Genomic DNA, 56,345 nt, shown 5'->3' on the forward strand with positions numbered 1-56,345 from the left:
GATGTGGGGTGCGGTCTGCAGGACGATCTGACCCGCGTACGACGGGTCGGTGATCGTCTCCTGGTAACCGGTCATCGCCGTCGCGAAGACGACTTCGCCGAGGGTCGTACCGCGGGCGCCGTAGGCGTGGCCCGGGTGTCGGGAGCCGTCCTCGAGGACGAGGACGGCGGGTTCGGGAGCTTGGAATCTCTGAATGCTCATGCGTCGCTTCCGGGAGTCTGCTGGGGAGAGGTGGGAGAAGAGGTGGCGGGGAGGACCCGGCTGATCGCGTCGGTGAGTGACCGCGCCGAGAGGTCCTGCGGGCGGAGGTAGCTGTCGACGACCGTGCCCTCCGGGGTGGTCCACGCGAGACGGACGAGGCCGTCGCGCTCGACCACCCGGTCGATCGCGACCGTCGCCTGACCCACCGAGACGAGAGCGGCGGCCGCGAGGAAGATCCGCGGCTGACCGGTCAGGTCGAGGGCCACGCCGGTGTCGGTGACGGTGACGTCGACCCGGGACCGGAAGGCGAGCCCGCGGATCGCGAGCCGTTCGAGCGCGTCGTCGTGACGCGTGGTCGCGACGTACAGGCCCTCCGAGCGGAGGCTCGTGACGGCGCCCTCGGGAACGTCGGCGACCGGGGCGGTCAGGCCCGCATCCCGCCTGGATCGTCGTCGCCACGCGAGGAGACCGATCACGATCAGCAGGACCGCGACCGCCGCCATGACGAGGACAGCGGCCTCGCGGGTCACGAGAGGACCTCGACGACGGCGCCCTCGGCGACCGTCTGCCGGCCGCGGAAGAACGTCGCCCGGACCTCGCCCGGCAGGTCCCGCCCGAGGTAGGGCGAGTTCACACTGCCTCCCCTGAGGTCGGCCGTGCTGAACGCGCGGACCGGTGCCGGGTCGTAGAGGGTGAGGGATGCCGGGGCGCCGACCGCGATCGGGGTACCGGCATCCGCGAGTCGGCCGATGCGGGCAGGAGCAGTCGACATGACGCGGACGACGTCGGACCACTCGAGCAGGCCCGTCTCGACCATCGCGGCGTGCACGACGCGGAGGGCGGACTCGAGTCCGACCATCCCGTTCGCGGCGGCCTGCCATTCGCAGCTCTTCGCTTCGGCCGGGTGCGGGGCGTGATCGGTCGCGACGATGTCGATCGTGCCGTCGGCGAGTCCTTCACGGACCGCACGTACGTCCTCGTCGCGGCGCAGGGGCGGGTTGACCTTGAAGAGCGGGTCGTACCCTCGGACGAGGTCCTCCGTCAGCAGGAGGTGATGCGGCGTGACCTCGGCGGTGACGTTGATTCCGCGCTTCTTCGCCCACCGGATGAGATCGACGGACCCCGCGGTGGAGAGGTGGCAGACGTGCAGCCGGGAGCCGACGTGCTCGGCGAGGAGCACGTCGCGCGCGATGATCGACTCCTCTGCGACGGCGGGCCAGCCGGTGAGACCGAGCTCGGCCGAGACGGTGCCCTCGTTCATCTGAGCGCCCTCGGTCAGCCGCGGGTCCTGCGCGTGCTGCGCGACGACGCCGTCGAAGGACTTCACGTACTCAAGTGCGCGGCGCATGATGAGCGGGTCGAAGACGCAGAAGCCGTCGTCGCTGAAGACGCGGACGCGGGCGCGCGACGAGGCCATCGCGCCGAGCTCGGCGAGCCGCTCGCCCTTCTGCCCGACGGTGACGGCGCCGATCGGCTGGACGTGGGCGTAGCCCGCGGCCTCGCCCAGGGCGAGCTCCTGCTCGACGACGCCCGCGGTGTCGGCTACCGGCGACGTGTTCGGCATCGCGAACACCGTCGTGTAGCCGCCGGCGGCGGCGGCGCGCGAGCCCGACAGGATCGTCTCGGACGCCTCGTAACCGGGTTCGCGGAGGTGGGTGTGCAGATCGACCAGGCCGGGCAGCGCGATCAGGCCGTCGGCATCCACCGTCCGTGCGCCGTTCTCGCTGAGGCCCGTGCCGAGCTCGGCGATGACACCGTCTCGGATCAGGATGTCCGCGGCGATGCCGCCGTCGATCCGCGCCCCGCGGATGAGGATGCTCTCGCTCATCGGGCCTCCTCCTGTGGGTGGGTGGTGGGTCGCTCCCCCGCCAGGAGCAGGTAGAGCGCCGCCATGCGGACCGAGACACCGTTCGCGACCTGCTCGAGCACGGTCGATCGTGGTGAATCGGCGGCGTCGGCGGAGATCTCCAGACCCCGGTTCATGGGTCCGGGGTGCATGACAATGCTAGCGGTCGGAAGAGATCCCATCCGCGCGGCATCCAAGCCCCAGCGGCGTGAATACTCCCGTTCAGTGGGGAAATAGGCCGCATTCATCCGCTCCAGCTGGATGCGGAGCATCATGACGGCGTCCGGCGCGGAGGCGATGGCCTGGTCGAGGTCGTAGGAGATCGTCACCGGCCAGGCCGAGACGTCCTGCGGGACGAGCGTCGGAGGTGCCACCAGGGTGACCCGGGCCCCGAGCGTCGTCAGCAGCCAGACGTTCGACCGCGCGACGCGCGAGTGCAGGATGTCGCCGACGATCGCGACGTGGAGCCCCGCGAGGTCGCGGCCCCGACTGTCGTCGCCGAAGACGCGCTTGCGGATGGTGAACGCGTCCAGCAGAGCCTGCGTGGGGTGCTCGTGCGTGCCGTCGCCCGCGTTGAGGACACCCGCCGAGATCCACCCGCTCGTGGCGAGGGTGTGCGGGGCACCCGAGGCGCCGTGGCGGATGACGACCGCATCGGCGCCCATGGCCTGCAGAGTCTGCGCCGTGTCCTGGAGGGACTCCCCCTTCGACACCGAAGAGCCCTTCGCGGAGAAGTTGATGACGTCGGCGGAGAGCCGCTTGGCGGCTGCCTCGAACGAGATGCGGGTGCGCGTCGAGTCCTCGAAGAAGAGGTTGACGACGGTCTTGCCGCGCAGGGTCGGCAGCTTCTTGACCTCGCGCGACTGCGTGTCGCGCATGTCCTCGGCGACGTCGAGGATGCGGAGCGCGTCCTCGCGGGCGAGCGTCCGGGTGTCGAGGAGGTGTCTCATGACGCGATCGTCACCTCCTCGGCGCCGTCGACGTCGGCGAGGCGCACGTTGACGCGCTCCTCCCGCGAGCTCGGCAGGTTCTTCCCGACGAAGTCGGGCCGGATGGGGAGTTCGCGGTGGCCGCGGTCGACGAGGATCGCGAGACGGACGACCGCGGGCCGGCCGATGTCCTGCAGCGCGTCGAGCGCCGCACGGATGGAGCGGCCCGAGAACAGCACGTCGTCGACGAGGACCACGGTCTTCGCGTCGATGCCGCCGGCCGGGATCTCGGTCGGACGCGGCGTACGCGTGGGATTGCGGTGCAGGTCGTCGCGGTACATCGTGACGTCGAGCGATCCGACCGGGACCGTCACGCCCGTGAACGAGGCGATGAGCGCGGCGATGCGTTCGGCGAGGGTGACGCCGCGAGTGGGGATCCCGAGGAGCACGAGCCCGTCGGGGCCCTTGTTCGACTCGAGGATCTCGTGAGAGATGCGCGTGAGTGCGCGGGCGATGTCAGCGTCGTGCAAGACGATGCGCGAAGTCATCCGCCGCTCCCTTCTCCGCCTCACAGGACGGTGTTAAAGGTTGCTTGTACGAGACCACTCTAGCGGGGCCGCGCGGTGAGCCGCGGCATCCGCTCGCCCTGTCCGGCCGTCCTTCCCGCGGACATCCGCCTTCCCGGGGACGGATCGCGGGCCGACCGTCCGCGGGAAACGGTATCTCCGCTCGAGCGCCGGCGCGAGACGTCTCCACAGCCCGAGCGGATGGCCACCCTCCCCACAAGGTCGCCCGCGGTCGTGGTGCCGACCTGCGGGCGAGCCACGCTGAACGCATGGACGTGCGGGAGTGGGTGCGGCGTCACGGCGGAGTGGTGCGGACTGCAGATCTGAGGGATGCCGGCTACTCGCGCCATCGCATCGGTGCCGCAGGACTCGAACGGCCGCGTCGCGGATGGGTCGCCGTGCCCGAGGCGGATCCGCTCCTGCGGAGCGCGGCGCGCGCGGGCGTCGTCCTCACCTGCGTGACGCAGGCGCGACGCCTCGGTCTCTGGAGCGTGAACGACGACGGCAGCCGGGCGCACGTGGGTGCGCCGGCGGCATCCGGCTCGATCTCAGCCCCTCACGCGCGGGTGCATTGGAGCACGCCCCTGATCGCACGCATCCCGGGGTCCCTCGAGGACCCCGTCGAGAACGTCCTGGCGATCGTGGCCGAGTGCCGCCCGTTCGAGCAGGCGCTCGCCGTCTGGGACTCCGCGTTCCGGCAGGGCCTGGCATCCGGCGAGGTCATGCGGAGGTTCGATCTCCGCCCGGCGGCGCGGCGCGTGCTCGCAGACGCGTGTGCACATCTCGACTCCGGACTCGAGACGTTCGTCTTCGTGCGACTCCGATGGATTCCTGCCGCCGTCCACCCGCAGGTCCACCTGCTCGGCCACCGAGTCGACTTCCTCATCGGCGAGAGGCTCGTCTTGCAGATCGATGGGGGTCATCATGTCGGCGCGCAGCGCGACGCCGACAACACCCATGACGCGTTGCTGACCCTGCGCGGCTACACGGTCATCCGGGTCGGCTACGCCGACGTGATGCATCGGTGGCCGGAGGTCCAAGACCGCATCCTGCGCGCCCTGGCGCAGGGGCTGCACCTCTCATGAGGATCAGCGGTTCAGCGGAGATCTGCGTTCCAGCGGACGGCATCGTACGCGATCGTCCTCGGGAGCGCAGATCTCCGCGTGAGCGCAGCCCACGCCTCGGGTCAGGAGCGAGCGATGCGGGCGAGCACCGCGTGCACGAACGAGCCGGAGTCGTCGGTCGAGAACTCCTTGGCGAGCTCGACAGCCTCGTCGATGGCGACGGCGGTGGGGACCTGATCGTTGTGGAGGATCTCCCAGACGCCCATGCGGAGGATCGCACGGTCGACCGCCGGCATCCGCTCGAGCTTCCAGTCACGCGCGTGCGTGACGATCTGCTCGTCGATCTCGCTCTGCGCGTCGATCACGCCGTCGACGATCTCGCGTGCGTACAGCCACGAGGCTTCACGCGCCGGTTCGTTCGCGGCGCGCTTCGCCTCGGCGGCGAGGGTGACCCCGAGGTCGTCGCCGCGGATGTCGGCCTGGTAGAGGATGTCGAGGGCGCGCTTGCGCGCCTTGCTCCGAGCGCTCATCAGGCGGTCAGTTCACGCGGCCGAGGTAGTCCCCGGTGCGCGTGTCGACCTTGACCTTGGTGCCCTGCTCGACGAAGAGCGGAACCTGGATCTCGTAGCCGGTCTCGAGCGTGGCGGACTTGGTGCCGGCCGACGAGCGGTCGCCCTGCAGGCCCGGCTCCGTGTAGGTGATCTCGAGGACGACCGAGGCCGGCATCTCGACGTACAGCGGGTTGCCGTTGTTCAGCGCGATCTGCACCTGCTGGTTCTCGAGCAGGTAGTTGGCGGCGTCCCCGACGACGGTGGCCGAGACGTTGAGCTGGTCGTAGTCGGCGACGTCCATGAAGACGTAGCTGTCGCCGTCGTTGTACAGGTAGGTGAAGTCGCGGCGGTCGACGTTCTCGATCTCGATCTTCGCGCCCGCGTTGTATGTGCGGTCGACGACCTTGCCGGAGACGACGTTCTTGAGCTTCGTGCGGACGAAGGCGCCACCCTTGCCGGGCTTCACGTGCTGGAACTCGACGACGTTCCAGAGCTGTCCGTCGATGGACAGGACGACGCCGTTCTTGATGTCTGCAGTGGATGCCATGAGAGTGCGATTTTCCGTTCGATGAGTTCGGGGCCGGAGCGGCCGACGATCGATTCTACGGGATGCCGCGGCATCCGCCCCGGGAACCGGTCAGCCCGCGAGCGTCGCGATCAATTCGCTGGTCGCCTGCGCGTAGCCGAGGACCCCGCGGCCCACCACGTGGACGACGGCGACGTCGGCGACATAGGAGTGGTGACGGAAGGGTTCGCGCGCCATGACATCGGAGATGTGCACCTCGGCGACCGGGAGCGCGACCCCCGAGAGAGCATCGCGGAGGATCACCGAAGTGTGGGTGAGCCCGCCAGGGTTGATGACGATCCCGGCGCAGTCGGTGCGCGCGGCGTGGATCGCATCGATCAGGACGCCCTCGTGGTTGCTCTGCACCGCACGCACCTCGTACCCGGACTCCGCGGCGGTGCGTTCGACGAGACGCTCGACGTCAGCGAGCGTCTCGTGGCCGTAGACGTCCGGTTCCCGGATGCCGAGCAGGTTCAGATTCGGTCCGTTGACGAGCAGCAGGCGGCGGGGTTTCGGCACGAGACGACCCTACTGGGACGGCCGATGCATCTGGATCTCACGTCCGACCTCGGTGTCCAGCGCGAGTCCCGTGCCGACGAAGCCGAGCCGGCGGTAGGCCGCCTGCGCGCGAGCGTTGTCGACGTGGACGTCGAGGGTCAGTCCGTCAGCGCCTGCGGCTTCTGCCCAGTCGGATGCCGCAGCGATGAGCTCCGCGAGGATTCCCCGTCCACGGTGGTCGGGCTCGACGAAGACGCCCACCACCTCCGCACGCGCTGCGCCGACAGCCCGCCCCAACGCGTCCGCCGCGCCCGCCTCACGCAGCAGAACAGTCGCGGAGCCGACCCACCGATCCTCCGCGATCGCGACGAACTGCGCGGCGTTCTCGCCGAGGGCGGCATCCGCGGTCCGCGTCTGCCAGTGCGCGTCGCTCCGCGCGAGTTCCTGCTCCCGCGTGGTCAGGAACGCGATGGCGGCCGCAGGATCGCTCACGGCGCTCACGCGCAGGTCGCGGCCCTCACGCCACTCGTGCAGGCGCACGCGGCGGACCGCGGCATCCGTCACCCTGCGATCTCCTGGTACGCCGCGAACAGCAGCGACTCGTCGGGCGCCTGCATGACGGTGGGCTTGCCGATCGCGTCGAGCACGATGAAGCGGAGCATGCCCGCACGCGCCTTCTTGTCGCGCTGCATGACCCCCAGCAGGTGCTGCCAGCCGTCCATCCGATAGGTCGTGGGAAGGCCGAGGAGGTCGAAGATGCGGCGGTGGCGGGCGACGTCCTCGTCCGAGAGCCGACCGGCCAGCCGCGACAGCTCGGCGACGTACATCATGCCGATCGAGATCGCCGCGCCGTGGCGCCAGCGGTACCGCTCGGCGTGCTCGATCGCGTGGCCCAGGGTGTGTCCGTAGTTGAGAACTTCGCGAAGGCCCGCCTCGCGGAAGTCCTCGCTGACCACACGGGCCTTCATCTCGATCGCCAGTTCGATGCAGCGGCGGAACTCGTCCGTCGACGGGTCGACGGACGCTTCCGGGTCGCGCTCGACGATGTCGAGGATCTCGGGGAACCAGATGAACCCGGCCTTGACGACCTCGGCGAACCCGGCGACGATCTCGTTGCGCGGCAGGGTGTCGAGCACGTCGAGGTCGCAGATCACCGATCGCGGCGCCCAGAAGGCGCCGACGAGGTTCTTGCCCTCGGCCGTGTTCACCCCGGTCTTGCCACCGACCGCCGCATCCACCATGCCGAGGACGGTCGTCGGGATCTGCACGATCTGCACGCCACGCAGCCAGGATGCCGCGACGAACCCGGCGAGGTCGGTCACCGCTCCCCCGCCGAAGCCGATGACGGCGTCGGTGCGGGTGAAGTCGGCCTGGCCCATGACCTGCCAGCAGAAGGCGGCGACTTCGATGCGCTTGCCGTCCTCGGCATCGGGGATCTCGGCTATCAGCACCTCGAGCGAGCCGTCGGCCACGAGGATGTCCCGCAGGTCGGAGGCTTTCGCCCCGAGACGCGGCGTGTGGACGATGAGCACCTTCTTGACCGTCGGCGCCAGATGGTCGCGGACGCCGGCCAGCAGACCCCGACCGACGTGGATGTCGTAGGGCGTGGCGCCGGTGACGCTGATGGTGGTGTGGGTCATGGGGTGACTCCCGAAGGGTCGGCGGCGGGGGCTGCCCAGTCCGCGATGGCGGTCACGATGTTCTCGAGCGGCCCCGACGAGGTGTCGAAGGTCGCATCGGCGACGGCCTCGTACACGGGACGCCGTTCGGCGTAGATGCGCTCCCAGCGCTGGAGCGGCGTCTCGTCGTCTCCGGACAGCAGTGGGCGGGACGCCGCTTCTCCCAGTCGCCGCGCAACCACTCGAGGCGCGACGGTGAGGAGGGCCACACGATGCGATCGGAGTCGCTCGCGCGTCATCTCGTCCAGAACGGCTCCTCCGCCGAGCGAGACGACACCGCTGCTCTGCAGGGCTTCTGAGACCGCGTCCCGTTCCAGGGCGCGGAAATACGGTTCGCCGTGGGCCGCGAACAGGTCGGCGATGGGTCCGTGCGCCCGGACGATCATCGCATCGGTGTCACGGAAGGTGCGCCCGAGTCGCTTCGCGACCCGTTTGCCGACGCTCGTCTTGCCGGCCCCCATGGGACCGATGAGCACGATCGCCCGCGCGTCAGGCGAGGTCATGCGCGAGGAGGGCCGCCTCGGACGCAGGAGTCGTCTTCAGCGTCTCGGGGATCGCCGCGAGGTAGGACTCGAGGTTGCGACGGGTTTCGCGGATGCTGTCGCCGCCGAACTTCTCGAGCACGGACTCCGCCAGGACGATGGCGACCATCGCCTCGGCGACGACGCCGGCAGCGGGAACCGCGCAGACGTCCGAGCGCTGGTGGTGTGCGGCGGCGGTCTCCCCGGTCGCGACGTCGACGGTGCGCAGCGCGTGCGGGACGGTAGCGATGGGCTTCATCCCGGCCCGGACGCGGAGCACCGTTCCCGTCGACATCCCGCCCTCGGTGCCACCGGCGCGGTCGGACGCACGGGAGATGCCCTCCTGGGTCGCGAAGAGCTCATCGTGAGCCGCCGAGCCGCGGCGCCGCGTCGTCTCGAAGCCGTCACCGACCTCGACGCCCTTGATGGCCTGGATGCTCATGAGGGCCTGGGCGAGCTTGCCGTCGAGGCGGCGATCCCAGTGCACGTGCGAGCCGAGCCCTGGGGGCAGGCCGTAAGCGAGCACCTCGACGATGCCGCCGAGGGTGTCACCGTCCTTCTTGGCTGCATCCACTTCAGCAACCATTCGCTCGGAGGTGACAGGGTCGAAGCAGCGGAGCGGGTCGGCGTCGAGAGCGTCGACGTCGTCGGGTTCGGGGAGCTCCGCGCCCTCGGGCACTCGCACGGGGCCGATCGAAAGAGTGTGGCTCACGAGGCGGATGCCGAGCTGGGACAAGAACCCGCGGGCGATCGCGCCGAGCGCGACACGCGCCGCGGTCTCGCGGGCGCTGGCACGCTCGAGAATCGGGCGCGCCTCGTCGAAGTCGTACTTCTGCATGCCGACGAGGTCGGCGTGACCGGGACGGGGACGGGTGAGGGCGGCTCCGCGCCCGCGGGAGCGCTCGCTCAGCTCCGTCGGCTCGGGGTTCATGACCTCGATCCACTTCGGCCACTCGGTGTTGCCGATGCGCAGGGCGATGGGGCTCCCGAGCGACAGGCCGTGGCGGACGCCGCCCGAGAGGTTCAGCTCGTCCTCCTCGAACTTCATCCTCGAGCCGCGGCCGTAGCCGAGCTTGCGGCGGGCGAGGTCGGCGCGGATCGCGTCGAGCGAGACGGGGACGCCGGAGGGCAGGCCCTCCATGATGGCGACGAGTTCGGGGCCGTGGGATTCGCCGGCGGTGAGCACGCGGAGCATTGCTCTAGTCTCCCACGAGCGCGCGCCGCATGACGGCCACGACCTCGGCCTCGCGCGGCAGGGGGTCATCCACTCCGCCGGTCGCGAACGCGCGGATCTGGAGGACGGCTTGGTGCAGCAGCATCCCCTCTCCTCCGCGCGCGGACGCTCCGGCACGATCCCAGGCTCGTGACAGATCGGTCGGCCAATGGCCGTATACGACGTCCATCAGCGCCCCTCCGGTCGCCGCCAGCTCGTCGGCGACGGAGTGGTCGACCGACGCGCCACCGGGCAGGGTCGCGATCGTCACATCGACGGCCCGTCTGGCGCGATCGCCGAGCGACACCGCCGTGACAGCGGTACCGACGCGCTCGCCGAGATCGACGAGCGTCGCTGCGGCATCCGGGCGCCGCGCGGCGACCTCGACATCGCGGGCGCCGAGCTCCGCGAGCGCGACGAGGGCGGCGGATGCCGTCGCCCCTGCGCCGACGATCCGCGCACGCTCGGGCGCGACGACGCCCTGCTCGCGCAACGCCTCGACGATGCCACCGACATCCGTGTTGAACGCGCGCCACCCGGCGGGCGTCCGGACGAGCGTGTTGGCCGCTCCTGTCAGGGCCGCGCGGGCATCCCTGTCGCCGGTGACGGCGAAGGCGGCGTGCTTCAGGGGCATCGTCAGCGAGAGCCCGCGATGGGCGGCATCCAACCTCGACAGTTCGGTGGGAAAGGACAGCTCGTCGACGCGGCGTCGACCGTACGTCCAGTTCCACCCGAGGTAGCCGTACGCCGCCGTGTGCATGGCCGGCGACAGGCTGTGCCCGATCGGATCGCCCCAGACCTCCAGGGCGACATCGCTCAGGAGCAACCCCCGTCGGGGTTGTCGCGGCACCACTGCTGGTACTGCTTCACGGCCTTCTCATGCTCGGCGAACGTGGCCGAGAAGACGGTCTCGCCCGTCTCGAGGTTGACGGTGACGAAGTACTGCCACGGTCCTTCCGCCGGTTCCAGCGCGGCCTTCATCGCGAGCTCGCCGGGATTCGCGATCGGAGTTATCGGCAAGCCCTGCTTCTTGTAGGTGTTCCAGCCGTTGTCGTCCTCGAGCTCTTCGGCTCGCGAGCTCGCCCCTCCGTCCCGGTCCTGGAACGGGTACTGCGCGGTCGAGTCCATCTGCAGCAACCCGTTGGTGTCGCTGATGTCGGGGTCGAGGCGGTTCTCGATGACGCGCGAGACCTTGTAGAAGTCGTCGGAGTTGCGCGCTTCCTTCTCGATGATCGACGCGACGGTGAGGATCCGCTCGCGCTGATCGGAGGGGACACCGACCTTGTCGAGCGCCTGTACGGTGCGGTCGACCATCCGCTGGATGACCTCCTTCGCCGTGACGTCGGGGTCGAAGGTGTACGTGGCCGGGAAGAGCCAGCCCTCGAGACTGTCCGCTTTCACCCCGTACGCATTCGGGTCCTTGACGGCTGCCTCGACATCCTCCACCGGGAGACCGATCCCCTCGGCGATGCGGGGAACCGATTGAGCGACGGTCAGACCCTCGCGAAGCTGGGCGGTGTACTCCTGCCTGTTCTCCGGATCGAGCAGAGCTTGGTAAGCGGCCTCAGAAGTCATCTTCTTCTGCAACGAGTAGACGCCCGGCTTCAGCGCGCTGGTGTCCTCGGCGCTGTCGATGAGGTACGAGTAGAACGCTCCGGAGGTCTTCGTCACCCCCGCGTCGAACAGGGTTCGGGAGATGTCCGCACCGGTCTGTCCAGACAGCACGGTGACGCTTGCCTCACCTTCGGCCATCCCTGCCTCGAAGTCCTTCGGTTCCTCCCAGCCGAGGACCTTCCGGATCTGATCCTCGTACGTGTTCCAGACGGCGACGCCGCCGCCCACCAGTCCGCCGATGATCGCGAGGACGATCGCGAACACACCCCATGCCGCCACACGGCTCTTCCGGCGGTCCTTGTCGTGGCGCTTCGACGAACTGGACGGAGCCTTCAGCCCGTTCTCCTCGAAAAGCGCGTCGATCGGAGCCGTCGTCGAGGCCACCGACCGCTCCGGCGCACGCATCCGCGAAGAGCCGGGGGGTGCGGCGGGCACGGCCGAACCCCGCTCGATCGGCGCGCTTCGGGCGTCTCCGGCGCTTCGAACGTCTTCGGCGGTTCGGGAGCTGCTGCTCTGGACGTCCCGTTGCTGAGACTCACGTGCCGCACGACGCGAGGTCGGAGCATCGGAACGGCCATCGCCGGGCTCATCGTCACGGCGGACGTCGGGGCGGTCGCCGGGCAACGGGGTCTCGGGCATCGGTGGACTCCTGCGTCTCCTACAGCGCCGCACCGGCCGGGTTACCGGTGCTCTTCTCGACGTCGATCGCCTGCTGAAGGAGGACGACAGCGGCGATCTGGTCAACGATCCTACGAGATGCCTTCTGCGATCGCCCGTTCTGACGGAGCACAGCATTGGCCGAGACGGTGCTCAGGCGCTCGTCGACCAGCCGGATGGGCGCATCCACGGCGGCGGCGAGGTCGGTGGCGAACTCGCGCGCATCCGTCGTCGATGCGGTCTCCGCACCACCGAGACTGATCGGGAGACCGACGAGGATCTCGATCGGGTCGTACTCGACCGCGATCTCGACGAGGCGCGCGACCGAGGTCTCGGATCGGGGAACCGTCTCGACGGGGACAGCGAGCATGCCATCAGGATCGCACCGGGCGACCCCGACGCGGGCTCGCCCGACATCGATACCGAGGCGGACCCCGCGACGGAACCCGCTCACGCGGTCGCACCCTCCAACGCCGAGACGATGCTGTTCAGCGCCGCCGGCAGGGCCGCGGCATCCGTTCCGCCGCCCTGAGCCACGTCGTCACGGCCGCCGCCTCCGCCGCCGAGCACTCCGGCCGCCGTCTTCGCGAGGACGCCCGCCTTGGCGCCTGCGGCACGGGCCGCCTCGTTCGTCGCGACGATGACGACCGACCGTCCCCCGGCTTCGCCACCGAGAGCGACGACGGCCGCGTCCGACCCGAGGCGCTCCCGCACCTGGAGCGCGAGGGTGCGGAGGTCATCCGCCGAACCGACGGCGCCGATCGACTGAGCGACGACGCGGTGGCCGCCCGCGGAGACGGCGGATGCCGCCAGGGTCGGGACCCGCTCGCCGAGCGCCTTGGCCTCGAACTGAGCGATCTTCTTCTCGGCGGCCTTCAAGCTGGCCTGCAGCTCGGCGATGCGGGCGGGCAGCTGATCGCGCGGGATCTTCAGACCCGACGTGAGCTGAGAGACGATGGCCCGCTCAGCCGCGAGCTCCCGGAAGGCATCCTGGCCGACGAGCGCCTCGACTCGGCGGTTGGAGGCGCCGACCGACGACTCCCCCACGAGGTTGATGAGGCCGACCTGCGCGCTCGAGGACACGTGTGTACCGGCGCACAGCTCGCGCGACCAGGGGCCGCCGATGTCGACCATACGCACGGTGTCGCCGTACTTCTCGCCGAACAGCGCCATGGCGCCTGCCGCCTTCGCCTCGTCGAGCGACATGACGCGGGTCGTGACCTCGAGGTCGTCGCGGACGGCATTGTTGGCGATCTCTTCGATCTCGCTGCGGGTCTCGGGCGAGAGCGCCTGACCCCACGAGAAGTCGAACCGGAGGTATCCCGCGCGGTTGAGGGAGCCCGCCTGCGTCGCGCTCTTACCGAGGGTGTCGCGCAGCGCCGCGTGCACGAGGTGGGTGGCGGAGTGGGCCTGCGCGGCCGCACGGCGGTTCGCGGCATCCACCACCGTCGTCGCGGCGTGACCGACGGCGACCTCGCCCGTCGTCACCTCGACCGTGTGGCTGATCAGGCCGGGGACGGGCTTCTGCACGTCGAGGACCTCGAGCTCGTAGCCCGGGCCGACGATGACGCCCTTGTCGGCCACCTGGCCGCCGGACTCGGCGTAGAGGGCGGTCTCGGCGGTGATGACCTCGGCGATCTGTCCCTGCGCGGCACGGTCCGCCGGTGCGCCGTCGACGAGGATGCCGAGGATCCGCGACTCCGTCTCGAGGTCGGTGTATCCCGTGAAGACCGTCTCACCCAGCGCGCGGAAGTCGCGGTAGACGCTCGTGTCGGCGAGCTGACGCTTGCGCGAGCGGGCATCGGCCTTGGCGCGGTCCCGCTGCTCCTTCATGAGGGTGTCGAACCCGGCGCGGTCGACCGTGAGGCCGGCTTCCTCGGCGATCTCGAGCGTGAGGTCGATCGGGAAGCCGTAGGTGTCGTGCAGCAGGAACGCCTGCGAGCCGCTCAGCGAGGTCGCCTGCGTCGACTTGGCGGACTCGATCGAGGTGTCGAGGATCTCCGAGCCGCTGGCGAGCGTGCGGAGGAACGTCGCCTCTTCGGCCAGCGCGTACTGCGACAGGCGCGCGTAGTCGGTCTCGACGACGGGGTAGGACTCCTTCATCGCGTCGCGCGAGACGGCGAAGAGCTCCGCGAAGGTCGGTCCCTCGACGCCCAGCAGACGCATCGAGCGGATCGCGCGGCGCATGAGGCGGCGCAGGATGTAGCCGCGGCCGTCGTTGGCCGGAGTGACGCCGTCGGACAGGAGCATGAGCGACGAGCGGATGTGGTCCGCTACTACGCGGAAGCGGACGTCGTCGTCGTGGTTCTCGCCGTACCGCTTGCCCGAGAGCTCCACGGCCTTGTCGAGGACGGGACGGACCTGGTCCGTCTCGTACATGTTGTCGACACCCTGCTTGATGAACGCGACGCGCTCGAGCCCCATACCAGTGTCGATGTTCTGCGCGGGCAGGTCCCCGATGATGTCGAACTCGTACTTCGAGCGCACGTTCGTGATCTCGTACTGCATGAACACGAGGTTCCAGATCTCGACGTAGCGGTCGTCATCCGTGGCGGGTCCGCCGTCGACGCCGTACTCGGGACCGCGGTCGAAGAAGATCTCGGAGCACGGGCCGGCGGGACCGGGAAGCCCCGTGGTCCAGTAGTTGGTGTCCTTGCCCAGGCGCTGGATGCGCTCCTCGGGGAGGCTCGAGTGCTCGAGCCAGAGCTGGATCGCCTCGTCGTCCTCCTCGTAGACGGTGACCCAGAGGTCCTTCGGATCGAATCCGAGCCCACCGTCGTCGTCGGGCGTGGTGAGGAGCTCCCAGGCGTACCGGATCGCGTCCTTCTTGAAGTAGTCGCCGAACGACCAGTTGCCCAGCATCTGGAAGAACGTGCCGTGACGCGGGGTCTTGCCGACCTCTTCGATGTCGTTCGTGCGGATGCACTTCTGGTTGTCCGCCGCACGCTTGTAGGGAGCGGGAACGTCGCCCGAGAGGTACGGGATGAAGGGGACCATGCCGGCGACCGTGAACAGGAGCGCCGGGTCGTCGCTGACGAGGGATGCCGAGGGCACGATCGTGTGCCCGCGCTTCTCGAAGTAGTCCAGGTAGCGCCGGGCGATCTCAGCGGTCTTCATCGTGTGTCCTCAAACTGCATGCGGGATCGGTCGCGTCCCAGGGGCCGCGACCGGGAGATGGGGGGTGGGTCAGTCGCCCTGCGGGGCGGACGCGGCATCCTTCGACAGGGCGTCCTGTGCGTCATCCTTCACCTCGGAGACGATGCCCTCGATCTTCGCCTCCTGCGTCCGGTAGGCCTCGCCCATCCGGTCGGTGAACTCGGAGATGCGGAGGTCGACCTCGGAGAGGAGTTCCTGGCCTCGCGGATCCTTGTTGACCAGGTGCGCGGCGACGAAGCCGGCGACGATGCCCATCAGGAACCAGAGGACTTTCTTCATGGGGTCCATGTTAGGTGCAAAGCAGAAGGGGCGCCGGGTGAACCCGACGCCCCTCCGAACCGCTCGATCCGAAGACCGGCGATCAGCCGCGATCAGCGCGCGGCGTAGTACTCGACGACGAGCTGGACTTCACAGGTCACCGGAACCTCGGCGCGCTTGGGGCGACGCTCGAGACGGGCCTGCAGCTTGTCGAGCTCGACCGACAGGTAGCCGGGAACCGGGGGCAGGACCTCGGCGTGACCGCCGGCGGCTGCGACCTGGAACGGCTCGAGAGCCTCGCTCTTGGCCTTGACGTGGATCGTCTGGCCCGGCTTCACGCGGAAGGACGGGCGGTCGACGAGCTGGCCGTCGACGAGGATGTGACGGTGCACGACGAGCTGACGCGCCTGTGCCGTCGTGCGGGCGAAGCCCGAACGGAGCACGAGCGAGTCGAGACGCATCTCGAGGAGCTCGACGAGGTTCTCACCGGTCAGACCCTCCGTGCGGCGGGCCTCGTTGAACGTGTTGCGCATCTGCTTCTCGCGGATGCCGTACTGCTCGCGCAGACGCTGCTTCTCGCGAAGACGGACGGCGTAGTCGCTGTCCTGCTTGCGCTTGGTGCGGCCGTGCTCACCGGGAGCGTAGGGACGCTTCTCGAGGTAGCGGGCGGCCTTGGGGGTCAGTGCGACGCCGAGGGCGCGCGAGAGGCGCACCTTGCGGCGGTCCTGGGACTTCGTTGCCACGAAATCTTCCTTCCATGACGTGGCCATGTCTTTCACGGCTCACGGGCGTATCGCCTTCTCTCGCCCTTTCGGACTGCACGCCGGGGCACGCCGAAAGGTGGGAAAGAGAGAAGAGGATGCCCGAAAACACGGTTTCGAGCCGATTAAGCCTAACAGACGGGGCGGATCATCCCTGGCCGCGAGCCAGATCCACCGCACCCGGCGGATAGAAGGGGAACGCGTCCGGGTGAAGGTCGTCGAGCAGGTACCAACCGACCGACGTCTCACCGTCGAGAACCTGGATCCGCTCGGCGACGCCCAGGGCATCGAGCTCGGGACTGCTCACCGCGAAGAGGTAGGCGATCTCATGTCCGGGCCGGCCCTCGTTGTCGAAGATGTTCTCGACCACTCCGAGCAGCCGCGACTCCGTCACCGTCGCCCCGAGTTCCTCCGCGAGCTCTCGGCGCACGGCCGCCTCGGCCGTCTCCCCCGGCTCGACGCCGCCGCCCGGCGCCCGCAGGAAGGACGGCCTCTCCGGCGTCGCCGCGTACAGCTCCCCCAGGATGAACCCGTCCCTGACGACGACGGCCACGGCGATCACGCGGATGCGAGGGCGAGAGCGGACCTCGGCCGCATAGGCGCGGAGCGCCCGGCCGTAGAGCGGGATCTCCCCCGCGAGCGCGTCGAGAGCGGTGCGGAGCGCACGGACGGCTTTGTCGTCGTCGTAGAGAGCGAGCGCTCGGAACCCCGCCGCCGCGCCTGCCAGCGGGTCGGTCGACGAGACGTCCTTCAGGACGGCGATCGCGCCCGAGGCGTCCCCGACGTTCCGCAAGGAACTCGCGAGCTGAATCCTCGCCTGCGTCTCGAAGGGCGCCTCCAGCCCCGCAGCGAGCGCCGCGCGATAGAGCGGGATCGCCGCCGCCTCTTGGCCGAGGAAGTCCTCGACGGACGCGCGCTCGAAGAGTGCCCGGGGATCACCCTCAGGTCGCCCGGTGAGCGCCTCGCTCATCGCTGCGCGCAGGGCATCGGGTCCGTCTTCGTCGGCGGTTGCCCACACCTCGTCGATGCGGCGGTCCGCGGCACCCGGCGCGTCAGTCACCGAGGATCTTCCGGATCTTCTCGAGTCGGCCGGAGATGTCGCGCTCCACGCCGCGACCGGTCGGCTCGTAGTAACGGCGCCCGCGCAGTTCGTCGGGCAGGTACTGCTGCGTGGCAACGCCGACCTCGAGATCGTGCGGGTACACGTATCCCTTGCCGTGCCCCAGACGCTTGGCTCCTGCGTAGTGCGCGTCGCGAAGGTGGATCGGCACCCGCCCGAAACCTCCGGCGCGGACGTCGGCGATCGCCGCATTGATGGCGGAGTATGCGGCATTGGACTTGGCCGTGGTCGCGAGGTACGCGGTGGCCTCCGCGAGCGGGATCCGCCCCTCCGGCATCCCGATGAAGGCCACCGCGTCGGCGGCCGCCACGGCGATCTGGAGAGCGTGCGGATCGGCGAGCCCGATGTCCTCGGCCGCGGAGATGACCAGGCGCCGGGCGATGAACCGCGGATCCTCACCGGCCTCGATCATCCGGGCGAGGTAATGAATCGCGGCGTCGGGGTCGGATCCTCGGATCGACTTGATGAAGGCGCTGATGACGTCGTAGTGCTCATCGCCCTGCCGGTCGTACCGCAGCAGCGCACGGTCCACGGCCTGCGCGACGTGATCGGCCGTGATGACAGCCGGCTCCGCCGGGGCGTCCTCGCCTCCGTCCGACGGCTCGACCGGCTCCGCCATGGACGCGGCGGCTTCGAGCGAGGTCAATGCCCGACGCGCATCCCCCGAGGCGAGGTGGACGAGGGCGGCCCGTGCCTCATCCGAGAGGGTGACGGCGCCGGCGAGGCCGCGGGCGTCGGTGACGGCGCGATCGACGAGCATCCCGAGATCCGCATCGGTGAGCGGCTGCAGGGTGAGAAGGAGGGACCGCGACAGCAGGGGCGAGATCACCGAGAAGGACGGGTTCTCGGTCGTCGCCGCGATCAGGATGACCCACCCGTTCTCGACACCCGGCAACAGGGCGTCCTGCTGCGCCTTGGTGAAGCGGTGGATCTCGTCGAGGAAGAGGATCGTCGAGGCGCCGTACAGATCGCGCTGCGTCATCGCCTCCTGCATCACCTCGCGGACGTCCTTGACGCCCGCGGTGACGGCCGAGAGTTCGACGAAACGGCGACCCGACGTCCGTGCGATCGCCTGCGCGAGCGTCGTCTTCCCCGTCCCGGGCGGCCCCCAGAGGATCACGGAGACCGCTCCCGTCGTCGCCCGCCCGGGATCGGCGAGGGCGACGAGCGGTGATCCCGGCCGCAGCAGGTGGGTCTGGCCGGCGACCTCGTCGAGGGATGCCGGGCGCATCCGCACGGCCAGAGGCGTCGCTCCCCGGAAAAGCGCATCACTCTGTGCCATCCCTCCAGGCTAATCGCCCCGTCCGACGTCCCGGGCTGCGCCCGAGGCGCTGGGTTTTGCCTCGAGCGCAGGGCCGAATAATCTGCAGGAGGCTGCGCTGACGCCAGCCTCGACGGGAGGATCGCCGTGGCAGCAGGCAAAGACAGAGCGCGCGAAAACGCGCAGGAACGCGAGCGCGCACGCCTCTACGAGGCGCGCCGACGCTTCCATGCGTCCGTGATCCAGCGTCGCCGTCGCGACAACCTGATCGCGGGTGTCGCCGGAGGCGCGCTCCTGCTCGCGATCCTGGGCGGGCAGGTCGCCTACTACACGCTCGGGCCCGGCACTCCGGAACCCGCGCCGTCCTCGTCTCCGTCGCAGAGCCCGGGTGCGACCCCCGCTCCCTCCCCCGCGCCGTCTGAATCCCCGACACCCACTCCGACTCCGTGACCGGCGCGTACTAGGCTGAGTCACTAATCCGACCCCCATGCGGCGCATGCCGCCGACGAGGTGACCCCCGTGAGTTCCGCCACCCCCGAATCCGCCGAGACCCAGCCGTGGGGCCGCGTCGACGACGACGGCACCGTCTCCGTCCGTGAGGGCGACCAGTGGCGTGTCGTCGGTCAGTATCCCGACGGCACACCCGAAGAGGCCCTTGCGTACTTCGAGCGCAAGTACGCAGACCTCGCTTCCGAGGTCACCCTCCTCGAGGTCCGCCACCGTCGCGGCGGGGCGTCGGCATCCGATCTGCGCAGCACCGCCCGCACCGTCCGGGAGCGGCTCTCCGGGGCCGCCGCCGTCGGAGATCTCGCCTCGCTCGAGGCACGCCTCACCGCGCTCGAGGGCGCCCTGTCCGAAGCGAGCGCCGAAGAGGCGCAGGCGCAGCGGGCAGCGGTGGATGCCGCGGTCACCGAGCGCGAAGGCATCGTCGCCGAGATCGAGGCGATCGCTGCGAAGGACCCGCGTTCCATCCAGTGGAAGCAGACGACGGCCGACGTCGCCGCTCTGTTCGCCCGCTGGCAGGAGCACCAGAGCACGGGACCGCGACTGCCGAAGGCGGTCGGCCAGCAGCTGTGGAAGCGATTCCGGGACGCCCGCGCCGTCATCGACAAGAACCGCCGCGAGTTCTACTCGAGCCTCGACGAGCAGCACAAGAGCGCTCGCGACGCGAAGACGCGCCTCGTTGAGCGCGCCGAGGCGCTCGCGCCCCAGGGTGAGGACGGGATCGCCGCTTACCGCACCCTCCTCGACCAGTGGAAGAACGCGGGCCGCGCGGGCAAGAAGGCGGACGACGCACTCTGGGCCCGGTTCAAGGCCGCCGGCGACGTCCTCTACGGCGCACGCATCGAACGTGAGAACGCGGACGTGGAAGCGTCGAAGGACAAGATCGACGCCAAGCGCGCTCTGCTCGATGAAGCGGCCGCCGTCGCGAAGGAGAAGGACAACGCCAAGGCGCGCACCCTCCTCACGAACATCCAGCGCCGCTGGGACGAGATCGGCCGCGTCTTCCCGCGCGACACCGAGCGGGGGCTGGACGACCAGTTGCGCAAGGTCGAGACCGCCCTGAAGTCCCGTGAAGACGAGGATTGGAAGCGCAACAACCCCGAGACGAAGGCGCGTCAGAACGACATGACGAGCCAGCTCCAGGACGCGATCACCAAGCTCGAGGACGAGCTCGCGGCCGCAGAAGCCACGAAGGACAAGTCCGCCATCGCCAAGGCGAAGGATGCTCTCGAAGCCCGCAAGGGCTGGTTGCGCGCCCTCGGCGGCTGACACCCGGTCGGACAGAGGGCGGAGCACTCCCCCGGGGTGCTCCGCTCTCTGTGTTCTCCACAGAGCACGCACGATCCCGACGTCGGCGCTCCACGATGGCGCAGACTGCCCTCATGTGGCCGTTCCTCTACTTCGCCGATGACCGGCTGTCGACAGCGGAGCTGACGGCTGCTCGCCTCGACGGCGACCTCGTGGAGATCGGGGAGGCGTACATGCCCGCGGACGCGGTGGAGACTCGCGAGCTGCGCGCGGCATCCTTCCGGTCCGTCGGTGGACCGGAGCGCGCCGTCACGCACGCGAGCGCTGCGTGGGTGCACGGCGCCATCCCCGAACCCCCGCTCATCCAGAACCTGCAGCGCGCGGGTCGTCGGCGCGCGGCGTTCCCCGTGGATGCCCGCATCCGGTTCCGCGACGTCGCCCTCCCCGCCGGAGACGTCGAACTGATCAGCGGAGTCGCCGTGACGACCCCGGTGCGCACCCTGGTCGACCTCGTCCGCGAGGCCGCCGTCGGAACCTCGCCGCGGCAGCTAGTCGATGACATGCTCGCGTGGTGCCCGGACCTCCTCGACGACGCCGTGGCGTGGATCGAGCAGGCGGGACCCGTCCACCACAAGCGCGCGGCGGCCGCGGAACTGCGACGGCGTCAGGAGGACGTGACGCGATAGACGTCGTAGACCGCGTCGATGCGCCGCACGGCGTTCAGGACACGGTCGAGGTGGACGGTGTCGCCCATCTCGAAGACGTACCTGCTGAGCGCGAGGCGGTCGTTCGTCGTCTGCACGGATGCCGAGAGGATGTTCACGTGATGCTCGCTGAGCACGCGCGTGATGTCGCTCAGCAGCCCCGAGCGGTCGAGAGCCTCGACCTGGATGTGGACGAGGAAGACGCTCTTAGACGTTGGTGCCCATGAGACGTCGATGAGGCGGTCCGGCTGGTCGCGGAGTGCACCGGCGTTGGTGCAGTCGGCCCGGTGCACGGAGACACCGCTGCCGCGGGTGACGAAGCCCACGATCTCGTCACCCGGCACCGGGGTGCAGCACTTCGCGAGCTTCACGAGGATGTCGGGTGCACCGCGAACGAGGACGCCCGAATCTCCCCCGCGCGGCGCCTTGGACCGGCCGACGGCGGGGAGGTCGATAGGACCGGTGGAGGTGTTCTCCTCCTCGGAGCGCACGAGAGCCGTGACCTTCTCGATCACCGACTGCGTCGAGACGTGCCCCTCGCCGACGGCGGCGTAGAGCGCGGTGACGTCCTCGTACCGGAGCTGCTGCGCGACCGCCGTGAAAGAGTCCTGGCTCATCAAACGCTGCAGCGGCAGGTTCTGCCGACGCATTGCGCGGGCGATGGCGTCCTTGCCCTGCTCGACGGCCTCGTCGCGGCGTTCCTTCGTGAACCACCCGCGGATCTTGTTGCGCGCCCGGGTGCTCTTGACGAACGCGAGCCAGTCCTGGCTGGGCCCGGCATCCGGGTTCTTCGAGGTGAAGACCTCGACGACGTCGCCGGAGTGGAGCTCCGACTCGAGCGGCACCAGGCGCCCGTTGACCTTGGCCCCCATCGTGCGGTGGCCGATCTCGGTGTGCACGGCGTACGCGAAGTCGACCGGTGTCGCTCCGGCGGGGAGTCCGACGACGCGCCCCTTCGGGGTGAAGACGTAGACCTCCTTCGCACCGATCTCGAAGCGCAGGGAATCGAGGAACTCTCCCGGATCGGCCGTCTCCGCCTGCCAGTCGGAGATGTGCGCGAGCCACGCCATGTCCTGATCGATGGCCTTCGAGTCCGTCTTGCCGCCGGCCACCTGCTCCTTGTACTTCCAGTGCGCGGCGACACCGTACTCGGCCTGCTGGTGCATCTCGTGCGTGCGGATCTGGATCTCGACCGTGCGGCCGCCGGGGCCGATGACCGTCGTGTGGAGCGACTGGTAGAGGTTGAACTTCGGCGTTGCGATGTAGTCCTTGAACCGGCCCGGGATCGGCGTCCACCGTGCGTGTATCGCCCCGAGGACCGCGTAGCAGTCGCGCACGGTGTTCACCATGATGCGGATGCCGATGAGGTCGTAGATGTCGTCGAACTCACGACCTCGGACGACCATCTTCTGGTACACCGAGTACAGCTGCTTCGGGCGTCCCATGACGCGTCCGCGGATGCGCAGGTCGCGCAGGTCCGACTCGACGTTGTCGATGACGGTGTGCACGTACTGCTCGCGCTGCGGAGTGCGCTGCTTGACGAGCGAGTCGATCTCGGCGTAGAGCTTCGGGTGCAGAACAGCGAACGACAGGTCCTCCAGCTCGCTCTTCGCGGTCTGGATGCCGAGGCGGTGAGCCAGCGGCGCGTAGATCTCGAGCGTCTCGCGAGCCTTCTTCGCCGCCTTCTCGGGCGGGACGAAGCCCCACGTACGCGCGTTGTGCAGCCGGTCCGCGAGCTTGATCAGGAGCACGCGGATGTCCTTGGACATCGCGACGATCATCTTGCGGACCGTCTCGGCCTGCGCCGCGTCGCCGTACTTGACCTTGTCGAGCTTGGTGACGCCATCGACGAGCATCGCGACCTCGTCGCCGAAGTCCGCGGTCAGCTGCTCGAGCGAGTAGTCGGTGTCCTCGACGGTGTCGTGCAGGAGGGCCGCGGCGATGGCACGCGGACCGAGCCCGAGCTCGGCGAGGATCTGCGCCACTGCGAGCGGGTGCGTGATGTACGGCTCGCCGCTCTGCCGCTTCTGCGACGCGTGAGCCTTCGCCGCCGTCCGATAGGCACGCTCCACGATCGCGATGTCGCCCTTGGGGTGGTGCATCCGCACCGTCCGCATGAGCTCCTCGAGCGCGTCCCGCGATGGGGCTCGGGAGAAGATGCGCGGGACGAGCCTGCGGAGGGACTGTCCACCCGTCGCCGACCCCGTCGGAGTGACCGCTTCAGCCATGCGATCGCCTCCTGTCTGCCCGTACGCGCGTGGAACTGGAGGTCAATCCTACGCCCGCGGCCATACCGCTCAGACCGCGGCGACGGCGGCCGAACGGGACTCGAGGACGCGCTGATCGCGAGCCTTCAGGTCGCTCTCGTTCTCACGCAGCAGCGAGTAGAGCGGTGCGGCGACGAACAGCGTGGAGTAGGCCGCGACGATCGTTCCGACGAAGATCGACAACGAGATGTCGGTGAGGGTCTGCGCACCCAGCCACAGCGCACCGATGAAGAGGATCGCCCCCGTGGGAAGGACGGCGACGACCGTCGTGTTGATCGATCGCACGAGGGTCTGATTCACCGCGAGGTTCACCGACTCCCCGAAGGTGCGGCCCGACTTCTCCCCGTCCTCGAAGGTGTTCTCTCGGATCTTGTCGAACACGACAGTCGTGTCGTAGAGCGAGTACGACAGGATCGTGAGGAAGCCGATGACGGCCGCCGGTGAGATCTCGAAGCCGAAGAGGGCGTAGACACCGACGGTGACGACGAGGACGTCGACGAGACCGATCATCGCGGCGACGGACATCTTCCACGTGCGGAAGTAGAGCGCCAGGATCAGGAACGTCAGGACGAGGAAGATCGCCAAGCCCCACAGCGATTGCCGCGTGACGCTCTCACCCCAGCTGGGTCCGATGAACGACGAGCTCACGCTGTCGTCCGACACCCCGTAAGCCTTGACGAGCGCGTCGGTGACCTCGCGCGTCTCGATCTCTCCGAGCTGGTCGGTCTGCACACGGACGCTGTCGTCACCGACGGTCGTGACGCGGGTCGCGGCATCCCGGACGACCGACTGGACCGCCTCGGTCGCGAGCAGCTGGTCGGGCTTCGCGACGTCGTTGACCGTGAACTGCGACCCGCCGGTGAACTCGATCGAGAACTGGACGGGACGGAAAACGGGAACCAGCGCCGAGCCGATCACGAGGATCGCGGCGATCAGGAACCAGAGTCGCCGACGCCCGACGAACGGGAAGGAGACCTTCCCGGTGTAGAGGTCGTTTCCGAAGTCACTCATGGAACGCATCAGACGTCCCCCTCCCCTGCCGAGCGCGTATCGCCGCTCTGCTGCGCGAGCTTGCGCTCGGCGATGGTCTGACGGCGGACCGCCTCACTGCGAGAACGCGACGACCGCTTCTCGGCCTGCGACGTGCCACCGGCGGCCACGGGTGCGCGGAACTGCGCACGACCACGGTAGACGGCACCGAGCGCCGTCGGGTCGAGTCCGGAAAGCGGGTGCCCCCCGCCGAAGAACCGCGTCCGCGCGAGCAGCTGGAGGACGGGGTGTGTGAACAGGATGAAGATCAGGATGTCGATCACGGTCGTGAGACCGAGCGTGAACGCGAATCCCTTCACGGTCGCGTCCGCGAGGATGTAGAGCACCACGGCGGCGAGGATGTTGATCGACTTCGAGATGTAGATCGTGCGCTTGGCACGCGCCCAACCGTCCTCGACGGCGCCGGTGATCGACTTGCCGTCGCGGAGCTCGTCTCGAATGCGTTCGAAGTAGACGATGAACGAGTCCGCCGTGAAGCCGATCGTGACGATGAGGCCCGCCACGCCGGCCAGCGACAGACGGAAGCCCATGCGCCACGCCAGGATGCACAGCGTGATGTAGGTCAGGATGCCCATGACCGCGAGTGACGCGATGATCACGAAGCCGAGCGCGCGGTAGACCGTCAGCGAGTAGATCGCGACGAGGGCCAGACCGATGAGGCCGGCGACGAGACCGATCAGAAGCTGCTGCGATCCGAGTGTCGCCGAGATCGAGTTGCTGCTCTGCACCTCGAAGCTGAGCGGGAGCGCGCCGTACTTCAGCTGGTCTGCGAGGGTCTTCGACGTCTCCTGGTCGAAGTTGCCGGTGATCTGCGGCTTGCCGTCCGTGATGACGGCGTTCATGGAGGGGGCGGAGATGACCTCGCCGTCCAGCACGAAGGCGAACTGGTTCTGCGGGGACTGCAGGTTGAACAGTCGCTGGCTGATGTCGCCGAAGGTCTTCGTGCCCTCGCCGTTGAAGACGATGTTCACGGCCCACTGGCCGTTCTGGGAGTTCAGCCCGTTGGTCGCGTCCGAGATGGCGGACCCGTCGAGCTCGACCGGGCCGAGCAGGTACTTCGCCGAGCCGTCGGTGTCGCATGTGATGAGGGGCTTGTCCGCCGGCTCCTGGGCCGGGTCGGTCGCCGGCTTGGCGCAGTCGTAGGCCAGGAACTGCGCCTGCACCTCTTCGGTCGCCCATGACAGGTCGCTGCCGTTGGTCGGGGCCGGAGTGGGCGTGGCGTTCAGGGACGGTCCGGGGGTCGGGTACGGCGTCTGCTTGCCGTCATCCCCCACGAACGTGTTGCTGGGCGCCGCCGTGTAGAGCACCGCACGCAGTTGCATCTGCGCAGAGCGGCCGATGCGGTCGCGGGTCTCCTCGTCGGCGATACCGGGAAGCTGGACGACGATCTGGTTGCCCGCCTGCGTGGTGATGTCCGTCTCGCCGACACCGGAGGCGTCCACACGCTGACGGATGATCGAGACCGCCTGCTGCATCTGCTCGGACGTCGGAGGCGTACCCGCCTTCGTCTGCGCCTGGAGGATGATCTGCGTGCCGCCCTGGAGATCGAGGGCGAGCTCGGGGACCCACGAGCTCTTCTCGAAGAGGTACACGCCTGCGGCGTTCACCCCGAAGAGCACAGCTGTCAGAGCGAGGAGTCCGATGAGCGCGCGCCAGGCGCGGCGGACGGGGGTGGATGAGGCCACGGAGGGAACTTTCGTCAGGGACCGCCGAAGCGGGAAGGTCAGGCCTTGGGCTTGTCGTCCGCGTCGGGCGCGCCGTCAACGGGACGCGAGTCGAGGATCGTCTCGTCGCGCGAGACGATGACGTCGTCTCCGGCGACCTGCTCGGTCTCTTCGACGACAGGCTCCTCGTCCTCGACGATGCGGAGGATCGCCTGGCTGTGCACCTCGACGACCATGCCCGGGGCGAGCTCGACGTGCGCGGGCTTGGAGAGGTCGGTCGGGTCGTACTCGACGATGGTGCCGTAGAGACCGCCCTGGAGGAGGACCTTCACGCCCGGAACCATCTGCTGGGCCTTCTGCTCCTGCTGTTCCTTCATCTTCTTCGTGCGACGACGCGAGCTGATGAACATGAAGACCAGCAGGGCCGCCAGCAGGATGAGCAGGCCGTAGTCCGTGAAGAAGTTTCCTCCGGTGGGGGCCTGCGGGGTGTTCTGCTGGGCAAGAAGCAACATGGGACGCGGGTCCGCCTTTCGAGAGGGCACGCCGCATCGATGCGGCGAAGAGGGTGGGAGGCCGGAGCCTTCAGCGATTATAGGTCATCGAGGGTGAGCGCCCCGTCGTGACGGGGGATCCCCAGGTGCGCGTACGCCTCGGGGGTGGCCACGCGTCCTCGCGGGGTGCGGCCCATGAAGCCGATGCGGACGAGGTAGGGCTCGACCACCGATTCGATCGTGTCCGCTTCCTCCCCCACCGTGACGGCGAGGGTGTTGAGTCCGACGGGACCGCCTCGGAAACGTCGGACGAGCGCATCGAGCACCGCGCGGTCGAGTCGGTCGAGCCCCAGATCGTCCACGTCGTAGAGGTGGAGGGCCGCAGATACGTCGGCCGTCGAGGCCTGCGTCGACGATCCGCCGTGCACGACGACGTAGTCGCGCACCCGCCGGAGCAGCCGGTTCGCGATGCGAGGCGTCCCGCGCGAGCGACGCGCGATCTCCGCACGGGATGCCGCGGGCACATCGACGTCGAGCATGACCGCCGAGCGGGCGATGACCTGCTCGAGCTCGACCGGCTCGTAGTACTCGAGGTGCGCGGTGAACCCGAAGCGGTCGCGCAGTGGATTGGGGAGCAGACCGGACCGCGTGGTCGCACCGACGAGCGTGAAGGGCGCGAGGTCGAGCGGGATGCTGGTGGCACCGGCGCCCTTTCCGACCATGATGTCGATGCGGAAGTCCTCCATCGCGAGGTACAGCATCTCCTCGGCCGAGCGGGCCATCCGGTGGATCTCGTCGATGAACAGCACCTCACCCGGTACGAGACTCGACAGGAGGGCGGCCAAGTCACCGGCGTGCTGGATCGCAGGGCCGCTCGACATGCGAAGCGGCCGCTCGCTCTCGTGCGCGACGATCATGGCGAGCGTCGTCTTGCCGAGCCCGGGAGGCCCCGACAGGAGGATGTGGTCAGCCGGACGCTGTTGGATGCGAGCGGCATCCAACAGCAGCTGCAGTTGACCGCGCACCTTCATCTGACCGATGAACTCGGCGAGCGAGCCGGGGCGGAGCGCACCTTCGACGGCCAGCTCGGTGTCGTCTTCGGGAAGACGCTGGTCGCGAGCGTCAGACACCGCTGCGCTCCGCCCGAGCAGGACCCAGCTGGGCGAGGGCGAGTTTGAGGAGGGCAGGCACGGTGGCACCGGCCGGAGCATCGGCGAGCACGCCCTCCGCCGTCTCGACGGCGACGCGCTCGTTCCATCCCAGCGCCATGAGCGCGGCCGACAGCTGCGCAGCGAGCCCTTGCGGGAGCGGTGCTCCGGCGGCCGTGCGGGCAGGCGGGGCGAGCTTGCCCGCCAACTGCACGACGATGAGCTTGGCGGTTTTCGGACCGATGCCCGAGACGCGACGGAACGGAGCGTCGTCCTCATCGGCGACCGCCGTGGCGATCTGGTCGACCGTGAGCGACGAGAGGACGCCGAGGGCGGATTTCGGACCCACACCGGACACGCTGAGCAGATGCCCGAAGACGTCGAGCTCGGAGCGATCCTCGAAACCGAAGAGCAGCATGGCGTCTTCGCGCACGATCATCGCCGTGTGGACGAAGACCTCGTCGCCCGGATGCACCTGTCGCGCGTGCTGCGCGGTGACCGCCACCGAGTACCCCACACCGTGGACGTCGATGACGACGGAGTCGGGTTCGAGGTGCAGCACGCGGCCGCGCAGCGAGGAGATCATGACACGAGCCTACGGGAGCCTTCGGAGATATGTTCGAGCGACACGCATCAGCGACGCGTCGCCTTCTCGGCTGCCGCCCACGCCCGTTGCGCCGGCGTCAGCGCGGCGTCGCCTCCCGCGGGCGAGGCGCCACGACGCCATGCGTGACACAGTGCCAGCGCGAGGGCGTCGGCGGCATCCGCCGGTTGCGGCAGGGCGTCGAGCCGCAGCACGCGTGCGACCATCGTCTGCACTTGGAGCTTCTCGGCGTTCCCGTACCCCGTGATCGCCGCCTTCACTTCCGACGGCGTGTGCGTCGCCGCAGGCAGGCCGTGCTCGGCCGCGAGAAGCAGAGCGATCCCGCTCGCCTGCGCCGTCCCCATCACCGTGCTCCGGTTCTGCTGCGCGAAGACGCGCTCGACGGCGACGACATCCGGACCGTGCTCCGCGAGGACCGCGCGGATCCCCGCCGCGATCGCCGCGAGGCGCTGCTCGATCGGCGCGTCGGGGGACGAGCGGACAACGCCCACATGGACGAGGGACGCGGAGCGATCGGCTCGCACGTCGACGACGCCGACGCCGCACCGGGTCAGGCCCGGATCGATGCCGAGAACGCGAAGAGCGGATGCCACTCCCCCACGCTAGGCGGGAGGTGCGGCATCCGCTCGTCGGCGCGCCCGGTGCGGCCTACTCCTGTTCGTCGTCTTCGAGTTCGGCCTGCACCTCGGCCGTGAGGTCGAAGTTGGCGTAGACGTTCTGGACGTCCTCGCTGTCCTCGAGAGCGTCGATGAGCCGGAAGACCTTTCGGGCCGTGTCGGCGTCGATCTCGACCTTGAGGTTCGGGACGAACTCGACGTCGGCGGATTCGTACTCGATGCCGGCGTCGGTGAGCGCGGAACGCACCGCGACCAGGTCGGACGCCTCGGTCACGACCTCGAAGCCCTCGGAGTGGGGCTCGATCTCCTCGGCCCCGGCCTCCAGGGCCGCCATCATCACGTCGTCCTCCGTCGTGCCGTCACCGGAGACGACGATGACGCCCTTGCGCGCGAAGTTGTACGCGACGGAGCCGGGATCGGCGAGCGTGCCGCCGTTGCGGGTGAGGGCGGTCCGGACCTCGGCGGCGGCACGGTTCTTGTTGTCGGTCAGACACTCGACCATGAGTGCGACACCGTTCGGCCCGTAGGCCTCGTACATGATCGAGGTGTACTCGACCGACTCGCCACCGATGCCTGCGCCGCGCTTGATGGCGCGGTCGATGTTGTCCTTGGGGACCGACGTCTTCTTGGCCTTCAGGACAGCGTCGAACAGTGTCGGGTTGCCCTGAAGATCGGCACCGCCGAGCTTGGCGGCGACCTCGATGTTCTTGATGAGCTTCGCCCACGACTTCGCGCGACGCGAGTCGATGATGGCCTTCTTGTGCTTGGTGGTCGCCCACTTGGAATGTCCGCTCACGGGACTCCTCTCGGAAAAAGCGCAGGGTCCAGTCTAGGACCGAGCCCGCGGCCCTTCGCTACGCGTCTCGCACGGCTCCGAGCAGCAGGTCGTGGAAGCGCGTCTCGTCATCCAGTTCGGGGTGGAACGAGAGACCGATTATCGAGCCCCGGCGCACCCCGACGATCCCGCCGCCCGGCAGCTGCGCGATCACCTCGGCGGAGGGGCCGACCGCGGTCACGATCGGCGCCCGGATGAAGGTGGCGTGCACCGGCGGAGAGCCCACCGCGGGCACGTCGAGGTCGGTCTCGAACGACTCCGTCTGGGAACCGAACGCGTTCCGCCGGACCGTCACATCCAGCCCACCGAACGTCTGCTGACCCGAGATCCCGTCCTCGAGCCGGTCGGCGAGCAGGATGAGGCCGGCACACGTCCCGAGAACCGGCATCCCGTCCGCGATGGCCGCACGGAGAGGATCACGCATCCCGAACGCGCGGGACAGCTTGTCGATGACGCTCGACTCACCGCCAGGCAGCACGAGGGCGTCGACCGCCGCGAGGTCCTCGGGCCGTCGGACGAGCCGGACGTCGGCGCCACGGCCCGTGAGCACCCTGGCGTGCTCGCGCACGTCGCCCTGGAGGGCGAGGACGCCGACGCGTGGTCTCGTCACCAGCCCCGGTCCGCCAGCCGGTGCGGAGCGGGGAGGTCGGACACATTGATGCCGACCATGGCCTCGCCGAGCCCTCGGGAGACGTCGGCGACGACCTTCGGGTCGTCGAAGAACGTTGTCGCCTTGACGATCGCCGCGGCCCGTTCGGCGGGGTTCCCACTCTTGAAGATGCCGGATCCGACGAACACGCCGTCCGCACCGAGCTGCATCATCATCGCCGCGTCCGCCGGGGTCGCGACGCCGCCCGCGACGAAAAGGACCACGGGGAGAGCGCCGGTCTCGGCGACCTCGGCGACGAGCTCGTACGGCGCCTGCAGGTCTTTCGCGGCGACGTACAGCTGATCCTTCGACAGAGCCGACAGTGCCGCGATCTCGCCCCGGATCTTCCGGATGTGCTTCATCGCCTCCGACACATCCCCCGTGCCGGCCTCGCCCTTGGAACGGATCATCGCCGCCCCTTCGGTGATGCGACGGAGAGCTTCCCCGAGGTTGGTGGCGCCGCAGACGAACGGGACCGTGTAGTCCCATTTGTCGATGTGGTTCACGTAGTCGGCGGGCGAGAGGACCTCGGACTCGTCGATGTAGTCGACACCGAGCTCCTGCAACACCTGCGCCTCGACGAAGTGGCCGATACGCGCCTTGGCCATCACGGGGATCGAGACCGACGCGATGATGTCGTCGATGAGGTCCGGGTCGCTCATGCGCGCGACCCCGCCCTGGGCACGGATGTCCGCCGGCACGCGCTCCAGCGCCATGACGGCGACGGCACCGGCATCCTCGGCGATCTTCGCCTGATCGGCGGTGACGACGTCCATGATGACGCCGCCCTTGAGCATCTCGGCGAGGCCGCGCTTCACGCGGGCCGTTCCGGTCGAATTCGTTGGCATAGGCCAAAAGTTAGCATGACCCGGACATAGACTCGACGACATGACGAACGATGTCCTGGCCATCAGCGGCGACACCGCCGCCGAGATCGCCGACAGCATCCGTTCGCTCATCGACCGCGGGGATCTCGCTCCCGGTGCCGCCCTTCCCCCGGTCCGGACCTTGGCCGACACGATCGGCGTCAATCGCAATACGGTCGTCGCGGCCTACCGCCACCTTGCCGCGGCCGGCGCGGTGGAGACGGCTGGCCGAGCCGGGACGCGCGTGGCACCGCGCACGGATCCCGCTCAGGAGGGTTTCGCCGCCGATACGGTTCTCCGCGACATCGCGACCGGCAACCCCGATCCCTCCCTCATCCCCGACCCCTCCCGGGCCCTGTCGAGCCTCGCCGGTCGCCCCGTCCTCTACGGCGAGCCCACGATCGACCCCGACCTCGAGGCATGGGCGTCCGGCTGGATCGAGAAGGACCTTCCGGGGAGGAGCGATCTCCGGCTGACGATCACCGGCGGCGCGGTCGACGCGCTCGAGCGGCTGTTCGCCGACGCGCTGACGCGCGACGACGCCGTCGGCCTCGAGGACCCCTGCTTCCTGTCGGCGCTGCGGACCGTGAAGATCGGCGGATATCGGCCCGTCCCCATCCCCGTCGGCGAGCACGGGATGACGGTGACGGGGCTCGAGGCCGCGCTCGACGCCGGCGTGCGTGCGATCGTGTGCACCCCACGCGCACAGAATCCCACCGGGGTGAGCCTCACGGCCGAGCGAGCAGCTGACCTCCGTGCGGTGCTGGAGCGGCATCCCTACGTACTCGTCATCGAAGACGATCACTTCTCGATGCTCTCGCGCGAGCCGTACCACTCCATCATCGGCGTGAAACACCGACGGTGGGCTCTGATCCGCTCGGTCTCGAAGTTCCTCGGGCCGGACATGTGCCTCGCGGTCACGGCGAGCGACCGTGAGACGGCGGATCGTCTGGCGCGGCGGCTCAGTCCCGGCTCCACGTGGGTCAGTCACCTCCTGCAGCGCCTCGCCGTGGCACTCGTGTCAGACGACGACGTCATGGCGGGTGTCGAACGCGCGGCCCGACACTACCGATCGCGTAACGAGGCCTTCGCCGACGAATTGACCCAGCAGGGAATCCCCGCGGCGGCGGGCGACGGGCTCAGCGTCTGGGTGCGCGTCCCGGCTCGCGCCCGCGCCGTCGCCGAGCAGCTGATGCGACGCGGGTGGCTCGCCCGGCCCGGCGACGAATTCTTCCTCGCCGACGACGACGCCCTGCGCCGACTGCGCCTCACCGTCCACGACCTGTCCGACATCGACCTCGCGCGGCTCGCCGCCGACGTCGCCGCCTCGGCGCGAGCCATCGCGCCCTCACCGGAAGCGAGTACCGCCCCGTGAAGATCCTCTCCATCCAGTCCGCCGTCGCCTACGGCCACGTTGGCAACTCGGCGGCCGTCTTCCCGCTGCAGCGCATCGGGGTCGAGGTCTATCCGGTGTACACCGTGAACTTCTCGAACCACACCGGCTACGGCGCGTGGCGCGGTCCACTGATCAGTCCGCAGGACGTCGCCGACGTCATCACCGGCATCGAGGATCGCGGCGCCTTCGGCGACATCGACGCGGTCCTCTCGGGCTATCAGGGCGGTGAGGGCATCGGCGACGTCATCCTCGATGCCGTCGCGCGCGTCAAGGCCGCCAACCCGAACGCGATCTACGCCTGCGACCCCGTCATGGGCAACGCGAAGAGCGGATGCTTCGTGGCACCCGCCATCCCGGTCCTGCTGCGCGAGCGGGTCGTCCCCGCAGCGGACCTGATCACGCCGAACCAGTTCGAACTCGGCTTCCTCACCGGCACCGACCCGGGCGACCTCGAATCCACGCTCGCCTCCGTCGACGCGGCGCGCGCGATGGGTCCGTCGACGGTGCTGGTCACGAGCGTCGAACGTCCGGACCGCCCCGAAGGGACGATCGAAATGCTCGCCGTGACGGACAACGGGGCCTGGATCGTTCGCACACCCCATATCCCGATGAAGGCCAACGGCTCCGGTGACGTCACTGCGGCTCTGTTCACCGCTCACTTCCGCGCCAGCGGCGACGCCGCCGACGCGCTCGCGAAGACGACGTCGAGTGTGTTCGACCTGCTGCAGAACACCTACGACGCGGGTACGCGCGAACTGCAGCTCGTCGAGTCGCAGGAGGCGTACGCCAACCCGCGGATGCAGTTCGAGGTCACCCAGGTCCGGTGATCGCCGCGGGCGGCGGGCTCGTCAGAGGACGGGCCAGCCGTCCGCCACCGACTGGCGCACCTCGCCGAGCAGTTGGGGAAGCGCCTTCGTCTTCGCGATGATCGGGAAGAAGTTGGCGTCCGTCGCCCAGCGGGGAACCACGTGCTGGTGCAGATGCGCGGCGACGCCCGCCCCGGCCACCTCACCTTGGTTCATGCCCAGGTTGAAGCCGTCGCAGTTCGCAACGGTCCGCAGCACCCGCATGGCCACCTGCGTCAGGGCGCCGATCTCGGCGACCTCTTCGGGGGTGGCCTCGTCGTACGTGCCGAAGTGGCGGTACGGACACACCAGCAGGTGGCCCGAGTTGTAGGGGAACAGGTTCAGCAGGACGTACGCTGTCTCGCCGCGGGCGACGATGAGTCCCTCCTCGTCGGACTTGCCGGGCGCGGCGCAGAACGGGCAGTCGTGCTTGAGGGGTTCGGGGCCGGCCTGGATGTACGCCATGCGATGGGGCGTCCAGAGTCGCTGGAACTCGTCCGGCACGCCCGCGAAGTCGAGGGACGACTCGCGGGTTACGTCGCCCGCCTCGCTCATCCGAGGTCCTCGGCCGTGTTCACGAGAAGACGACCCGAGATCGCCGCGACGATCTTGTCGATCGCCTCGTCCACCGGGATGCCGTTGGTCTGCGACCCGTCGCGGAAGCGGAACGAGACCGTGCCGCCGGAGCGGTCCTGCTCCCCCGCGATGAGCTGAAGCGGCACCTTCTGAGTCGTGTGGGTGCGGATCTTCTTCGGCATCCGGTCGTCGGAGTGGTCGACCTCGGCACGGACGCCAGCGGCGCGCAGTCGCGCGACGATCTCGTCCAGATACGGGCCGTACTCCTCGGCGACGGGGATGCCGACGACCTGGACCGGGGCGAGCCACACCGGGAAGGCCCCGGCATAGTGCTCGAGGAGGATCGCGAAGAAGCGCTCGATCGAGCCGAACAGCGCACGGTGGATCATGACGGGACGGTGCTTCTCGCCGTCGGGGCCCGTGTACTCGAGCTCGAACCGCTCGGGCTGGTTGAAGTCGAGCTGGATCGTCGACATCTGCCAGGTGCGACCGATAGCGTCGCGCGCCTGGACCGAAATCTTCGGGCCGTAGAACGCGGCGCCACCCGGATCGGGCACGAGCTCGAGTCCGGAGCCCTCGGCGACCTCACGGAGAGTCTGCGTCGCCTCCTCCCACAGGCTGTCGTCGCCGATGAACTTGGGGTTCCCCTCCTCCTTCGTCGACAGCTCGAGGTAGAAGTCGTTCAGCCCGTAGTCGCGCAGGGTCTGCAGCACGAAGGCGAGACTGTGCTCCAGCTCGCCCTTGACCTGGTCGGCGGTCACGTAGATGTGGGTGTCGTCCTGCGTCATCCCGCGGACGCGGGTGAGGCCGGCGAGCGTGCCGCTCTTCTCGTAGCGGTAGACCGAGCCGAACTCGCTGAGTCGCAGCGGCAGTTCGCGGTAGCTGCGTCCGCGCGAGCGGAAGATCAGGTTGTGGAACGGGCAGTTCATGGGCTTGAGGTAGTACTCCTGGCCCTCGCGGGAGACGTGCCCGTCGGCATCCACCACCTCGTCGAGCACCATCGGGGGGTACATGCCGTCGGCGTACCACTGCAGATGACCGCTCGTCATGAACAGGTCGCCCTTGGTGATGTGGGGCGTGTTCACGACCTGGTATCCGTTGGCGAGGAGGCTCTCGCGCATGTAGCGCTCGATCTCGTACCGGATGATGCCGCCCTTGGGGTGGAAGACCGACAGGCCGGGCCCGATCTCCTCGGGGAACGAGAAGAGGTCCAGGTCCTTGCCGAGCTTGCGGTGATCGCGCTTGGCGGCCTCCTCGAGACGCTGCTGGTAGGCGCGCAGCTCGTCCTTCGTGGGCCACGCGGTGCCGTAGATGCGCTGCAGCTGCGGGTTCTTCTCGCTGCCGCGCCAGTAGGCGCCGGCGACGCGGGTGAGGTCCCAGCCGTTGCCGGCGACACGGGTGCTCGGCACGTGGGGCCCGCGGCAGAGGTCCTTCCACGCGGTCTCGCCGTCGCGGGTGACGTTGTCGTAGATGGTCAGCTCGCCGGCGCCGACCTCGACCGAGGCGCCCTCGGCGGCTTCCTGCGATCCGCCCTTCAGCCCGATGAGCTCGAGCTTGAACGGCTCGTCGGCGAGTTCGGCGCGGGCCTCGTCATCGGTCACCACACGGCGGACGAAGCGCTGCCCTTCGCGGACGATGCGCTCCATCTCCTTCTTGATGGCCTTCAGGTCTTCGGGCGTGAACGGCTCGTCGACGCCGAAGTCGTAGTAGAAGCCGTCCGTGATCGGCGGACCGATCCCGAGGTTCGCCTGCGGGCGGACGCGCTGCACCGCCTGGGCAAGGATGTGGGCCGTCGAGTGGCGCAGGATGTTCAGCCCATCGGGGCTCGACACCGTCACGGGCTCGACGCCGTCCAGAGAGTCGACGACCGTCGCGAGGTCCTTCAGCTCGCCGCGGACACGGAGGGCGACGACGGAGCGGTCGGGGAACAGGGCGAAACCGTCGGCTGGAAGGGCGACATCCGCCGGGGCGATCAGATCAGACAAGGGAGGATCTCCAGGAAGTGGCTCGGATGAGAGTAGTCAGCTTCGAGCGCACGACGCGCTCCGCCCGCTCAGGCCCGCGGCGTTCGCGTACCGGCGAGGTGGGATGACCGGCCGTTCTGCATCCTGCGAGTCTACTGGGCACCGGACAGGGGCGATGATGGATGCCGTGAAGCTCGCTCTCGCGGGACTCGTCCTGCTCCTGGGGGCGATCGCCGCCCTCGCCACCGGTGTCCTTTCCCTCGCCGACCTCGGCGACGTCGCCGACCGCGTGTTGCCGATCCTCGCCTTCGTCGTGGCAGTGACGATCGTCGCGGAGCTCGCCGCGAAAGCGGGCGTCTTCGACGTCACGGCGTCGTGGCTCGCCCGTCTCTCGCGCGGACGCACGACACTCCTCTGGATCCTCGTCGTGGTTCTCGCCGTCGTGACGACGGCGTTCCTGTCCCTCGACACGACAGCCGTCCTCCTCACGCCCGTCGTCATCGCCGTCGCCCGCGCCAACGGCCTGCCTCCGCTTCCCTTCGCGCTCACCACGGTCTGGCTCGCCAACACCGCGTCGCTCGTGCTGCCGGTGTCCAACCTGACGAACCTCCTGGCGCTGGCACGGATGCCGGGGGCCGGGGACCCGGCATCCTTCCTCCTCCTGCTGGGCCCGTCCGCCGCCGTCGCCGTCTTAGTGACCGTCGCCCTGCTGTGGGCCTTCCAGCGCCGCTCGCTCGTCGGCACGTTCACGGTCGCCGCACCGCCACGGGTGAGCGACCGGGTGCAACTGGTCGCGGCATCCGTCATCGTCCTCGCGCTGCTGCCGTTGCTTGTCAGCGGGCTCGAGCCGTGGGTCCCCGCGACGGGCGCCGCGCTCGCGCTGCTCGCGCTGTTCGCATGGCGATCGCCGAGGGCGCTGAACGTGCGGCTCGTGCCCTGGTCGCTGCTCGTCTTCGCGGCCGGGCTGTTCTCGGCTGTCGCGGCGCTCGAGGCGTGGGGGTCCGGCCAGCTCGCCACGGCCGTCGCCGGGTCCGGGTCCGCTCCGCTCGACCTGCTCCGGATGTCCGGGACAGCGCTCATCGCGGCGAACGGCGTCGACAACCTGCCTGCATATCTGCTGCTCGAACCGACCGCGGACACGCCCGAGCGTCTCGCGGCGCTCCTCATCGGCGTGAACGCCGGTCCCCTCATCACGCCCTGGGCGTCGTTGGCGACCCTGCTCTGGCATCAGCGTCTGGTCGCCGCGGACGTCCACCTGCCGTGGCGACGCTTCATCCTCTGGGGGCTCGTTGCGGCACCTCTCGTCGTGATCGCCGCGACCCTGCCGCTGCTCCTGCGCTGACGCGTCAGAGGTGCTTCAGCGCCTCACGTCGACTGAGCGGGCTGAGTGCGTGCGCCGCGACGTACGCTTCCACCCACTCGGGGAACGACCGGGCGGCATCTCGCAGCGCCCATCCGATGGCCTTCCGGATGAAGAACTCACCATCGCGGAGGTTGGGTCGGAGTACGTCCGCCAACACCTGCAGGTCGGTCCGCCCGCGCCGGCCGAGCTGGCTGAGGATCGCCAGGCGCCGGAGCCACATCTCCTCGCTGACGCACCACCCGCGCACGAGCGCCTCACCGTCGCGCGGGTGCGCGTCCAGCAGCTCGCGGATGCGGCCGCTCAGCTCGTCGGTGACATCCCACCATCGCCCCGTGCGGACCATCCTCTCGATGAGCGGGACGATGCCTAGGTCCGCCCGGGCAGGCGGCACAGCGAGGAGCATCATCGCCGCGTAACGCTCCTCACGGTGGGAGGCCGCATCCCACAGCTGGCGGGCGTCGTCGATGATCCGTGCGGCATCCGCCTCCCCCGCGGCGGCGGCTCGAGCGATGCGCCGGGTGTCGGGAACGCGGACGCCGAGGAAGGGCAGATCCGACTTCATGTACACCTTCTGGCCGGCGGCACGCGAAGGATCCGCTGCGGCCCGCAGACGGGCGCGGACCTCGTCGGTGCGGCTCACGTCAGATGACGGTCAAGTCCACCTGGATCTCGTCCGCGAGCTCTTCCAGCGCCCGGGTCACGTCCGCGGCATCCGACCCCGCCGGCAGCCGGAATGCCACCGTCGCCTCGAAAAGCGTCCCGCCGGCCATCGGAGCGTCGAGCGTGCGGCTGCGGAAGGTGTCGACGCTGAGCGCGTGGTCGGCGATGGCCGCGGTGACGTCGCGCACGATGCCCGGCCTGTCGTTGCCCAGGACGGTCACCTCGAGCGAACGCTCGGCGTCCTCCGGAGCGATGGCGGCACGTCCCCCGTGGACGCTGACACGCAGCATCCCGTCCAGTCGTTCGAGGGCGGAGACCAGGTCGGCCCGGCGGTCGTCGTCGATCGTGACGAGCACGATGCCCGCGAACGCGCCGGCGAGCTCGGCGAGCTCACTGCGCTCCCAGTTGCCGCCGACAGCGGAGACCTGCTGGGCGAGAGCATTGACGAGGCCGGGACGGTCGTCGCCGACGACAGTGAGCACGAGGTGGGCCATGGCCGGATCCTATCGTCCGCGGTGCGTGCGCGCAGGGCCATGCGCACGGTGACGATCGGCGCGTAGCGTGCCCGACATGAAGGCACTCCAATACACACGAATCGGTTCCCACCCTGAGGTCGTCGAGATCGAGAAGCCCTCTCCCGGACCCGGCCAGGTCCTGCTGAAGGTCACCGCTGCGGGAGTCTGCCACTCCGACGAGTTCGTCATGAGCCTCAGTGAAGACGAGTACACGGCAGCCGGTTATCCACTTCCGCTCACCCTCGGACACGAGGGCGCCGGCATCGTCGAGGAGCTCGGCGAGGGCGTGGAGCACCTGCAGGTCGGCGACGCGGTCGCGGTGTACGGACCGTGGGGATGCGGCCGCTGCCGCAACTGCGCGCAGGGCAAAGAGAACTACTGCACGAATGCGCAGGCCGAGGGGATCATGCCCCCGGGCCTCGGCGCTCCCGGATCGATGGCGGAATACATGATCGTCGACAGCGCCCGGCACCTCGTGCCGCTCGGCGACCTCGATCCCGTGCAGAACGTGTCGTTGACGGATGCCGGCTTGACGCCCTACCACGCGATCAAGACCTCGCTCCCGAAGCTCGGAGCGGGAACCACCGCCGTCGTGATCGGGACCGGTGGCCTGGGCCACGTCGCGATCCAGATCCTCCGCGCCGTGTCGGCAGCGACGGTCATCGCGCTCGACGTGAGCGAGGAGAAGCTCGACCTCGCGCGCGAGGTCGGCGCACACCACGCCGTCATGAGCGACGAGAACGCCGTGTCTCGGATCCGCGAGCTCACCGGCGGCCTCGGGGCGAACGCCGTGTTCGATTTCGTCGGCGCAGAACCGACGATCGCGACCGCCGTCGGGGCCGCGGCCCTCGATGCCGATGTCACGATCGTCGGCATCGGCGGCGGAACCGCGCATGTCGGCTTCGGATCCATCGCCTACGACGCCGCGCTCCGCATCCCCTACTGGGGCTCGCGCAGCGAACTGGTGGAGGTCCTCGACCTCGCCCGTTCGGGTCAGGTCGGCGTCGAGGTCCAGCGGTACTCCCTCGACGACGGGCCGAAGGCCTACGAGGCTCTGGCAGCCGGTGACGTCCGAGGCCGCGCCGTCATCGTCCCCTGAGATGTCGCGGGGTCGCGATCACGCCTCTCCGGCGTCGGTGACGACCGGCGCCAGGATGATGATCGCGGCCCCGACGAGGGCGATCGCCGATCCGACGTAGTCCCAGAGCGTCGGACGGAACCCGTCGACGACGATCCCCCACGCCAGGGAGCCCGCGATGAAAACACCTCCGTAGGCTGCGAGCACCCGCCCGAAGTTCGCATCGGGTTGGAACGCGGCGACGAATCCGTAGGCCCCTAGCGCGACGATCCCCAGCAGCGCGAACCACCATCCGCGGTTCTCCCGCACGGCCTGCCAGATCAGCCACGCGCCGCCGATCTCGGCGACGGCGGCGACGACGAAGAGGGTGACGATCCGAGCGGTGGTCATGCGGTCAGTCTGTCAGCGTGGGATGACGACGACGTGTCATCGGCGGATGCGCATGATCGATCGCCTCGGGGTGAGAGGATGTCCGAGGAGACCGCAGCTCCACCCTCTCTGTACGCCTAGACCTGGGTCGGTTCCATGGGACTCCTCTCCTACAACGCCACGACGCGATTCGACATCGACGACCGGACACTCGTCCACCTCGAGGCGGTCATCTACGCCAAGCTCCGCCGAGGGGAGGCGTTCCTCTTCACCTGGTCGCGTGCCGCCGGTGAAGGCGCGGGACGCACGACGGTCTGGATGAACCGCGCCGCCCGACTGGCGTTCCGTCGGCGCCATGACACGCGCATCCCTCTCAACCACGAGTGGATCGACCGTCTGATGACGGCGGCCAACTCCCCCGCCGGACTGCACGAGCTTCCGGAATCCGAGAGCGCCGACGCCGTCGGCTGATCGGCCTCGGTGTGGCCACGGCTGCAGCGGTGGCCGCACCGAGCTCGCGCCGCGAAACAAAAAACCCCCGGGGTGACCGGGGGTTTGTCTGTGCGCGATACTGGGATCGAACCAGTGACCTCTTCCGTGTCAGGGAAGCGCGCTACCGCTGCGCCAATCGCGCCTGTGAAGGCTGTTGAGTTGTGAGTGGAGGTGGCGACGGGATTCGAACCCGTGTGGACGGCTTTGCAGGCCGCTGCCTAGCCACTCGGCCACGCCACCGTGTGTGGTTTGACCCACGTGACGCGATCTCCCCGGAGGAAGATCCCCACACTCGAGCGGATGACGAGATTCGAACTCGCGACCCTCACCTTGGCAAGGTGATGCGCTACCACTGCGCTACATCCGCATTTCTTTCCGGATCTCTCCGGCACTCGTTAAACATTAGACGATTCCTGCGCCAGTGCAAAACCGACGCCGCCCCGCGCGTGTCTCGCCGTCGAGGGCTTCACCGGTTCGGTCGGACGCGCCGCATCCGGTATGCTCGGTCATCGGCCCGAGTGTCATTCGGGCGATTGGCGCAGTTGGTAGCGCGCTTCCTTCACACGGAAGAGGTCGTCGGTTCGAGTCCGGCATCGCCCACCGAGAAGCCCCCGGATTTCCGGGGGCTTTCGTCGTTCTCGCACCTCAGACCGACCAGCCGTACCGGGCCTTCAGCGCAGCGGTGACGCGGTCGAAGCGGCGACGGTCCAGGGCGGCTCCCTCGCGACGCATCGCACCCGGCGGGACGCTGTAGAGGTGACCGAGATCGACCCACGAGGGGCGGCCGGAGGCATCCCACTCCCCCGGTCCGAGCGCCAGATGCTCTCCGTCGCGGTCGTGTGGCTTGCTCGTCAGGCGGACCGCGTACAGCCGGTCGCGACCGTGCTGGCCGATGACGAGCACCGGACGATCCTTGCCACGCCCGTCGGCTTCGTCGAACGGAACCCAGGTCCACACGATCTCGCCCGCATCGGGATCGCCGTCAGGCTCGGGCCGATAGCTGATGCGGAGGTCCCGGACGTCACCGGGCATCACACGCACGGTTCCTGTCAACGGCTCCGCGTCGGGCGACGGCCGGAACAGGCGGACGAGGGCGGAGATCAGGCGCGATGTCACGCCGTCACCCTAGCCCTCGTCCGCGGATCCGGTCAGTTGTTGAGGATCACGTCCGCTTCGGCGAAGAACTCCTCCACCGCGGCATCCACCGTCTTCGTACCCAGTCCGAGCTCCTTACCCAGATCCCAGAACTTCTGTTCCAGCGAGCCGTAGCCCACGACAGCCGGCGGCGGAGCGTCGCCGATCCGGTCGGACACCGACTCGATGTAGTCCGCGACCTGCCGATCGGGGCCCTCGAGCTTCGTGCCCGTCAGCTTGCTGCTGGATGCCGGGAATCCGAGGGTCGTGCCGAAGATCTCCCCGGCCTCAGGGCTGTTGACCACGAAGTCGAGGAAGATCGCGGCGGCCTCGGGGTGCTTCGTCCGCGAGGAGATCGCGACCTGCAGACCGCCCTGACGGTAGAGGTCCTTCGCTCCGGCATCCGTCGTCGGCGGCGCCACGATGGCGATGGACGATGCTCCGGAGTCGGCCAGGTACCCGCCGAGGAAGTTACTCCAGCTCATCTCGCTCAGGGTGCGGGTCGAACCGAAGCCGGAAATGGGGCTGATCTCCTCCAGCTGCTGCTGCGGGATCGTGATGCCGTCGCGCAGGGCGGCTCCCGACTCCCAGAAGGCCGCCAACTCGTCCTTCGTGAAACCGAGTTCGCCCTTCTCGGTGTACAGCGCCTTCCCCGCGGCTCGGAGCTGCAGCTCGAGCACCTGGATGCGTTGGGTGTAGTCGGTCCCGCCGAAGGGGTCGCCGCCCGTCTTCTCGGTGACCTCGGCAAGCCAAGCGTCGAACTCATCGAACGAAGAGCCCGCCGCGGGCAGCTCGAGACCGTTCTTCGTCAGGAGGTCTTCGTTGACGAAGTTCGCCCAGAGGCTGTAGCCGGTCGGGAGAGAGTACTGCGTGCCGTCCAGCCGTCCCGTGCTGAGCAGGCTGTCGTCGAACGTCGTGAAATCGATCTGATCGGCCACCTCGTTCAGGTCGAGGATCGCTCCGCTCTCGCCGTACTGGCGCAGGTAGCTGTCCGAGAACTGGAAGACGTCGGGCAGGCTGCCGCTCGCCGCCTCCACCTGCCGCTGCTCCCAGTAACTCGGGAAGTCCGTGAACGTGGTCTTGATGGTGATGTTGGGGTGTTCCTCGTTGAACGCCTCGATGAGATCCGCGTAGCGGGCCGCGCGATCGTCGTTCCCCCACCACGCGAAATCGAGGGAGACCTTCTCGTCGGGATCGAACGTACCGCCTGCGTCGGAGGCGGCGGGACTGCAGCCGACCAGCGAAACAGCGAAGACGGCTGCGGCCGCCCAGGCGGTGGTCGTACGGATGCGGGACATCGTCGTCCTTTCTCGTCCAGCATTGGACGGAATCGAAGGGGAAAGCGCTTCCCGATCAACGTAGGGCAGCGCTCCGCGGCCGCACAAGCGTGAGATGAAACGAATCAGTGACGCCCGACGATGCGAGCCCGCTGCACCGCCGCCGCAATGCCCCGCGTCCAGGGCGCCCCGTGCCCGGGCAGAACAACGGCAGCCTCCGTCCGTTCGAGGACGTCCAGCGAGCGAATGGATGCCGCAGCGTCCGCCGTCGCCGCATCCGCAACGATCTGCGGCCCGCCGATCCCGGTGTACGGGTCCAGGGTCACGAGGGCGTCGCCGGAGACGAGGACGTCCTGCGATGGGAAGAAGAACGCGCAGTGGCCGTCGGTATGCCCGGGCGTATGCAATGCCGTCGGACGACCCGGGACATCGACCGTCTCGCCGTCGTGAATCGCAAGATGAGCGTCGACGCCCCTGACCGCGAGAGCGCCCGCCATCGCCATCCGTCCGATGAAGGGGAGCCCGCCGGGGTGCCCGAACAGGTAGGGCACGCGGGCGACCGCGGGGCGGTAGCTGTACGGATGACGGGCCAAGCGCCGATCCCCGGGATGGACGTGGACGGGGACGCCGTCCGATCGCAGCCCGCGTGCGAGCCCGACGTGGTCGAAATGCCCGTGAGTGAGAAGAACCGCATCGATGTCCCGCCGCGTCAGCCCGAGGTGACGCAGGAGCTCGTCCAGCACGCGGCCGGTGGCCGGGAGCCCTCCGTCGACGAGCGTGACGCCGTCCGGAGCCTTCACGAGGTAGCAATTGGTCGTGGCGACGGTGAGTCGGAAGAACCCGGGCCGGTCTTCGGACCACTGGGATGCCGATGCCACGATCAGTCCTCCGGTCCGCGACCGGCGTCGAACGCGGCCGCGTACCGCCGAGCCGCCTCGTCGAGCAGGGCCGGATCGAGGATGGCGACGGGCTCCGCGTCCGCGATCAGCGGCTCGCAATCGGGACCGCGTCCGACGTGGTCGCCTCGGAGAACCCAGGCGATCCGCTCCGGGTTCTCCGCTGCCAGGTGCCGATACTGCGACAGCTGACGCGCCAGCCAGTCCTCGAGCGGCCGCGTCCACCAAGCCTCTGCGTCCAGCGGATTCACCGAGAGGCCCGGGAGTCGAAGCCCGCTCTCGGTGTCCACACTCGAGCAGGCGGCATCCTTCTGCGGCCCCTCGGACCAGCGGACGTGCAGTCCCGGAGCTGCGTACACCAGAGCCGCCAGCTCCGCGAGCCGGACGATGACGGGCAGATCGGTGTCTATCGATGCGGTGTCGATGTGGCGCATGACGCGGACGCTACGAAATCGGAAGCTAACGGCCGGAGGGCCTTGACACCGCTCCCCGAAACGACGACGAAGGGCGCCGCGGGTAATCCCGCGACGCCCTCCGTGTGTTGTGACAGCTCAGGCCTTGGCGTCCTCCAGGACGTAGCCGGCCTCACCGTGCACGACCGTGTCGATGCCGGCGATCTCGTCCTCGTTCTTGACGCGGAAGCCGATGGTCTTCTCGATCGCGAACCCGATGACGAAGGCGAGCACGAACGAGTAGGCCAGCACGGCGATCGCTGCGATCGCCTGGACGATGAGCTGCGACGCGTCGCCGCCCATGAACAGGCCGGTGCCGCGGGCGAAGAAGCCGAGGTAGAGCGTTCCGATGAGACCGCCGACGAGGTGGATGCCGACGACGTCGAGCGAGTCGTCGAAGCCGAGCTTGTACTTCAGCTCGATAGCCAAGGCGCAGACGGCGCCGGCGACGAGACCGAGGACGATCGCCCACACCGGGTCGAGGTTTCCGCACGCCGGGGTGATCGCGACGAGACCCGCCACGGCACCGGAGGCCGCGCCGACGGACGTCGGCTTGCCGTCCTTGATCTTCTCTACGACGAGCCACCCGAGCAGGGCCGCGGCAGGAGCAGCGATCGTGTTGACGAAAGCGAGTGCGGCGGTGTTGTCGGCCGCGAGCTCCGAGCCGGCGTTGAAGCCGAACCAGCCGAACCACAGGAGGCCGGCGCCGAGGAGGACGAACGGCGGGTTGTGCGGGACGTGAACGCCCTTCTGGAAGCCGACGCGCTTGCCGAGGACGAGGGCGAGGGCGAGGGCTGCGGCACCGGCATTGATGTGGACCGCGGTACCACCGGCGAAGTCGATGACGCCCACGCCGAAGACGTCCTGCAGGCCGTGGGTGATCCAGCCGCCGTACTCGAACTTGCCGTCATCGCCCAGGCCGAAGTTGAACACCCAACTGGCGACCGGGAAGTAGACCACCGTCGCCCAGACACCCGCGAAGATCATCCACGCACCGAACTTGGCACGGTCGGCGATCGCGCCCGAGACCAGAGCGACGGTGATGATCGCGAAGGTGGCCTGGAAGGCGACGAACGCCAGCGTCGGGTAATCCGCACCCTCGGTCAGCTCGAGGACGTTGGTCAGACCCAGGGCGCCGCCGTCGATGGACCACGGCGCGAGGGTGCCGCTGCTGCCCGGGAAGGCGATCGCGTAGCCGTAGAGCACCCACAGGACCCCGATGAGGCCGAGTGCGCCGAAGGACATCATCATCATGCTGATGACGCTCTTCGCCTTGACGAGGCCGCCGTAGAAGAACGCGAGACCTGGGGTCATCAGCAGGACTAGTGCGGCCGCGATGAGTATGAATGCGGTGTTGCCTTGATCCATCTCGAAGGGAACCTCTCTGCAGGGACGCAGGTGTAGCGTCGGGTGCCCCCAGTGTCGAGGTCCGCGGTTTCGCCCGACGGCGCACGGGTGTTTCGCGCTCGTTACGAGGGTGCCGAGAAGGTAAACATCAGGTTTCCCGTGCCCGCGAGAAACACCTCACCCCGCTTACGAATGGGTGAGAGCGACCAGGCGCGAGACGGCGCGGAGATACTTCTTGCGGTACCCACCGGCGAGCATGTCCTCGCGGAACACCGAATCGAGCGAGACGCCCGTCGCCCTGATGGGGATCTGCGCGTCGTACGCACGGTCGACGAACGCGACGAAGCGCAGCGCCGCAGCCTGGTCGTCGAACCCGACGACGTCCCGGAGCCCGATCGTCCCGACGTCCTCGATGAGGCGGATGTACCGGGACGGGTGCACCGACGCCAGGTGACGGATGAACCCCGAGAAGTCGTCATCGGAGACGAGGGTGGATGCCGCGGCATCCGTCACGGCGCTCTCGTAGGCGGCGTCGTCGAGAACGACGGCGTGCCCGTCGACGGCGCGCTGACGGTAGTCGGTGCCGTCGATCCGGATCGTCTGGAAGTGCTCGGACATCGCCTGGATCTCGCGGAGGAAGTCCTGTGCCGCGAATCGTCCTTCGCCGAGGGCGTTCGGCGGCGTGTTCGACGTCGCGGCGAGCTTGGTCCCGGTCGGCACCAGCTCGGCGATCAGCCGCGTCATCACCATCGTGTCGCCCGGGTCGTCTAGCTCGAACTCGTCGATGCAGAGGAGGTCGGCGCCGCGGAACAGCTCCACCGTCTTCTGGTACCCGAGCGCACCGACGAGGGCCGTGTACTCGATGAACGAGCCGAAGTACTTCCGGCGAGCCGGCATCGCGTGGTAGATCGCCGCCAGAAGGTGGGTCTTGCCGACACCGAACCCGCCGTCGAGGTAGACCCCCGGCTTCATCGGGGCCTCGCGCTTGGCGCGACGGAAGAAGCCGCCGCGGGCCGCGGCGGCGGAACGACCCGAGCTGAAGGTCTCGAGCAGGTCCTTCGCGTCCTGCTGCGAGGGGTACGCCTCATCCGCTCGATACGTCGCGAACGTGGCCTCGTCGAACTGCGGAGGCGGCACGAGTGCAGCGACCATCTCGGCTCCGCTCACCTTCGGATCGCGTTCGCTCAGATGAGTGGTTCCGGAGGAGGTCACAGGCACCCGTCAAGCCTAGCCGCCGGCACGGCACCCCTCGCCGCGGCGACCGTACGTGGGAGGATGGGCTCGTGTGGCTGACAGAGGTGCTCCCGACCGCGGGTGAGCGAGTGGATGCCGCGAGCCCCGACGGCCGCCGCTGGATCGCCGACCGCTACGCACCGCCCCGCGAGGACTGGGTGCGGCTCAACATGATCACCTCGTTGACCGGGTCAGCGGTAGGCCCGGACGGGACCAGCGACACCCTCACCAATCGCGCCGACCGGGCGATCCTCGGGGTGATCCGCGCGAGCGCCGATGCCATCATCGTCGGCGCACAGACCGTGCGCGCCGAGGGGTACCTGCTCCCCCGGCGATCCCGACTGGCCATCATCACCGGCTCCGGCGATCTCGCCGGCCACCGGCTCGACCCCGATCCCGACGGGCCGGACGATCAGGTCCTCCTCGTGATGCCGGAGGGGGCCGAGGCCCCGCAGGTCGAGCGCGGGATCACGGTGCTGCGCGTCCCCGCGCACGGCGGGCGGATGTCGGCCACCGGCATCCTGTCCGCCCTCACCGGGCGGGGCCTGCGTCACATCGTCTGCGAAGGCGGACCCATGCTGGCCGCGCAGTTCGCGGACGACGACCTCATCGACGAGTACTGCGTGACGGCCGCGCCGCACCTGGTTCCCACGGCGGGGCCGTTCCTGCCGCTGCGGCGCCCCATCGACACGTCACCGGCGGGCGTCCTCATCGACGACGACGGCTTCAGCTACCTGAGGCTCCGTCGCCGCTGAGGCCTTGCGCGACGAGCCAGTCGCGGATGCGAGACGTCCAGCGCTCCTCGTCGTAGTTCCAGAGCTTCGTGTGCCGCGCTCCCTCGAACTCCTCGAGGTCGACGAGTTCCGGCCGGAGATCTCGCAGTGCGCGTGACGCACCGACGGGGACGAAATCATCCGCGTCGCTGTGGAGGATCAGGGTGGGCGCGACGAGTTCGTCGGCCCGCGTGAGGACGTCGAGACGGTCCCAGGGAATCGGATCCGCCGCCCCCGTGAGGGGTGCCGCCCATCGCTGCGCCAGCGCCTCGAGAGCCGCACGGGTGAGCGGGTTCGGAATGCCCATGAGTCCGGCGTGATGAGTGAGCACCTGTCGCCAGTCGACGACCGGCGAGTCGAGGACGAGTCCCACGATGCGGTCCCGATGCGCCGAGTTCACGGCGAGCTGCAGGGCGATCGCCCCGCCCATCGACCAGCCGACGAGCACGATGCGCCGCGCGCCGGAGCGGCGCGCGTGACCGATCGCCCGGTCGATGTCGCGCCATTCCGTCGCCCCGAGGGCCGAGGCCCCTCCCCTGCTCCGCGGGGCGTCCCCGTCGTTCCGGTAGGACGTGAGCATCGATGTGATGCCCGCGGCATGGAAAGCCGGGACGCCGCGGAGAGTCTCGGAACGCGTGGTGCCGCGCCCGTGGATGTGGATCGCCCAGAGGTCCGTGGGCACATCTGCCGGGAAGACCCACGCCGGGCACGAGCCGAGCGACGTCGAGACCGCGACGTCCTCGAACGGCAGATGGAGCTCCCCGGGCTCGGAGAAGTACCACCCGCTGAAGGCGGCGGCCGACGTGATGCGGTCGCTCTCATCGATCTGCGTCAGGAGTTTGCGCGTGACGGACTGCGCTCGGGTCGAGAGGACCGTGCCGACCTTCACGTAGGACTGCGTCCCCGTCGTGAACAGTCCGTACCGTCCCGGCAGGACGGTGTCGGCCGACCGCGACAGCGTGATGGTCTGCGCGGCGGTGTCGACGTCCACGATCGAGGTGTCCGGTGCCCGTCCGCCCGGGGTCACGACGCGACGCGCGACACGTCCGGCGAGAAGGGCGAGCAGTCCCGTGGCGCTGATGAACGCCGTGGCCAGCGCGACGACCGTGCTGCGGACCGCGACGACGGTTCCCGATCGGGCGTCGTCGGGGACGGCGCGCCTGGAAGCCTTCATGGTGCCCTCACTCTAGTCTGTCGCCGTGACCGAACCCCCGTCCGGGACGCCGGAATTCCTCGCCGTCGGCGACGAGCTGCGCGGCCTGCGTTTCCGCGACGACTTTGTGGTGCGCGAGATCGCCGCACCGTCCTCGCTCGCCCCCGACGCCATCGCCTTCGCCGGAGACGTGCGTCCCGAGGACGACGGCGAGTCGATGTACGGCACGGGACGCATCGTCATCCTCCACGACGAGTCCGAACCGGATGCCTGGGGCGGTCCCTGGCGGATCGTCTGTTTCGCGCAGGCACCGCTCGAGCCGGAGATCGGCACCGATCCCCTCCTGGCGGACGTAGCCTGGTCTTGGCTGGTCGACGCCCTCGCCGCACGCGGAGCGACGTTCCATGCGGCATCCGGCACAGCGACGAAGACCCTCTCGAAGGGGTTCGGAACGCTGGCCGCGGAGGGCGACGGTGCGCAGATCGAGCTCCGCGCATCGTGGTCCCCCGAGGGAGACCTCGCCAGTCATATGGATGCCTGGGGCGAGTTGGTCTGCATGTTGGCAGGTCTTCCCCCGGGTTCGGAGAACATCGCCGTGTTCGGCGGGCAGCGGAGTACACGTGGCTGAATACGAGGTCATCGCCGATCAGGAAACGGCGGCGGCCGCAGCGTCGCGCCTGGCAGCCGGGCACGGTCCCGTCGCCGTCGATGTGGAGCGGGCATCCGGGTTCCGGTACTCGCAACGCGCCTACCTGATCCAGGTGTACCGGCGCGGGAGCGAGGTGGTCCTCTTCGACCCCCCGGCGATCGGCGCTCTGTCGGCGCTGCAGGCGGCGATCGGCGACGAGGAGTGGGTGCTCCACGCCGCGAGCCAGGATCTGCCGTCTCTCCGCGAGGCAGGCCTCGAGCCGCCCCGGATCTTCGACACCGAACTCGCAGCCCGCCTCCTCGGGCATGAGCGCGTCGGTTTGGGAGCGGTGGTCGAGCAGACGCTGGGAATCACTCTCGCCAAGGCCCACTCCGCAGCGGATTGGTCGACGCGGCCCCTGCCGCAGGGATGGCTCGAGTACGCCGCGCTCGATGTGCTGCACCTGATCGACGTCCGCGACGCCCTCGCGGCGGAGCTGGTGGCACAGGACAAGGTCGCCATCGCCGACGAGGAGTTCGAGGCCGTGCGCACTCGCGCACCCAAACCCGCTCGCGAAGAGCCGTGGCGTCGCCTGAGCGGACTGCACACCGTCCGCGGTCGTCGCGCGTTGGCCGTGGCCCGGGCGCTGTGGACGGCGCGGGAGGAGTACGCCCGCGAAGAGGACGTCTCTCCGGGGCGGCTCGTTCCCGACCGTTCCCTCGTCGCCGCCGTCATCGCCGATCCCGCCTCGAAGCAGGATCTTGCACGGGTCAAGGACTTCACCGGTCGCGCGAGCCGCAGCCAGCTCGACCGTTGGTGGGCCGCGATCGAGGCGGGGCGCGCCGACCCCGCGCTTCCCTCCGAGCGCGGTCCCGGCGACGGGATGCCGCCGCCGCGTGCCTGGGCGGATCGCAACCCCGCGGCCGATGCGCGGCTGAAGACCGCCAAGCCTCTCGTCGATGCGCGTGCCGAAGAACTGGGCATGCCGACCGAGAACCTCCTCACGCCCGATCTCCTGCGTCGTGTCGCCTGGAATCCTCCCGCCGAGGTCACGGCGGAGTCGGTCGGCGAAGCGCTGACCGACCTCGGTGCGCGCGCCTGGCAGATTGAACAGACCGCACAGGTGATCGCCGCGGCGTTTGTCGATTCCGTGCAGAGCCCCGACGCGGCATCCGAGCCCGCTTCGTAGGTTCGAACCAACCGATTTTCGCGGCTTACGGGCCTCTCTAGGCTGGGTGGGAACCCAATCTTTGGAGGCAGTGTGGCCGAGCTTTCGGACGTCTATTTCGTCGACGGAATGCGCACCCCGTTCGGGCGCGCCGGCGAGAAGGGCATGTATTGGAACACCCGCGCCGATGACCTCGCCGTGAAGGCGACGATCGGTCTGATGGAGCGGAACCCCGGTGTTCCGGCTGAGCGGGTCGACGACGTCGCGATCGCCGCGACGAGCCAGACCGGCGAGCAGGGACTGACCCTCGGTCGATCGGTGGCAATCCTCGCAGGGCTCCCCCAGACCGTTCCGGGCTTCGCCATCGACCGCATGTGCGCGGGCGCCATGACGAGCGTGACGACGATGGCGGCATCGATCGGCGTCGGCATGTACGACGTCGCCCTCGCGGGGGGTGTGGAGCACATGGGCCACTATCCGATCGGCGGCAACGCCGACCCGAACCCGCGATTCGTCGCCGAGAAGATGGTCGATCCCGGTGCGCTGAACATGGGCGTCACGGCTGAGCGCATCTTCGACCGCTACCCGCAGCTCACGAAGGAGCGGTCCGACCGCTTCGGCATGCTCAGCCAGCACAAGGCGCAGGCAGCCTACGAAGCGGGCAAATTCCAGCCCGACCTCGTGTCCGTCGCGGTGAAGGATGCCGCCGGGGCCTGGGGCCTCGCGACCGAGGACGAAGGCCGGCGCCCGCAGACGACGATGGCCGCCCTCGCCGCACTGAAGACGCCGTTCCGTCCGCACGGACGGGTCACGGCCGGCACCTCGTCGCCGCTCACCGACGGGGCGACGATGTCGCTGCTCGCCGGCGGCGGTGCCGTCAAGGAGCTGGGGCTCGCCCCCAAGATGCGGCTCGTCTCGTTCGCGTTCGCGGGCGTCCAGCCCGAGATCATGGGCATCGGACCCATCCCCTCCACGGAGAAGGCCCTGAAGAAGGCGGGCCTGACCATCGACGACATCGGCCTCTTCGAACTGAACGAGGCGTTCGCCGTGCAGGTCATCTCGCTCCTCGACCACTTCGGCATCGCCGACGACGACCCGCGCGTCAACCCCTGGGGCGGTGCGATCGCGCTCGGGCACCCGCTCGCGGCATCCGGCGTCCGTCTCATGATCCAGCTGGCGGCCCACTTCGCCGAGCGCCCCGACGTTCGCTACGGCCTCACGGCCATGTGCGTGGGACTCGGCCAGGGCGGCTCCGTCATCTGGGAGAACCCGCACTACAACGGCAAGAAGAAGAAGTGAGGCCGCCGACGATGACGAACTACGACCAGATCGACTTCTCGCCCCTGCTCGCGCTTTCCGACAGCGAGGTCGTGACGAACTCGCCGGTGCGCGACGTCACTCTCGCCAGCGGCAAGGTGCTCGCCCTGATCACGCTGGACAACGGCCGCGATCACACCCGTCCCAACACGCTGGGGCCTGCGACGTTGACCGCCCTGGGCGCCACCCTCGACACCCTCGCCGCTCGGGCGCGCGCCGGCGAGATCCAGGCCGTCGGCATCACGGGCAAGCAGTACATCCTCGCCGCCGGCGCCGACCTCAGCGAGGTCAGCAACGTCGGCTCCGTCGAGAACGCGCGACTGATCGCGCAGCTCGGTCACCACGTACTGGGCAAGCTGTCCGACCTCGGGGTCCCGTCGTTCGCCTTCGTGAACGGGCTCGCCCTGGGCGGTGGCCTGGAGATCGCCCTCAACTCCACCTATCGGACCGTGGATGCCTCCGCCGCCGCGATCGCGCTGCCGGAGGTCTTCCTCGGGATCATCCCCGGCTGGGGCGGCGCTTACCTCCTGCCGAACCTGATCGGCATCGAGAACGCCCTCGAGGTCGTCATCTCGAACCCGCTGAAGCAGAACCGCGTCCTGAAGCCGCAACAGGCCTTCGACCTCGGGATCATGGACGCCATCTTCCCCGCGTCGAGCTACCTCGAGTCGTCGCTGCGGTGGGCCGACGGCGTGCTCGGCGGGACCGTCAAGGTCGAGCGCAGGAACGCCCCCGGGAAGATCGAGCGACTCACCAAGTGGCCCATCGCGATCAAACTGGCCCGCGGGATGCTCGAGTCGAAGATCGGGACGGTGCCCCGATCCCCTTACGTCGCGCTCGACCTGCTCGACAAGGCCAAGAGCGGCACGAAGGCGGAGGGGTTCGCGCGCGAGGACGAGGCACTCGCCTCACTCGTGACGGGCGATCAGTTCGCGGCGTCCATGTACGCGTTCGACCTGGTGCAGAAGCGGGCGAAGCGTCCCGTCGGTGCGCCCGACAAGGCGCTCGCGAAGAAGGTCACGAAGGTGGGCGTCATCGGCGCGGGCCTCATGGCCAGCCAGTTCGCACTGCTGTTCGTGCGCAAGCTCCAGGTGCCCGTGCTGATCACGGACCTCGATCAGGCGCGCGTCGACAAGGGCGTCGCGTACATCCACGACGAGATCGGCACCCTCGAGGCGAAGGGCCGCCTCGACGGCGACACTGCCAACAAGCTGCGCGCCCTCGTGACCGGGACGACCGACAAGTCCGCGTACGCCGACTGCGACTTCGTCATCGAGGCGGTCTTCGAGGAGGTCGGGGTGAAGCAGTCCGTCTTCGCCGAGATCGAGGCCGTCGTGGCCGACGACGCCATCCTCGCGACCAACACGTCGTCGCTGTCGGTCGAGGAGATCGGCGCGAAGCTCGCGCACCCCGAGCGTCTGGTCGGCTTCCACTTCTTCAACCCGGTCGCGGTCATGCCTCTCATCGAGGTCGTGAAGACGCCGCAGACGTCGGACGCCGCCCTCTCGACGGCGTTCGTCGTCGCCAAGGGACTCGGCAAGAACGCGGTACTCACCGCCGATGCACCCGGGTTCGTCGTGAACCGCCTGCTCGCCAAGGTGATGGGCGAGGCGGCCCGGGCCGTCTACGAGGGCACGCCCGTCGTGGACGTCGAAAAGGCGTTCGCGCCGCTCGGGCTGCCCATGGGACCGTTCCAGCTCATCGACCTGGTCGGCTGGAAGGTCGCCGCACACGTGCAGGACACGATGGTCCGTGCCTTCCCCGACCGGTTCTACGCGAATGAGAACTTCCACGAGCTCGCCGCGCTGGACGAGGTCGTCGAGAAGGACAAGGGCGGTCGCGTGACCGGGTTCACGAAGACTGCCGAGAAGGTCGCGAAGAAGGCGACGGGATCGACACCGGCATCCGCCGGAGAGATCCTCCGCCGCGTGCAGGACGGCCTCGCGCAGGAGATCAAGCTCATGCTCGACGAGGGTGTCGTGCCCGAGGTCGAGGACATCGATCTCTGCCTCGTCCTGGGCGCCGGCTGGCCGTTCATCGACGGCGGAGCCACGCCGTACCTCGACCGCGAGGGCGCCAGCGAACGCGTTTTCGGCGACACGTTCCACCACCCGCCGATCCGCGGCATCGTCTGACGCACGCACAGACGCGAACGGCCCCCGGGGTGTCCCCGGGGGCCGTTCGCGTCCGTCAGTGCTGGGTGAGCTGCGCCTGAGCCGCGCGAACTCGGAGATCGCGCGCGAGGTGGTCGCGCTGCTCGATCACGATGCGTCGGAGCGAGCCGGGTGAGTCGGTGTGGGCGTCGAGCCACGCGTCGACCGCCGAGGTGTCGTCCATGGCCGGGAAGAGGCCGCGCACGAGACGCGCGGCGATCTCGATGCTGCGAGAGCGCCAGGCCGGGAGGATCCGCTCGAAGTAGTCGACGTCGAACTCTGCCACGAGATCACGGGTGTCCCCTGCTCGCGCGCCACGGATGGTGGCATCGAGGTGGTCGTTCGTCAACGTCTCGTCGTCCCATGCTGCCCGCCACGCGTCGCGACGGACGGATGCCTCCGGCCGGGCCGCGAGCGCTGCCAGACGCGCCGTGCGGCCCGAGGCGGTCGCATCCCGCTTCGCTTCCGCGTCGATCCGCGTGGCATCCGCGTGGCCGGAGGCAGCGAGACCGAAGAGCCATCCCCACCGGAGGTCGGGATCGAGCGGGAGACCCGCCGGTGCCGGTGCCTCCCCTGCCAGGATCGCCGACATCTCGGCCGCGCGGTCCCCGGACAGTTCGGCGGCCACACCCACTGCTCGTGCCCAGATGAGCTGCGCGTCGGACCCGGCGTCCGCCGTCGCCATGGCGTGCCAAGCTCCCTCCAGCCACGCGGTCGACGACTGCTCGACGTCCGACACGTAATGACGGATCGCGAAGGCAGCGTGAGCGAGCACATCATTCAGCAATGCCGGGTGCGACTCGCGGGGGGCGTGGTCCGCCGCGATCTCGAGATAGCGGGATGCCGCGAGTTCCCCGTCCCGCACCGCATTCCACAGCGCTGCCCAGACGACGCCTCGGGCGACCGCGTCGGGCATGGAAGAGAGGCCCGCCGTGACGGCCGCGAGCGATGGGTCATCGAGACGCACCTTGGCATAGGAGCGGTCGTCGACGTTGGCGATCACCAGAGCCGTGTCGGGGAGGACAGGCGCATCGACGACGGTGCGTTCAGCGAACAGGTCGACGGCGACGTCGCCACGCGCGACGAGACGGCCCGCCTCGTCGTCCCACAGACCGACGCGGACCGCATGCGGTCGCACGACATCCTGCACGACCGCCAGAGGGCCGCGCTCGACGGTCAGCGTCGGCAGCCCGGTCGTCTCGAGCCATGCCGCGCTCCAGGACCGGAGGTCGCGACCCGACGCGTCCTCGAGCGCGGCCAGCAGGTCTTCGAGGGTCGTGTTGCCGTAGGCGTGCGTCGCGAAGTACCGCTGCGCCCCGCGGAAGAACGCGTCCTCCCCCACGAACCCGACGAGCTGCTTCAGCACCGAGGCGCCCTTGGCGTAGGTGATGCCGTCGAAGTTGAGCTTGGCCGCCTCGAGGTCGGGGATGTCCGCGACGATGGGGTGCGTCGTCGGCAGCTGATCCTGGACGTACGCCCAGCCCTTCCGCCGGCTCGCGAACGTGACCCAGGCATCCGGGTGGAGTCCGGTCGCCACATTGGCACGCGTCCCCATGAAGTCGGCGAACGATTCCTTGAGCCACAGATCGTCCCACCACCGCATCGTCACGAGGTCCCCGAACCACATGTGCGCCATCTCGTGGAGGATCGTGTTGGACCGCGCCTCGCGCTGCGCGGCCGTCGCTGCTCCGCGGAAGACGTACGCCTCGGTGAAAGTGACGAGTCCGGGGTTCTCCATCGCGCCGAGGTTGTATTCAGGGACGAAGATCTGGTCGTACTTGCCCCACGGGTAGTCCTGATCGAACGCTGTCGTGAAGAAGGCGAGCCCGCGGCGGGTGATGTCGAGGATCTCGTCGGCGTCGAGATGCTCAGCGAGGGATGCCCGGACGAGCACACCGAGGTCGACGCTCTGGCGATCCCCCTGCCAGGCACCATCGACGCGGTGGTAGGGACCGACGGCGACGGCGGTGACGTAGCTCGACAGCGGCGGCGTCTCGGCGAACGACACCCGCACGCCGCCCTCGACCTCCGCGCGGGCGACCTCCGCGCCGCCGGAGAGGATGACGCCGTCCGCCGCGGCGGTGATGTGGAAAGTCCACCGCGCCTTGAGATCCGGCTGCTCGAAGCAGGGGTAGACGCGGCGGCTGTCGGCCGGTTCGTACTGCGTGTAGAGGTAGACCGCACCGTCGACCGGGTCGGTGAACCGATGGAGGCCCTCACCCGACCGGCTGTACCGACCGCGCGCTCGGATACGGACCGTGTTCTCTTCGGTGAGCCCGGTGAGACGGATCCGCGCGCCGTCCCAGTCCACCGGATGCTGCGCACCGTTGACCTCGACCTCCTCGACCGAGACCCCGAGGAAGTCGACCCAGGTCTCCGAGGACGACGCGCGGAAGCGCAGCGTGCTCTGGGTGGCGAAGTCCTCGCGTGACGCATCGGTGGCCGACCG

At 69.1% G+C, this 56,345-nt stretch carries 57 protein-coding genes and 4 tRNA genes (2 of these 61 only partly in view); 15 read left to right on the plus strand and 46 right to left on the minus strand.

What is annotated here, in order from left to right; genetic code table 11:
• The 5 genes in view from carA to pyrR are tightly spaced (each overlapping or abutting the next) and all read right to left on the minus strand, a layout consistent with a single transcriptional unit that may run on beyond the window.
• A protein-coding gene (gene carA / locus BBA86_RS04940; RefSeq protein ID WP_065570553.1) for a glutamine-hydrolyzing carbamoyl-phosphate synthase small subunit crosses the window boundary here: on the minus strand, positions 1-201 show its start. Its footprint begins 960 nt before the window's first position; 201 of the gene's 1,161 nt are visible here — the first part of the coding sequence; the start codon lies at positions 199-201; its stop codon lies off the left edge, out of view.
• Entirely contained in the window at positions 198-731 is a 534-nt protein-coding gene (locus tag BBA86_RS04945) for a hypothetical protein (protein ID WP_065570554.1), read from the minus strand. Before BBA86_RS04945 ends, carA begins: the two co-directional genes overlap by 4 nt.
• Positions 728-2,029 carry a dihydroorotase gene (locus tag BBA86_RS04950; protein ID WP_065570555.1) on the minus strand — a complete coding sequence of 434 codons (1,302 nt, stop codon included), beginning with the start codon at positions 2,027-2,029 and terminating at the stop codon, positions 728-730. Before BBA86_RS04950 ends, BBA86_RS04945 begins: the two co-directional genes overlap by 4 nt.
• Positions 2,026-2,997 (minus strand): aspartate carbamoyltransferase catalytic subunit, encoded by a 972-nt coding sequence (locus tag BBA86_RS04955; protein WP_065570556.1) that lies wholly within the window; start codon positions 2,995-2,997, stop codon positions 2,026-2,028. The genes BBA86_RS04950 and BBA86_RS04955 overlap by 4 nt, the downstream gene beginning before the upstream one ends.
• Positions 2,994-3,524: a bifunctional pyr operon transcriptional regulator/uracil phosphoribosyltransferase PyrR gene (gene pyrR / locus BBA86_RS04960; RefSeq protein WP_065570557.1), complete on the minus strand. Its 531-nt coding sequence runs from the start codon at positions 3,522-3,524 to the stop codon at positions 2,994-2,996. The genes BBA86_RS04955 and pyrR overlap by 4 nt, the downstream gene beginning before the upstream one ends.
• Positions 3,525-3,811: 287 nt before the next feature.
• Here pyrR and BBA86_RS04965 point away from each other — a divergent pair, with 287 nt between their 5' ends.
• Positions 3,812-4,627, plus strand: coding sequence for a type IV toxin-antitoxin system AbiEi family antitoxin domain-containing protein (locus tag BBA86_RS04965; protein WP_065570558.1), 816 nt, complete (start codon positions 3,812-3,814; stop codon positions 4,625-4,627).
• Positions 4,628-4,728: 101 nt separating this feature from the next.
• Here BBA86_RS04965 and nusB read toward each other — a convergent pair whose 3' ends face one another.
• From nusB to BBA86_RS05040, 15 genes are all read right to left on the minus strand, one after another.
• Positions 4,729-5,136: a transcription antitermination factor NusB gene (gene nusB / locus BBA86_RS04970; protein WP_065570559.1), complete on the minus strand. Its 408-nt coding sequence runs from the start codon at positions 5,134-5,136 to the stop codon at positions 4,729-4,731.
• Positions 5,137-5,143: 7 nt separating this feature from the next.
• Positions 5,144-5,704, minus strand: a complete 561-nt coding sequence (efp, locus tag BBA86_RS04975) for an elongation factor P (protein ID WP_065570560.1) — start codon at positions 5,702-5,704, stop codon at positions 5,144-5,146.
• A gap of 90 nt (positions 5,705-5,794) precedes the next feature.
• Positions 5,795-6,241, minus strand: coding sequence for a type II 3-dehydroquinate dehydratase (locus BBA86_RS04980; RefSeq protein ID WP_065570561.1), 447 nt, complete (start codon positions 6,239-6,241; stop codon positions 5,795-5,797).
• Positions 6,242-6,250: 9 nt separating this feature from the next.
• Positions 6,251-6,784 carry a GNAT family N-acetyltransferase gene (locus BBA86_RS04985; RefSeq protein WP_065570562.1) on the minus strand — a complete coding sequence of 178 codons (534 nt, stop codon included), beginning with the start codon at positions 6,782-6,784 and terminating at the stop codon, positions 6,251-6,253.
• Positions 6,781-7,860, minus strand: a complete 1,080-nt coding sequence (aroB, locus tag BBA86_RS04990) for a 3-dehydroquinate synthase (protein WP_065570563.1) — start codon at positions 7,858-7,860, stop codon at positions 6,781-6,783. The genes BBA86_RS04985 and aroB overlap by 4 nt, the downstream gene beginning before the upstream one ends.
• Positions 7,857-8,402 (minus strand): shikimate kinase, encoded by a 546-nt coding sequence (locus tag BBA86_RS04995; RefSeq protein WP_065570564.1) that lies wholly within the window; start codon positions 8,400-8,402, stop codon positions 7,857-7,859. The genes aroB and BBA86_RS04995 overlap by 4 nt, the downstream gene beginning before the upstream one ends.
• The gene (gene aroC / locus BBA86_RS05000; RefSeq protein WP_065570565.1) at positions 8,389-9,615 is read right to left on the minus strand and encodes a chorismate synthase; all 1,227 of its coding nucleotides are present in this window, start codon (positions 9,613-9,615) and stop codon (positions 8,389-8,391) included. Before aroC ends, BBA86_RS04995 begins: the two co-directional genes overlap by 14 nt.
• Positions 9,616-9,619: 4 nt before the next feature.
• Positions 9,620-10,459 (minus strand): shikimate dehydrogenase family protein, encoded by an 840-nt coding sequence (locus BBA86_RS05005; RefSeq protein ID WP_065570566.1) that lies wholly within the window; start codon positions 10,457-10,459, stop codon positions 9,620-9,622.
• Positions 10,450-11,682, minus strand: coding sequence for an endolytic transglycosylase MltG (gene mltG / locus BBA86_RS05010; protein WP_223247026.1), 1,233 nt, complete (start codon positions 11,680-11,682; stop codon positions 10,450-10,452). Before mltG ends, BBA86_RS05005 begins: the two co-directional genes overlap by 10 nt.
• Before the next feature lie 223 nt (positions 11,683-11,905).
• Complete coding sequence (ruvX, locus tag BBA86_RS05015; protein WP_065570568.1) at positions 11,906-12,358, minus strand: Holliday junction resolvase RuvX; 453 nt, start codon at positions 12,356-12,358, stop codon at positions 11,906-11,908.
• Positions 12,355-15,021, minus strand: coding sequence for an alanine--tRNA ligase (gene alaS, locus BBA86_RS05020; RefSeq protein WP_065570569.1), 2,667 nt, complete (start codon positions 15,019-15,021; stop codon positions 12,355-12,357). The genes ruvX and alaS overlap by 4 nt, the downstream gene beginning before the upstream one ends.
• A 69-nt stretch (positions 15,022-15,090) precedes the next feature.
• Positions 15,091-15,339 (minus strand): ATPase, encoded by a 249-nt coding sequence (locus BBA86_RS05025; RefSeq protein WP_065572186.1) that lies wholly within the window; start codon positions 15,337-15,339, stop codon positions 15,091-15,093.
• A gap of 92 nt (positions 15,340-15,431) precedes the next feature.
• Positions 15,432-16,088 (minus strand): 30S ribosomal protein S4, encoded by a 657-nt coding sequence (gene rpsD, locus BBA86_RS05030; protein ID WP_018186731.1) that lies wholly within the window; start codon positions 16,086-16,088, stop codon positions 15,432-15,434.
• Positions 16,089-16,227: 139 nt separating this feature from the next.
• Positions 16,228-17,139 carry a tetratricopeptide repeat protein gene (locus BBA86_RS05035; RefSeq protein WP_223247027.1) on the minus strand — a complete coding sequence of 304 codons (912 nt, stop codon included), beginning with the start codon at positions 17,137-17,139 and terminating at the stop codon, positions 16,228-16,230.
• Positions 17,132-18,481, minus strand: coding sequence for a replication-associated recombination protein A (locus BBA86_RS05040; RefSeq protein WP_083199465.1), 1,350 nt, complete (start codon positions 18,479-18,481; stop codon positions 17,132-17,134). Before BBA86_RS05040 ends, BBA86_RS05035 begins: the two co-directional genes overlap by 8 nt.
• A 216-nt stretch (positions 18,482-18,697) precedes the next feature.
• Here BBA86_RS05040 and BBA86_RS05045 point away from each other — a divergent pair, with 216 nt between their 5' ends.
• The 3 genes from BBA86_RS05045 (at position 18,698) to BBA86_RS05055 (ending at position 20,898) form a co-directional block, all read left to right on the plus strand.
• Entirely contained in the window at positions 18,698-18,910 is a 213-nt protein-coding gene (locus BBA86_RS05045) for a dioxygenase (RefSeq protein ID WP_223247028.1), read from the plus strand.
• A gap of 60 nt (positions 18,911-18,970) precedes the next feature.
• Positions 18,971-20,233, plus strand: coding sequence for a DUF349 domain-containing protein (locus BBA86_RS05050; RefSeq protein ID WP_223247029.1), 1,263 nt, complete (start codon positions 18,971-18,973; stop codon positions 20,231-20,233).
• Between the two features lie 95 nt (positions 20,234-20,328).
• Positions 20,329-20,898: an SAM-dependent methyltransferase gene (locus tag BBA86_RS05055; protein ID WP_065570572.1), complete on the plus strand. Its 570-nt coding sequence runs from the start codon at positions 20,329-20,331 to the stop codon at positions 20,896-20,898.
• Here BBA86_RS05055 and BBA86_RS05060 read toward each other — a convergent pair.
• The 10 genes from BBA86_RS05060 to pdxS form a co-directional block, all read right to left on the minus strand.
• A complete protein-coding gene (locus BBA86_RS05060; protein WP_065570573.1) occupies positions 20,877-23,144 on the minus strand; it encodes a RelA/SpoT family protein in 2,268 nt (755 codons plus the stop codon). The two genes, BBA86_RS05055 and BBA86_RS05060, sit on opposite strands and share 22 nt — an antisense overlap.
• Before the next feature lie 69 nt (positions 23,145-23,213).
• Positions 23,214-24,203, minus strand: a complete 990-nt coding sequence (gene secF / locus BBA86_RS05065) for a protein translocase subunit SecF (protein WP_065570574.1) — start codon at positions 24,201-24,203, stop codon at positions 23,214-23,216.
• Positions 24,203-25,918, minus strand: coding sequence for a protein translocase subunit SecD (gene secD, locus BBA86_RS05070; protein WP_065570575.1), 1,716 nt, complete (start codon positions 25,916-25,918; stop codon positions 24,203-24,205). The genes secF and secD overlap by 1 nt, the downstream gene beginning before the upstream one ends.
• 38 nt (positions 25,919-25,956) lie before the next feature.
• Positions 25,957-26,409 (minus strand): preprotein translocase subunit YajC, encoded by a 453-nt coding sequence (locus BBA86_RS05075; RefSeq protein WP_065570576.1) that lies wholly within the window; start codon positions 26,407-26,409, stop codon positions 25,957-25,959.
• 77 nt (positions 26,410-26,486) lie between these two features.
• The gene (ruvB, locus tag BBA86_RS05080) at positions 26,487-27,518 is read right to left on the minus strand and encodes a Holliday junction branch migration DNA helicase RuvB (RefSeq protein ID WP_065570577.1); all 1,032 of its coding nucleotides are present in this window, start codon (positions 27,516-27,518) and stop codon (positions 26,487-26,489) included.
• Entirely contained in the window at positions 27,511-28,122 is a 612-nt protein-coding gene (gene ruvA / locus BBA86_RS05085; protein WP_065570578.1) for a Holliday junction branch migration protein RuvA, read from the minus strand. The genes ruvB and ruvA overlap by 8 nt, the downstream gene beginning before the upstream one ends.
• A gap of 47 nt (positions 28,123-28,169) precedes the next feature.
• Positions 28,170-28,733, minus strand: coding sequence for a crossover junction endodeoxyribonuclease RuvC (gene ruvC, locus BBA86_RS05090; protein WP_065570579.1), 564 nt, complete (start codon positions 28,731-28,733; stop codon positions 28,170-28,172).
• 55 nt (positions 28,734-28,788) lie between these two features.
• Entirely contained in the window at positions 28,789-29,553 is a 765-nt protein-coding gene (locus tag BBA86_RS05095) for a YebC/PmpR family DNA-binding transcriptional regulator (RefSeq protein WP_065570580.1), read from the minus strand.
• A 58-nt stretch (positions 29,554-29,611) separates the two neighbouring features.
• Positions 29,612-30,202, minus strand: coding sequence for a pyridoxal 5'-phosphate synthase glutaminase subunit PdxT (gene pdxT / locus BBA86_RS05100; protein ID WP_065570581.1), 591 nt, complete (start codon positions 30,200-30,202; stop codon positions 29,612-29,614).
• Complete coding sequence (pdxS, locus tag BBA86_RS05105) at positions 30,199-31,089, minus strand: pyridoxal 5'-phosphate synthase lyase subunit PdxS (protein ID WP_065570582.1); 891 nt, start codon at positions 31,087-31,089, stop codon at positions 30,199-30,201. Before pdxS ends, pdxT begins: the two co-directional genes overlap by 4 nt.
• A 40-nt stretch (positions 31,090-31,129) precedes the next feature.
• Between pdxS and BBA86_RS05110 the strand changes: the two genes are divergently transcribed.
• The gene (locus tag BBA86_RS05110; RefSeq protein WP_065570583.1) at positions 31,130-32,482 is read left to right on the plus strand and encodes an aminotransferase class I/II-fold pyridoxal phosphate-dependent enzyme; all 1,353 of its coding nucleotides are present in this window, start codon (positions 31,130-31,132) and stop codon (positions 32,480-32,482) included.
• Positions 32,479-33,330, plus strand: a complete 852-nt coding sequence (gene pdxY / locus BBA86_RS05115; RefSeq protein ID WP_065570584.1) for a pyridoxal kinase PdxY — start codon at positions 32,479-32,481, stop codon at positions 33,328-33,330. Before BBA86_RS05110 ends, pdxY begins: the two co-directional genes overlap by 4 nt.
• A gap of 21 nt (positions 33,331-33,351) precedes the next feature.
• Here pdxY and BBA86_RS05120 read toward each other — a convergent pair whose 3' ends face one another.
• Positions 33,352-33,903 (minus strand): HIT family protein, encoded by a 552-nt coding sequence (locus tag BBA86_RS05120; RefSeq protein WP_065570585.1) that lies wholly within the window; start codon positions 33,901-33,903, stop codon positions 33,352-33,354.
• A complete protein-coding gene (thrS, locus tag BBA86_RS05125; RefSeq protein WP_065570586.1) occupies positions 33,900-35,909 on the minus strand; it encodes a threonine--tRNA ligase in 2,010 nt (669 codons plus the stop codon). The genes BBA86_RS05120 and thrS overlap by 4 nt, the downstream gene beginning before the upstream one ends.
• A gap of 154 nt (positions 35,910-36,063) precedes the next feature.
• Here thrS and BBA86_RS05130 point away from each other — a divergent pair, with 154 nt between their 5' ends.
• Positions 36,064-37,230: an SLC13 family permease gene (locus BBA86_RS05130; RefSeq protein WP_065570587.1), complete on the plus strand. Its 1,167-nt coding sequence runs from the start codon at positions 36,064-36,066 to the stop codon at positions 37,228-37,230.
• 4 nt (positions 37,231-37,234) lie between these two features.
• Here BBA86_RS05130 and BBA86_RS05135 read toward each other — a convergent pair whose 3' ends face one another.
• Positions 37,235-37,891: a DNA alkylation repair protein gene (locus tag BBA86_RS05135; RefSeq protein ID WP_065570588.1), complete on the minus strand. Its 657-nt coding sequence runs from the start codon at positions 37,889-37,891 to the stop codon at positions 37,235-37,237.
• 1 nt (position 37,892) lies between these two features.
• On the minus strand, positions 37,893-38,405 hold the full coding sequence (locus tag BBA86_RS05140; protein WP_065570589.1) for a glycine cleavage system protein R: 513 nt from the start codon (positions 38,403-38,405) through the stop codon (positions 37,893-37,895).
• A 76-nt stretch (positions 38,406-38,481) separates the two neighbouring features.
• Between BBA86_RS05140 and BBA86_RS05145 the strand changes: the two genes are divergently transcribed.
• The gene (locus BBA86_RS05145; RefSeq protein WP_065570590.1) at positions 38,482-39,525 is read left to right on the plus strand and encodes an NAD(P)-dependent alcohol dehydrogenase; all 1,044 of its coding nucleotides are present in this window, start codon (positions 38,482-38,484) and stop codon (positions 39,523-39,525) included.
• 18 nt (positions 39,526-39,543) lie between these two features.
• Here BBA86_RS05145 and BBA86_RS05150 read toward each other — a convergent pair whose 3' ends face one another.
• Positions 39,544-39,894 carry a YnfA family protein gene (locus tag BBA86_RS05150; RefSeq protein WP_065570591.1) on the minus strand — a complete coding sequence of 117 codons (351 nt, stop codon included), beginning with the start codon at positions 39,892-39,894 and terminating at the stop codon, positions 39,544-39,546.
• Between the two features lie 135 nt (positions 39,895-40,029).
• Here BBA86_RS05150 and BBA86_RS05155 point away from each other — a divergent pair, with 135 nt between their 5' ends.
• Positions 40,030-40,344, plus strand: coding sequence for a hypothetical protein (locus BBA86_RS05155; protein WP_065570592.1), 315 nt, complete (start codon positions 40,030-40,032; stop codon positions 40,342-40,344).
• Between the two features lie 91 nt (positions 40,345-40,435).
• Here BBA86_RS05155 and BBA86_RS05160 read toward each other — a convergent pair.
• The 3 genes from BBA86_RS05160 to BBA86_RS05170 all read right to left on the minus strand — a co-directional run bounded on the left by BBA86_RS05160 (position 40,436) and on the right by BBA86_RS05170 (position 40,732).
• Positions 40,436-40,507, minus strand: a tRNA-Val gene (locus tag BBA86_RS05160).
• A gap of 24 nt (positions 40,508-40,531) precedes the next feature.
• A tRNA-Cys gene (locus BBA86_RS05165) sits at positions 40,532-40,605 on the minus strand.
• Between the two features lie 55 nt (positions 40,606-40,660).
• A tRNA-Gly gene (locus BBA86_RS05170) sits at positions 40,661-40,732 on the minus strand.
• Between the two features lie 160 nt (positions 40,733-40,892).
• Between BBA86_RS05170 and BBA86_RS05175 the strand changes: the two genes are divergently transcribed.
• Positions 40,893-40,965 (plus strand) — tRNA-Val (locus BBA86_RS05175).
• 45 nt (positions 40,966-41,010) lie between these two features.
• Here the strand turns inward: BBA86_RS05175 and BBA86_RS05180 are convergent.
• The 6 genes from BBA86_RS05180 to zapE form a co-directional block, all read right to left on the minus strand.
• Positions 41,011-41,481: a type II toxin-antitoxin system PemK/MazF family toxin gene (locus BBA86_RS05180; RefSeq protein WP_065570593.1), complete on the minus strand. Its 471-nt coding sequence runs from the start codon at positions 41,479-41,481 to the stop codon at positions 41,011-41,013.
• 32 nt (positions 41,482-41,513) lie between these two features.
• Positions 41,514-42,797, minus strand: coding sequence for an ABC transporter substrate-binding protein (locus tag BBA86_RS05185; RefSeq protein WP_065570594.1), 1,284 nt, complete (start codon positions 42,795-42,797; stop codon positions 41,514-41,516).
• Positions 42,798-42,901: 104 nt separating this feature from the next.
• A complete protein-coding gene (locus BBA86_RS05190) occupies positions 42,902-43,654 on the minus strand; it encodes an MBL fold metallo-hydrolase (RefSeq protein WP_065570595.1) in 753 nt (250 codons plus the stop codon).
• Positions 43,655-43,656: 2 nt separating this feature from the next.
• Positions 43,657-44,106 (minus strand): DUF6098 family protein, encoded by a 450-nt coding sequence (locus BBA86_RS05195; protein WP_065570596.1) that lies wholly within the window; start codon positions 44,104-44,106, stop codon positions 43,657-43,659.
• 117 nt (positions 44,107-44,223) lie between these two features.
• Positions 44,224-45,492 (minus strand): ammonium transporter, encoded by a 1,269-nt coding sequence (locus tag BBA86_RS05200; protein WP_065570597.1) that lies wholly within the window; start codon positions 45,490-45,492, stop codon positions 44,224-44,226.
• A 165-nt stretch (positions 45,493-45,657) separates the two neighbouring features.
• Entirely contained in the window at positions 45,658-46,689 is a 1,032-nt protein-coding gene (zapE, locus tag BBA86_RS05205; RefSeq protein ID WP_065570598.1) for a cell division protein ZapE, read from the minus strand.
• A gap of 65 nt (positions 46,690-46,754) precedes the next feature.
• On the opposite strand from zapE, the gene BBA86_RS05210 reads away from it, so the two are divergent.
• Positions 46,755-47,459, plus strand: coding sequence for a dihydrofolate reductase family protein (locus tag BBA86_RS05210; protein WP_223247030.1), 705 nt, complete (start codon positions 46,755-46,757; stop codon positions 47,457-47,459).
• On the opposite strand, the gene BBA86_RS05215 is transcribed toward BBA86_RS05210, so the two are convergent.
• The gene (locus tag BBA86_RS05215) at positions 47,431-48,651 is read right to left on the minus strand and encodes an alpha/beta hydrolase family protein (protein WP_065570599.1); all 1,221 of its coding nucleotides are present in this window, start codon (positions 48,649-48,651) and stop codon (positions 47,431-47,433) included. The two genes, BBA86_RS05210 and BBA86_RS05215, sit on opposite strands and share 29 nt — an antisense overlap.
• 25 nt (positions 48,652-48,676) lie before the next feature.
• On the opposite strand from BBA86_RS05215, the gene BBA86_RS05220 reads away from it, so the two are divergent.
• From BBA86_RS05220 to BBA86_RS05235, 4 genes are all read left to right on the plus strand, one after another.
• Positions 48,677-49,258 carry a DUF3000 domain-containing protein gene (locus BBA86_RS05220; protein WP_065570600.1) on the plus strand — a complete coding sequence of 194 codons (582 nt, stop codon included), beginning with the start codon at positions 48,677-48,679 and terminating at the stop codon, positions 49,256-49,258.
• On the plus strand, positions 49,251-50,447 hold the full coding sequence (locus BBA86_RS05225; protein WP_065570601.1) for a ribonuclease D: 1,197 nt from the start codon (positions 49,251-49,253) through the stop codon (positions 50,445-50,447). The genes BBA86_RS05220 and BBA86_RS05225 overlap by 8 nt, the downstream gene beginning before the upstream one ends.
• 72 nt (positions 50,448-50,519) lie before the next feature.
• Positions 50,520-51,725: a thiolase family protein gene (locus BBA86_RS05230; RefSeq protein WP_065570602.1), complete on the plus strand. Its 1,206-nt coding sequence runs from the start codon at positions 50,520-50,522 to the stop codon at positions 51,723-51,725.
• Positions 51,726-51,736: 11 nt separating this feature from the next.
• Complete coding sequence (locus BBA86_RS05235) at positions 51,737-53,878, plus strand: 3-hydroxyacyl-CoA dehydrogenase NAD-binding domain-containing protein (RefSeq protein ID WP_065570603.1); 2,142 nt, start codon at positions 51,737-51,739, stop codon at positions 53,876-53,878.
• A gap of 55 nt (positions 53,879-53,933) precedes the next feature.
• Here the strand turns inward: BBA86_RS05235 and pepN are convergent, their stop codons facing one another.
• Positions 53,934-56,345, minus strand: the 3' portion of a protein-coding gene (gene pepN / locus BBA86_RS05240; protein ID WP_065570604.1) for an aminopeptidase N. The gene runs 105 nt beyond the window's last position; the window shows 2,412 of its 2,517 coding nt (coding positions 106-2,517); the start codon falls outside the window, past its right edge; the stop codon is at positions 53,934-53,936.

Source organism: Microbacterium oleivorans, from assembly GCF_001691565.1.
GTDB classification, from domain to species: domain Bacteria; phylum Actinomycetota; class Actinomycetes; order Actinomycetales; family Microbacteriaceae; genus Microbacterium; species Microbacterium oleivorans_B.

Excerpts from the sequence above, each read along its gene's own strand:
- BBA86_RS05130 (WP_065570587.1), top strand. The coding sequence starts at position 36,064 with ATGATGGATGCCGTGAAGCTCGCTCTCGCGGGACTCGTCCTGCTCCTG.
- BBA86_RS05155 (WP_065570592.1), top strand. The coding sequence starts at position 40,030 with ATGGGACTCCTCTCCTACAACGCCACGACGCGATTCGACATCGACGAC.
- nusB (WP_065570559.1), bottom strand. The coding sequence starts at position 5,136 with ATGAGCGCTCGGAGCAAGGCGCGCAAGCGCGCCCTCGACATCCTCTAC.
- BBA86_RS05055 (WP_065570572.1), top strand. The coding sequence starts at position 20,329 with ATGGCGCAGACTGCCCTCATGTGGCCGTTCCTCTACTTCGCCGATGAC.
- BBA86_RS05025 (WP_065572186.1), bottom strand. The coding sequence starts at position 15,339 with ATGAAGAAAGTCCTCTGGTTCCTGATGGGCATCGTCGCCGGCTTCGTC.
- aroC (WP_065570565.1), bottom strand. The coding sequence starts at position 9,615 with ATGCTCCGCGTGCTCACCGCCGGCGAATCCCACGGCCCCGAACTCGTC.
- alaS (WP_065570569.1), bottom strand. The coding sequence starts at position 15,021 with ATGAAGACCGCTGAGATCGCCCGGCGCTACCTGGACTACTTCGAGAAG.
- BBA86_RS04950 (WP_065570555.1), bottom strand. The coding sequence starts at position 2,029 with ATGAGCGAGAGCATCCTCATCCGCGGGGCGCGGATCGACGGCGGCATC.
- aroB (WP_065570563.1), bottom strand. The coding sequence starts at position 7,860 with ATGACCCACACCACCATCAGCGTCACCGGCGCCACGCCCTACGACATC.
- efp (WP_065570560.1), bottom strand. The coding sequence starts at position 5,704 with ATGGCATCCACTGCAGACATCAAGAACGGCGTCGTCCTGTCCATCGAC.
- BBA86_RS05185 (WP_065570594.1), bottom strand. The coding sequence starts at position 42,797 with ATGTCCCGCATCCGTACGACCACCGCCTGGGCGGCCGCAGCCGTCTTC.
- BBA86_RS05200 (WP_065570597.1), bottom strand. The coding sequence starts at position 45,492 with ATGGATCAAGGCAACACCGCATTCATACTCATCGCGGCCGCACTAGTC.
- pdxS (WP_065570582.1), bottom strand. The coding sequence starts at position 31,089 with ATGCCAACGAATTCGACCGGAACGGCCCGCGTGAAGCGCGGCCTCGCC.
- BBA86_RS05075 (WP_065570576.1), bottom strand. The coding sequence starts at position 26,409 with ATGTTGCTTCTTGCCCAGCAGAACACCCCGCAGGCCCCCACCGGAGGA.
- BBA86_RS05150 (WP_065570591.1), bottom strand. The coding sequence starts at position 39,894 with ATGACCACCGCTCGGATCGTCACCCTCTTCGTCGTCGCCGCCGTCGCC.
- BBA86_RS05120 (WP_065570585.1), bottom strand. The coding sequence starts at position 33,903 with ATGAGCGAGGCGGGCGACGTAACCCGCGAGTCGTCCCTCGACTTCGCG.
- BBA86_RS05110 (WP_065570583.1), top strand. The coding sequence starts at position 31,130 with ATGACGAACGATGTCCTGGCCATCAGCGGCGACACCGCCGCCGAGATC.
- BBA86_RS04955 (WP_065570556.1), bottom strand. The coding sequence starts at position 2,997 with ATGAGACACCTCCTCGACACCCGGACGCTCGCCCGCGAGGACGCGCTC.
- rpsD (WP_018186731.1), bottom strand. The coding sequence starts at position 16,088 with ATGGCCACGTCATGGAAGGAAGATTTCGTGGCAACGAAGTCCCAGGAC.
- BBA86_RS05140 (WP_065570589.1), bottom strand. The coding sequence starts at position 38,405 with ATGGCCCACCTCGTGCTCACTGTCGTCGGCGACGACCGTCCCGGCCTC.
- BBA86_RS05195 (WP_065570596.1), bottom strand. The coding sequence starts at position 44,106 with ATGCGCCACATCGACACCGCATCGATAGACACCGATCTGCCCGTCATC.
- ruvA (WP_065570578.1), bottom strand. The coding sequence starts at position 28,122 with ATGATCTCCTCGCTGCGCGGCCGCGTGCTGCACCTCGAACCCGACTCC.
- BBA86_RS05215 (WP_065570599.1), bottom strand. The coding sequence starts at position 48,651 with ATGAAGGCTTCCAGGCGCGCCGTCCCCGACGACGCCCGATCGGGAACC.
- BBA86_RS05145 (WP_065570590.1), top strand. The coding sequence starts at position 38,482 with ATGAAGGCACTCCAATACACACGAATCGGTTCCCACCCTGAGGTCGTC.
- pyrR (WP_065570557.1), bottom strand. The coding sequence starts at position 3,524 with ATGACTTCGCGCATCGTCTTGCACGACGCTGACATCGCCCGCGCACTC.
- secF (WP_065570574.1), bottom strand. The coding sequence starts at position 24,203 with ATGCGTTCCATGAGTGACTTCGGAAACGACCTCTACACCGGGAAGGTC.
- BBA86_RS05040 (WP_083199465.1), bottom strand. The coding sequence starts at position 18,481 with ATGGCACAGAGTGATGCGCTTTTCCGGGGAGCGACGCCTCTGGCCGTG.
- BBA86_RS04965 (WP_065570558.1), top strand. The coding sequence starts at position 3,812 with ATGGACGTGCGGGAGTGGGTGCGGCGTCACGGCGGAGTGGTGCGGACT.
- BBA86_RS05235 (WP_065570603.1), top strand. The coding sequence starts at position 51,737 with ATGACGAACTACGACCAGATCGACTTCTCGCCCCTGCTCGCGCTTTCC.
- BBA86_RS05060 (WP_065570573.1), bottom strand. The coding sequence starts at position 23,144 with ATGGCTGAAGCGGTCACTCCGACGGGGTCGGCGACGGGTGGACAGTCC.
- BBA86_RS04995 (WP_065570564.1), bottom strand. The coding sequence starts at position 8,402 with ATGACCTCGCCTGACGCGCGGGCGATCGTGCTCATCGGTCCCATGGGG.